The 57,671-nt window shown below is 62.9% G+C and carries 54 protein-coding genes and 1 tRNA gene (2 of these 55 cut by a window edge); 50 read left to right on the top strand and 5 right to left on the bottom strand.

All coding sequences use genetic code 11. The features are described 5' to 3' along the window. Both ahcY and V4529_09580 read right to left on the bottom strand, forming a co-directional pair. Nucleotides 1-617, bottom strand: the start of a protein-coding gene (gene ahcY, locus V4529_09585) for an adenosylhomocysteinase (protein ID MES2358580.1). It extends 883 nt beyond the left edge of the window; 617 of the gene's 1,500 nt are visible here — the first part of the coding sequence; the start codon lies at nucleotides 615-617; its stop codon lies off the left edge, out of view. A gap of 7 nt (nucleotides 618-624) precedes the next feature. Next, a complete protein-coding gene (locus V4529_09580; protein MES2358579.1) occupies nucleotides 625-1,698 on the bottom strand; it encodes a metalloregulator ArsR/SmtB family transcription factor in 1,074 nt (357 codons plus the stop codon). A 172-nt stretch (nucleotides 1,699-1,870) separates the two neighbouring features. Between V4529_09580 and V4529_09575 the strand changes: the two genes are divergently transcribed. The 34 genes from V4529_09575 (at nucleotide 1,871) to recG (ending at nucleotide 37,952) form a co-directional block, all read left to right on the top strand. Then, on the top strand, nucleotides 1,871-2,560 hold the full coding sequence (locus tag V4529_09575) for a YggS family pyridoxal phosphate-dependent enzyme (GenBank protein MES2358578.1): 690 nt from the start codon (nucleotides 1,871-1,873) through the stop codon (nucleotides 2,558-2,560). Then, on the top strand, nucleotides 2,557-3,039 hold the full coding sequence (locus tag V4529_09570; GenBank protein ID MES2358577.1) for a DivIVA domain-containing protein: 483 nt from the start codon (nucleotides 2,557-2,559) through the stop codon (nucleotides 3,037-3,039). Before V4529_09575 ends, V4529_09570 begins: the two co-directional genes overlap by 4 nt. A gap of 28 nt (nucleotides 3,040-3,067) precedes the next feature. Further along, nucleotides 3,068-6,262 carry an isoleucine--tRNA ligase gene (gene ileS / locus V4529_09565; protein ID MES2358576.1) on the top strand — a complete coding sequence of 1,065 codons (3,195 nt, stop codon included), beginning with the start codon at nucleotides 3,068-3,070 and terminating at the stop codon, nucleotides 6,260-6,262. Then, nucleotides 6,259-6,684 (top strand): TraR/DksA C4-type zinc finger protein, encoded by a 426-nt coding sequence (locus tag V4529_09560; protein MES2358575.1) that lies wholly within the window; start codon nucleotides 6,259-6,261, stop codon nucleotides 6,682-6,684. The genes ileS and V4529_09560 overlap by 4 nt, the downstream gene beginning before the upstream one ends. Beyond that, nucleotides 6,665-7,204 carry a signal peptidase II gene (lspA, locus tag V4529_09555; protein ID MES2358574.1) on the top strand — a complete coding sequence of 180 codons (540 nt, stop codon included), beginning with the start codon at nucleotides 6,665-6,667 and terminating at the stop codon, nucleotides 7,202-7,204. Before V4529_09560 ends, lspA begins: the two co-directional genes overlap by 20 nt. Then, nucleotides 7,191-8,177, top strand: coding sequence for an RluA family pseudouridine synthase (locus V4529_09550; GenBank protein ID MES2358573.1), 987 nt, complete (start codon nucleotides 7,191-7,193; stop codon nucleotides 8,175-8,177). Before lspA ends, V4529_09550 begins: the two co-directional genes overlap by 14 nt. Then, on the top strand, nucleotides 8,152-8,586 hold the full coding sequence (locus tag V4529_09545) for a chemotaxis protein CheW (protein MES2358572.1): 435 nt from the start codon (nucleotides 8,152-8,154) through the stop codon (nucleotides 8,584-8,586). The genes V4529_09550 and V4529_09545 overlap by 26 nt, the downstream gene beginning before the upstream one ends. Beyond that, nucleotides 8,583-8,945 carry a response regulator gene (locus V4529_09540; protein ID MES2358571.1) on the top strand — a complete coding sequence of 121 codons (363 nt, stop codon included), beginning with the start codon at nucleotides 8,583-8,585 and terminating at the stop codon, nucleotides 8,943-8,945. The genes V4529_09545 and V4529_09540 overlap by 4 nt, the downstream gene beginning before the upstream one ends. Nucleotides 8,946-8,968: 23 nt before the next feature. Beyond that, a complete protein-coding gene (locus V4529_09535; GenBank protein MES2358570.1) occupies nucleotides 8,969-10,495 on the top strand; it encodes a chemotaxis protein CheA in 1,527 nt (508 codons plus the stop codon). A gap of 10 nt (nucleotides 10,496-10,505) precedes the next feature. Then, nucleotides 10,506-11,132: a chemotaxis protein CheC gene (locus tag V4529_09530; GenBank protein ID MES2358569.1), complete on the top strand. Its 627-nt coding sequence runs from the start codon at nucleotides 10,506-10,508 to the stop codon at nucleotides 11,130-11,132. Between the two features lie 26 nt (nucleotides 11,133-11,158). After that, nucleotides 11,159-11,341, top strand: coding sequence for a hypothetical protein (locus V4529_09525; GenBank protein ID MES2358568.1), 183 nt, complete (start codon nucleotides 11,159-11,161; stop codon nucleotides 11,339-11,341). Next, entirely contained in the window at nucleotides 11,341-12,657 is a 1,317-nt protein-coding gene (locus V4529_09520) for a DUF4388 domain-containing protein (GenBank protein MES2358567.1), read from the top strand. The genes V4529_09525 and V4529_09520 overlap by 1 nt, the downstream gene beginning before the upstream one ends. Continuing rightward, a complete protein-coding gene (locus tag V4529_09515; protein MES2358566.1) occupies nucleotides 12,654-13,490 on the top strand; it encodes a protein-glutamate O-methyltransferase CheR in 837 nt (278 codons plus the stop codon). Before V4529_09520 ends, V4529_09515 begins: the two co-directional genes overlap by 4 nt. Further along, nucleotides 13,487-14,587: a chemotaxis-specific protein-glutamate methyltransferase CheB gene (gene cheB, locus V4529_09510; GenBank protein ID MES2358565.1), complete on the top strand. Its 1,101-nt coding sequence runs from the start codon at nucleotides 13,487-13,489 to the stop codon at nucleotides 14,585-14,587. Before V4529_09515 ends, cheB begins: the two co-directional genes overlap by 4 nt. Beyond that, nucleotides 14,572-15,444 carry a tetratricopeptide repeat protein gene (locus V4529_09505; GenBank protein ID MES2358564.1) on the top strand — a complete coding sequence of 291 codons (873 nt, stop codon included), beginning with the start codon at nucleotides 14,572-14,574 and terminating at the stop codon, nucleotides 15,442-15,444. The genes cheB and V4529_09505 overlap by 16 nt, the downstream gene beginning before the upstream one ends. A gap of 93 nt (nucleotides 15,445-15,537) precedes the next feature. After that, on the top strand, nucleotides 15,538-15,741 hold the full coding sequence (locus V4529_09500; protein MES2358563.1) for a hypothetical protein: 204 nt from the start codon (nucleotides 15,538-15,540) through the stop codon (nucleotides 15,739-15,741). A 45-nt stretch (nucleotides 15,742-15,786) separates the two neighbouring features. Beyond that, a tRNA-Val gene (locus V4529_09495) sits at nucleotides 15,787-15,860 on the top strand. A 78-nt stretch (nucleotides 15,861-15,938) separates the two neighbouring features. After that, nucleotides 15,939-17,651, top strand: coding sequence for a tetratricopeptide repeat protein (locus V4529_09490; GenBank protein ID MES2358562.1), 1,713 nt, complete (start codon nucleotides 15,939-15,941; stop codon nucleotides 17,649-17,651). Nucleotides 17,652-17,830: 179 nt separating this feature from the next. After that, complete coding sequence (rsmH, locus tag V4529_09485) at nucleotides 17,831-18,709, top strand: 16S rRNA (cytosine(1402)-N(4))-methyltransferase RsmH (GenBank protein MES2358561.1); 879 nt, start codon at nucleotides 17,831-17,833, stop codon at nucleotides 18,707-18,709. Then, nucleotides 18,691-19,041: a hypothetical protein gene (locus tag V4529_09480; protein ID MES2358560.1), complete on the top strand. Its 351-nt coding sequence runs from the start codon at nucleotides 18,691-18,693 to the stop codon at nucleotides 19,039-19,041. Before rsmH ends, V4529_09480 begins: the two co-directional genes overlap by 19 nt. Further along, on the top strand, nucleotides 19,038-21,068 hold the full coding sequence (locus tag V4529_09475; protein MES2358559.1) for a penicillin-binding transpeptidase domain-containing protein: 2,031 nt from the start codon (nucleotides 19,038-19,040) through the stop codon (nucleotides 21,066-21,068). Before V4529_09480 ends, V4529_09475 begins: the two co-directional genes overlap by 4 nt. Next, complete coding sequence (locus V4529_09470; protein ID MES2358558.1) at nucleotides 21,065-22,297, top strand: UDP-N-acetylmuramoyl-L-alanyl-D-glutamate--2,6-diaminopimelate ligase; 1,233 nt, start codon at nucleotides 21,065-21,067, stop codon at nucleotides 22,295-22,297. The genes V4529_09475 and V4529_09470 overlap by 4 nt, the downstream gene beginning before the upstream one ends. Further along, a complete protein-coding gene (gene murF / locus V4529_09465) occupies nucleotides 22,294-23,655 on the top strand; it encodes a UDP-N-acetylmuramoyl-tripeptide--D-alanyl-D-alanine ligase (protein ID MES2358557.1) in 1,362 nt (453 codons plus the stop codon). The genes V4529_09470 and murF overlap by 4 nt, the downstream gene beginning before the upstream one ends. Then, nucleotides 23,649-24,791 (top strand): phospho-N-acetylmuramoyl-pentapeptide-transferase, encoded by a 1,143-nt coding sequence (gene mraY / locus V4529_09460; GenBank protein MES2358556.1) that lies wholly within the window; start codon nucleotides 23,649-23,651, stop codon nucleotides 24,789-24,791. The genes murF and mraY overlap by 7 nt, the downstream gene beginning before the upstream one ends. Before the next feature lie 11 nt (nucleotides 24,792-24,802). Next, the gene (gene murD / locus V4529_09455) at nucleotides 24,803-26,170 is read left to right on the top strand and encodes a UDP-N-acetylmuramoyl-L-alanine--D-glutamate ligase (GenBank protein MES2358555.1); all 1,368 of its coding nucleotides are present in this window, start codon (nucleotides 24,803-24,805) and stop codon (nucleotides 26,168-26,170) included. Beyond that, nucleotides 26,163-27,335 (top strand): putative peptidoglycan glycosyltransferase FtsW, encoded by a 1,173-nt coding sequence (locus tag V4529_09450; GenBank protein ID MES2358554.1) that lies wholly within the window; start codon nucleotides 26,163-26,165, stop codon nucleotides 27,333-27,335. Before murD ends, V4529_09450 begins: the two co-directional genes overlap by 8 nt. Further along, entirely contained in the window at nucleotides 27,332-28,432 is a 1,101-nt protein-coding gene (murG, locus tag V4529_09445; GenBank protein MES2358553.1) for an undecaprenyldiphospho-muramoylpentapeptide beta-N-acetylglucosaminyltransferase, read from the top strand. Before V4529_09450 ends, murG begins: the two co-directional genes overlap by 4 nt. After that, a complete protein-coding gene (murC, locus tag V4529_09440; GenBank protein MES2358552.1) occupies nucleotides 28,429-29,826 on the top strand; it encodes a UDP-N-acetylmuramate--L-alanine ligase in 1,398 nt (465 codons plus the stop codon). Before murG ends, murC begins: the two co-directional genes overlap by 4 nt. After that, nucleotides 29,823-30,524: an FtsQ-type POTRA domain-containing protein gene (locus tag V4529_09435; GenBank protein ID MES2358551.1), complete on the top strand. Its 702-nt coding sequence runs from the start codon at nucleotides 29,823-29,825 to the stop codon at nucleotides 30,522-30,524. Before murC ends, V4529_09435 begins: the two co-directional genes overlap by 4 nt. After that, nucleotides 30,521-31,774 (top strand): cell division protein FtsA, encoded by a 1,254-nt coding sequence (ftsA, locus tag V4529_09430; protein ID MES2358550.1) that lies wholly within the window; start codon nucleotides 30,521-30,523, stop codon nucleotides 31,772-31,774. Before V4529_09435 ends, ftsA begins: the two co-directional genes overlap by 4 nt. A 256-nt stretch (nucleotides 31,775-32,030) precedes the next feature. Continuing rightward, complete coding sequence (gene ftsZ / locus V4529_09425; protein ID MES2358549.1) at nucleotides 32,031-33,263, top strand: cell division protein FtsZ; 1,233 nt, start codon at nucleotides 32,031-32,033, stop codon at nucleotides 33,261-33,263. Beyond that, nucleotides 33,260-34,357 (top strand): M23 family metallopeptidase, encoded by a 1,098-nt coding sequence (locus V4529_09420; protein ID MES2358548.1) that lies wholly within the window; start codon nucleotides 33,260-33,262, stop codon nucleotides 34,355-34,357. The genes ftsZ and V4529_09420 overlap by 4 nt, the downstream gene beginning before the upstream one ends. 563 nt (nucleotides 34,358-34,920) lie before the next feature. Then, the gene (gene ftsY, locus V4529_09415; GenBank protein ID MES2358547.1) at nucleotides 34,921-35,853 is read left to right on the top strand and encodes a signal recognition particle-docking protein FtsY; all 933 of its coding nucleotides are present in this window, start codon (nucleotides 34,921-34,923) and stop codon (nucleotides 35,851-35,853) included. Then, the gene (recG, locus tag V4529_09410; protein MES2358546.1) at nucleotides 35,853-37,952 is read left to right on the top strand and encodes an ATP-dependent DNA helicase RecG; all 2,100 of its coding nucleotides are present in this window, start codon (nucleotides 35,853-35,855) and stop codon (nucleotides 37,950-37,952) included. The genes ftsY and recG overlap by 1 nt, the downstream gene beginning before the upstream one ends. Before the next feature lie 107 nt (nucleotides 37,953-38,059). Here the strand turns inward: recG and V4529_09405 are convergent, their stop codons facing one another. Next, nucleotides 38,060-38,431: a hypothetical protein gene (locus V4529_09405; protein MES2358545.1), complete on the bottom strand. Its 372-nt coding sequence runs from the start codon at nucleotides 38,429-38,431 to the stop codon at nucleotides 38,060-38,062. After that, nucleotides 38,428-39,930, bottom strand: coding sequence for a HAMP domain-containing sensor histidine kinase (locus tag V4529_09400; GenBank protein ID MES2358544.1), 1,503 nt, complete (start codon nucleotides 39,928-39,930; stop codon nucleotides 38,428-38,430). The genes V4529_09405 and V4529_09400 overlap by 4 nt, the downstream gene beginning before the upstream one ends. 68 nt (nucleotides 39,931-39,998) lie before the next feature. Between V4529_09400 and asnS the strand changes: the two genes are divergently transcribed. Then, on the top strand, nucleotides 39,999-41,300 hold the full coding sequence (gene asnS, locus V4529_09395) for an asparagine--tRNA ligase (GenBank protein MES2358543.1): 1,302 nt from the start codon (nucleotides 39,999-40,001) through the stop codon (nucleotides 41,298-41,300). 68 nt (nucleotides 41,301-41,368) lie between these two features. Here the strand turns inward: asnS and mazG are convergent, their stop codons facing one another. After that, nucleotides 41,369-42,145 carry a nucleoside triphosphate pyrophosphohydrolase gene (gene mazG / locus V4529_09390; GenBank protein MES2358542.1) on the bottom strand — a complete coding sequence of 259 codons (777 nt, stop codon included), beginning with the start codon at nucleotides 42,143-42,145 and terminating at the stop codon, nucleotides 41,369-41,371. A gap of 14 nt (nucleotides 42,146-42,159) precedes the next feature. Here mazG and alr point away from each other — a divergent pair, with 14 nt between their 5' ends. From alr to purM, 15 genes are all read left to right on the top strand, one after another. Continuing rightward, on the top strand, nucleotides 42,160-43,248 hold the full coding sequence (gene alr, locus V4529_09385) for an alanine racemase (GenBank protein ID MES2358541.1): 1,089 nt from the start codon (nucleotides 42,160-42,162) through the stop codon (nucleotides 43,246-43,248). A gap of 7 nt (nucleotides 43,249-43,255) precedes the next feature. Beyond that, nucleotides 43,256-44,428, top strand: a complete 1,173-nt coding sequence (locus V4529_09380) for a phosphopentomutase (GenBank protein ID MES2358540.1) — start codon at nucleotides 43,256-43,258, stop codon at nucleotides 44,426-44,428. Beyond that, on the top strand, nucleotides 44,425-44,829 hold the full coding sequence (gene cdd / locus V4529_09375; protein ID MES2358539.1) for a cytidine deaminase: 405 nt from the start codon (nucleotides 44,425-44,427) through the stop codon (nucleotides 44,827-44,829). Before V4529_09380 ends, cdd begins: the two co-directional genes overlap by 4 nt. Beyond that, complete coding sequence (locus V4529_09370; GenBank protein MES2358538.1) at nucleotides 44,826-46,118, top strand: hypothetical protein; 1,293 nt, start codon at nucleotides 44,826-44,828, stop codon at nucleotides 46,116-46,118. The genes cdd and V4529_09370 overlap by 4 nt, the downstream gene beginning before the upstream one ends. Next, on the top strand, nucleotides 46,115-47,254 hold the full coding sequence (locus tag V4529_09365; protein ID MES2358537.1) for a hypothetical protein: 1,140 nt from the start codon (nucleotides 46,115-46,117) through the stop codon (nucleotides 47,252-47,254). Before V4529_09370 ends, V4529_09365 begins: the two co-directional genes overlap by 4 nt. Before the next feature lie 7 nt (nucleotides 47,255-47,261). Beyond that, nucleotides 47,262-48,422, top strand: coding sequence for an ATP-binding protein (locus V4529_09360; protein MES2358536.1), 1,161 nt, complete (start codon nucleotides 47,262-47,264; stop codon nucleotides 48,420-48,422). Between the two features lie 4 nt (nucleotides 48,423-48,426). Further along, nucleotides 48,427-49,755 (top strand): tRNA (N6-isopentenyl adenosine(37)-C2)-methylthiotransferase MiaB, encoded by a 1,329-nt coding sequence (gene miaB / locus V4529_09355; GenBank protein MES2358535.1) that lies wholly within the window; start codon nucleotides 48,427-48,429, stop codon nucleotides 49,753-49,755. An 87-nt stretch (nucleotides 49,756-49,842) separates the two neighbouring features. Further along, nucleotides 49,843-51,009 (top strand): ComEC/Rec2 family competence protein, encoded by a 1,167-nt coding sequence (locus V4529_09350; protein ID MES2358534.1) that lies wholly within the window; start codon nucleotides 49,843-49,845, stop codon nucleotides 51,007-51,009. Then, the gene (locus V4529_09345) at nucleotides 50,976-51,413 is read left to right on the top strand and encodes a DUF4157 domain-containing protein (protein MES2358533.1); all 438 of its coding nucleotides are present in this window, start codon (nucleotides 50,976-50,978) and stop codon (nucleotides 51,411-51,413) included. Before V4529_09350 ends, V4529_09345 begins: the two co-directional genes overlap by 34 nt. Further along, nucleotides 51,383-52,411 carry a class 1 fructose-bisphosphatase gene (gene fbp, locus V4529_09340; GenBank protein ID MES2358532.1) on the top strand — a complete coding sequence of 343 codons (1,029 nt, stop codon included), beginning with the start codon at nucleotides 51,383-51,385 and terminating at the stop codon, nucleotides 52,409-52,411. Before V4529_09345 ends, fbp begins: the two co-directional genes overlap by 31 nt. A 43-nt stretch (nucleotides 52,412-52,454) precedes the next feature. Next, entirely contained in the window at nucleotides 52,455-54,056 is a 1,602-nt protein-coding gene (locus tag V4529_09335; GenBank protein ID MES2358531.1) for a methylmalonyl-CoA mutase family protein, read from the top strand. 72 nt (nucleotides 54,057-54,128) lie between these two features. Beyond that, a complete protein-coding gene (locus tag V4529_09330) occupies nucleotides 54,129-54,545 on the top strand; it encodes a zinc ribbon domain-containing protein (GenBank protein ID MES2358530.1) in 417 nt (138 codons plus the stop codon). Beyond that, nucleotides 54,542-56,158 carry an arginine--tRNA ligase gene (gene argS, locus V4529_09325; protein ID MES2358529.1) on the top strand — a complete coding sequence of 539 codons (1,617 nt, stop codon included), beginning with the start codon at nucleotides 54,542-54,544 and terminating at the stop codon, nucleotides 56,156-56,158. Before V4529_09330 ends, argS begins: the two co-directional genes overlap by 4 nt. Before the next feature lie 52 nt (nucleotides 56,159-56,210). After that, nucleotides 56,211-57,128: a PfkB family carbohydrate kinase gene (locus V4529_09320; protein MES2358528.1), complete on the top strand. Its 918-nt coding sequence runs from the start codon at nucleotides 56,211-56,213 to the stop codon at nucleotides 57,126-57,128. Beyond that, nucleotides 57,125-57,671, top strand: partial view of a phosphoribosylformylglycinamidine cyclo-ligase gene (purM, locus tag V4529_09315; protein MES2358527.1) — the 5' portion only. 512 nt of this gene lie beyond the right edge of the window; only the first 547 of its 1,059 coding nucleotides appear in the window; its start codon is at nucleotides 57,125-57,127; the stop codon falls past the right edge of the window. Before V4529_09320 ends, purM begins: the two co-directional genes overlap by 4 nt.

The raw sequence follows: 57,671 nt of genomic DNA, 5'->3' as shown, positions 1-57,671 counted from the left end.
TTGCTGACGGACTGAGCCCGCAGCAGATCGAGAATGACTCCCCATTCCTCCGCGTCAGTCGCCGGATCGAAATCTGGGATCTTGCCCGCCGCTTCGTAATCGGCGCCGCGATGCACCAGCAGTGTCGCATCGCCACCGTCATCGAGCAGCAGGTTCGGTCCGCCGCCATCGGGCCACATCAGCGCCTGCTCGGTGCACCACCAGTACTCTTCGAGCGTCTCGCCCTTCCATGCGTAGACCGCGATCCCCTTGGGGTTCTCGATAGTGCCGTTCCTGCCAACTGCAACAGCCGCCGCAGCGTGATCCTGCGTCGAGAAGATGTTGCAGCTTACCCAGCGCACGTCGGCGCCGAGCTCGGTAAGCGTTTCGATCAACACCGCCGTCTGCACCGTCATGTGCAGCGAACCCATGATGCGCGCGCCGGTCAGCGGCTTTGTCCCCTTGTACTCCGCGCGAAGCGACATCAGTCCCGGCATTTCCTGCTCGGCGAGGCGAATCTCCTTGCGCCCAAACTCGGCGAGAGAGATGTCCGCGACCTTGAACGGCGGACGGTCGATGCCGTCCTTCTGATTTGTCGATGAGCGTGGTGACGCTGTTGGTGAAGCTGTAGTGGCCATTGGTGTCTCAGGTCAGTTGTGAATCGCCAGCGCGTGCACCGGCTTTCGGTTTTGTGGAACGCGAAGTTGTTGCTGAAGCGGCCGCAACCGGCTTCGTCGAAATGCGCTGCGACGACGTGTCGCTCGCTGCACTGATCGCTTTTGCGCGCAACGGACGGCGCGCTGACGCAGCGAATAGCGTCGGTCCCTTTGCTACCGGATCTGCTGGCAGCGGATGGTAGCGCAGGTCGTACAGTCCTGCCTGCTCGGCCCAGCGCGACAGTTCATCCGCGCCGAAACCCTGCCATACGTGTCCCATGATGTTGCGAAACTCCGAGCGCTCGTGCGGCATCATGTCCACCACGAGCACGCGTCCTTCCGGCTTGAGGACTCTGCATACTTCGGTGAGTACTTCCGCAGGGTCGGCAGTGTAGTGGAGCACCAGAAAGATCAGCGCGGCGTCGAGCGACTCGTCGTCTATCGGTAGTGCGCCGAGGTCGCCTTCGCGGAGTGAGACATTGTCGTACCCCTTGAGCCGTTTGCGCGCTGCACTGAGCATCGCCGGCGACTCGTCAACCGCTATTACCTGTGCGACGAACGGTGCCAGCAGCTCCGAGACCTGACCGGTGCCGCAGCCGAGGTCGGCGACAAACCAGCTTTCGTCCAGCAGCCCGAGCAGTCCCACGAGATCCGCACGCGTTCCGAACAGATCGCCGCGAAGCCTGTCCCACTGGCCGGCAGCGGTCGAGAAGAACTCCTGCGATGCACTCCGGCGTTCAGCCAGCACGGAGCGCAGCCGTTGCGTGTCGTTCTGGGCCGACGGTGCCGCGCTCACCTGCTCGCGCACGAGCGTCCACAGTCTCCGGCCTGCGGAATCCAGGCGGTCGGCCATGGCCCGGTAGCGCCGGCTGGTGCCGTCGGCCCGGGACGTGACCCATCCGCCGTCGCCGAGGACCTTGAGGTGCCGGCTTACTGTGGACTGCGGAAGCTGCGTGACCGCACAGAGCTCCGTGACTGTGAGCTCGTGCCGGTCGAGCAGCGCCAACAGCCTGCTCCGGGTGGGATCCGAGAGCGCCGTGAGCCGGTCGAAGATGGTGGGCATTGATCCGTTCATCCGGATGGAAAGATATATCCTTTCGGGCGCAAGTTGAAGGGGGGGGCGCGTGGCCGAGGCCAGCCAGCACGGCCGGTGGGTGACAGGTCATCCCTCGTGCCGCCTGACCGCAGGTTGCGCGCCGCCACAGGCATTCGGCACCACGCCGTGGTTAAATTTCATGGCTATGCATTTTCCGAATCTCCCCGAGAGGGTCGCGGAGATCCGTGGACTCCTGGCGGCAGCGGCCGCACGGGGAGGACACGGGCAGAACGTCAAGCTCGTTGCCGTGACCAAGACACACGGTCCCGAGGCCGCCGTCGAGGCGTGGGAGGCAGGCGTCCCCGACTGTGGCGAGAACAGAATTCAGGAAGCGTTGCAGAAGATGGCGCAGGTGGATGTGCCCGTTGTGTGGCATCTGATTGGCCATCTGCAGCGAAACAAGGTCCACGAGCTGGAGCACTTCGCGTTGCTGCATTCGCTCGACAGCAGGCGGCTCGCCGACGCGGTTTGCGACTTTGGATTGAAGCGGAAGCGCGCGGTCGACGCGTTGATTCAGGTCAACGCATCGGGCGAGGCCAGCAAGGGCGGATTCTCGCCCGAGGAGTTGCGTGCGGAAGCGGATCGTTTGACGGGCATGCCGGGTATTCGCGTCGTCGGTGCGATGACGATGGCTCCGTTGGATGCATCCGAGCTTGTGTTGCGACAGACGTTCGCTGGAGCACGGCACGCTCGTCAGGTTCTGGCGGACGCGGGTCATCCGGCTACCGAGCTGTCGATGGGGATGTCTAACGACTATGAGATAGCTGCCGAGGAAGGGGCCACGCTGGTCCGGCTCGGCACCGCTCTCTTTGGAGCTCGCGATCTATGATTGATGAAGCATTCCATCTGACGCCACTCGATGTCCGGCGCTTTGATTTCGGACGCGCGCTGCGCGGGTACGATCCTGCGCGCGTCGACCAGTTCCGTGATCAGGTCGCGGATGAGATGGAGCGGCTCACGCGCATCAATCAGGACCTGGACCAGAAGGCGCGCTCGTTCCACGAGCAGCTGCGCGCATTCCGTGAGCGCGATCGCGCACTCAATGACGCTCTCGTTTCGGCGCAGCAGCTTCGCCAGGAAACCAAGGAGCAGGCGGAGCGCGAGGCGATGCTCATCGTGAGAGAGGCGCAGGGCGAGGGCGAGCGCCTCCTCGACGAGGTCCGTGCGGAAGTGCGGCGAGTACAGGATGAGCTCGCGGCGCTTGAGCGCGCGCGACGCAGTTATCTGTCGCAGATGCGCACGTTGATCACGCGCCACCTGTCGGAAATAGACGCAGCGGAACGTCCGGTTCCCGGCACAGGGGAGTAGAGTTTTGGGAGCACAGGAGGCGCCTGTAGTGGCGCGTTATCGGTTATTGCCGGCTGACCGCGCAGCGGATGGGTTGGAGCAGGAAGTCCTCGCGCGCTGGTCCGAAGAAGAATTGTTCAGGCGTATTCAGCGCGACAGCGCCGGCCGCCCCGAGTTCGTCTTCTTCGAGGGACCGCCGACCGCCAACGGACGTCCCGGAATTCACCACGTCTTCGCGCGAACGGTCAAGGATCTCTTCTGCCGTCATCGCTCCATGTCGGGCTTTCATGTCACGCGAAAGGCGGGCTGGGACACGCACGGACTGCCGGTGGAGATCGAAGTCGAGAAGCAGCTCGGGATCTCCGGCAAGCAGGAGATCGAGCGCATCGGTGTCGAGAAGTTCAATGCCCTCTGCAAGGAAAGCGTTTTCAAATACGGCGAGGACTGGAAGCGTCTCAGCGAGCGCATCGGTTACTGGCTGGATTACGACGATCCCTACGTCACTTACACGAACAGCTACGTCGAGAGCGTCTGGTGGGCGTTGAAGACGCTGTTCGATCGCGAGCTGCTGTACCGCGGCCACAAGATTCTGCCGTACTGCCCGCGTTGCGGAACTGCACTGTCCTCGCACGAGGTTGCGCAGGGCTACAAGACCGTGAAGGATCCGAGTGCGTATGTCGCGCTGACATTGCAGGGATCTTCGGCGGCTCCGCGCAGAATCCTCGTCTGGACGACCACTCCCTGGACGCTCGTTTCCAACGTCGCGCTCGCCGTGAATCCGACGCTCCAGTACGTCGAGCTGGTACGCATCGGCAAGGAAGGCGAGGGGTCGCTCATACTCGCGGAAGCTCGCGTCGATGCGCTGCTGGGTGACGATCACGCCGATCGCTGGAAGGAGATCTCCAGATTCGCCGGCACCGAGCTCGTCGGTCTCCGCTATCATCGCACGCTCGATTGGGTTGCGATGAGCAGCGGCGCGCACGAGATAATCGTCGGTGAGTCGTTCGTCACGGCCGAGGATGGATCTGGCATCGTGCACATGGCGCCCGCTTTTGGCGCGGACGATTACGCCGCGGGCAAGCGACACGGACTCGCTTTCCTGCAGCCGGTCGATGCGCGCGGACGGTTTCCCGACACCTTGCCGCTGGTTGGTGGCATGTGGGTCAAGGATGCCGACAAGGTCATCATCGAGGAGCTCAAGCGGCGTGGCACTCTGTGGAAGGTGCAGCAGTACGAGCACAGTTATCCGCACTGCTGGCGCTGCGATACGCCGTTGCTGTATTACGCACGCACGTCGTGGTTCGTACGCACGACCGGTTTCAAGGACGACATGCTGCGACGCAACGCCTCGGTCGACTGGCATCCGCCCGAAGTTGGCTCGGGTCGCTTTGGCGAATGGCTGGAGAACAACATCGACTGGGCGATATCGCGCGACAGATACTGGGGCACGCCGCTTCCCGTGTGGGTGAACGACGCGGATCCGGACGAGGTCGAGGTCATCGGCAGCTACGCCGATCTCGCGGCGCGCGTCGGTCACGCGCTGCCGGGCGGCTTCGATCCGCACAAGCCGTTCATCGATCACTACACGTGGCCCGCGCCGTCGGGGCACGGCACGATGCGGCGCGTGCCGGAAGTCATCGACACGTGGTTCGATTCCGGCTCGATGCCGTTCGCGCAATGGCACTATCCATTCGAGCGACGCGACACGTTTGCACGTCACTATCCCGCCGATCTGATCGCCGAAGGTGTGGATCAGACGCGCGGTTGGTTCTATTCGCTTCTGGCGATTGCGACCGGGCTTGGCAGCTCGCTCAGCGACACTGCCGGCAATGCCGCGCCGTACCGGAGCGTCGTCGTGAACGACCTCGTCCTCGACAAGGACGGAGTCAAGATGTCCAAGAGTCGCGGCAACGCCGTCGAGCCATGGAAGGTTCTGGAGACGCACGGAGCCGACGCGGTGCGAATGTTCCTCGTCGCATCGAGCCAGGTGTGGCTGCCGCGCCGGTTTGACGAATCATTGATCCGCGAGACGATCGGCCGCTTCCTGCTCACGCTCAAGAACGTGTACAGCGGGATATTCGCGACCTACGCCAATTTCGGCTGGTCGCCATCGCTCGATGATCCCGCACCGGACGATCGGCAGCCGATCGATCGCTGGGTGCTTTCGCGGCTGTCGAACGTCGAGCAGCGCTGCGATCAGCTGCTTCGTGAGTATCAGGCGACCCATGCGGTGAACGCTGTCATGGATTTCTTCATGGACGACGTCTCCAACTGGTACGTCAGGCTGAATCGTCACCGCTTCTACGATGTCGATACGAGTGACAACCGCGCCGCATTCGCGACGCTGCATGAGATACTCACCGTCACCTGCCGATTGCTGGCGCCATTCGCGCCGTTCGTCAGCGATTGGATTCACCAGGAGTTGACGGGTGAGTCTGTGCATGTTGCTCCGTACGTACGCCCCGAGCCCACGCGCATCGATGCCGGCCTCGAGCGCGCCATGGCCGACGTGCGCGCTTTAGCGACACTCGGCCGCGCGGCGCGCGAGGAAGTCAGCATCAAGGTCCGGCAACCCCTGGCGTCCGTGCTTTGCGTGGTTTCGACTCACGCCGCCGATGACGTTCTGCGCAGTCTGGTGCCACTCATCGCGTCCGAGCTCAACGTCAAGCGCGTCGATTTCGCATCCTCTGCGGACGACTTCGTAACGCTGGAAGCGAAGCCAAACTTCCGCACGCTGGGTAAGAAATTCGCAAAGGAAACGCCCGAGGCTGCCGCGCTCGTCGCAGCGCTCGGGTCCGACACGCTCACCGCGTTCGAGCATGGCGCGGCAGTAACGATCGCCACCGCGACGCAGGCCCACGAGCTTGCCATGGAAGACGTAACGATCGTCCGGCGGGCCAGCGGCGATCTCATCGTCAAGTACGGCGACGGCTACGTCGCGGCGATCGATCCAACCGTTACGCCCGAGCTGCGTCGCGAGGGCATCTCTCGCGAACTCGTGAATCGGGTACAGCGGTTGCGTAAGGAACTGGACTTCGCCGTGAGCGACAGGATCGTTCTGACGGTCGCTGGCGACGCCGAGTTCACAGAAGCGGTGGCCGCGCACCGCGATTGGATTTCCGCGGAGGTTCTCGCCCCGGAGTTACATTCTGTTCCGCTGCTCGACGGGACGCATCCGGCGTACCATCTCGACCTCGACGGGCTTGCCGCCGACGTCACATTAACCAGGATTGGATCACTATGACACCGAGCGCCACACGGGCCAAGAAGCCCAAGACGATGACGCGTGAGCAGTTCCTGAAGCACTTCGAAAAGAGGTTGCTCGAGGAGCGCTCGAGGGTCGTCAAGGAACTGGGTAATTACAGCGACGCTTTCAACGTGTCTGCCCAGGACGGCGGCAGCGAAAGCGCGTATTCATTTCACATGGCTGATCAGGGCACCGATGCCATGGAGCGCGAGAAGGCATTCCTCTTCGCGAGCCAGGAAGGTCGTTTCCTCTGGCACATAGATCAGGCGCTTCGCAGGCTGTACCGCGACCCTGACAATTACGGCAAGTGCATGAACTGCCATGCTCCGCTCATGTTCGAGCGCCTCGACGCGTTGCCGCATGCGCGTTATTGCATCGAATGCAAACAGCGTGAGGAAGATGCCAAACGGTCAGCCTGACGACGTACGTCCAGGGGCCGCCAACCCCTGGATTTTCTGGTGCGTCATCATCGTCGTGGTGGCGCTCGACGTCACATCCAAGGCGATGGCTGTGTATTCGCTCACACCGGCGTATACACCGCATGAAATAGTGGGAAACGTGGTCCGGTTCACGCTGGCTTACAATCCCGGCGCGGCATTCGGCTTCAATCTGGGCTCGGCGTCGCGCTGGATATTCACCGCCCTCACCCTGGTCGCCCTCGGCGTGCTCGCGTCACTGTATCGCTCGACTCGCGAGGGTGATTACATGCGCGTGCTCGCAGTGGCGCTCGTGTCGGCTGGCGCGATCGGCAATCTCATCGACCGAATTCGCTGGTCGGTCGGTGTCGTCGATTTCATCGATGTCGGGCTCGGTGACCATCGGTTCTGGACGTTCAACGTTGCCGATTCTGCTGTGACCGTCGGTGCAATACTGCTTGGATGGGTCTTTCTGCAGCAGGATCGCGAGGCGGCAAGGGTAGCGGCCGCTGGCGACGTCTGAGTCGTTCGCGGCAGGCGAGCTAGCGGGCTCACGCCTCGATCTGCTGGTTGCCGCCAGACTCAGCCAGTCCAGAACCGCTGCGGCCACGCTCATCGCGAACGGCCACGTAACGGTCAATGGGGCTCGTGAGCGTGCCTCCTATCGCGCCTCCGCCGACGATCTGATCGAGATCGCGACACCGGCTCCGGCCTCGCCCAGGGGCGACATCCAGGGCGAGGATATCCCGCTCAGGATCGTGTACGAGGACTCCGACCTCCTGGTAGTCGACAAGGCTGCCGGAATGGTCGTTCACCCGGCCCCGGGCAACTGGACCGGAACCCTCGTAAACGCGCTGATGGGCCGCGGCAGCGAGCTCGCCGAGGGCGGCGGCCCGGACAGGGCGGGGCTGGTCCATCGCCTGGACAAGGAGACATCCGGTCTTCTCATCGTCGCCAAGAGCGATATCGCACACCAGCGACTCAGCGCGGCAATAGCTGCAAGGCGAGTGATTCGGCGGTATGCCGTGATGGCCTGGGGCCATCTCGCTGCCGATACTCTATCCGTGGACCAACCAATCGCGCGCGACCCGCGAGACCGGAAGCGTATGGCAATCGTCAGTACAGGGAAGAACGCACGCACGGATTTTCACCGGCTTGCGCGCTTTGCCAGTGTCGACCTGCTTCGGGCTCACCTCTACACCGGGCGGACGCATCAGATAAGGGTGCATCTCTCGTCAGTCGGCCATCCGGTTGTGGGTGACGACGTGTATGGTGGCGGTGGTGGACGGCGTCTCGCGGCACTTCCTGCGAAGCGACACTTTCTGCACGCTGCATGGCTCCAGTTCCATCATCCGGTTTCCGGTGAGCAGTTGGACTTTCGCTCGCCGCTGCCGGACGATCTCCACCGATCACTCGCTGCCCTTGGCGAGTCGCCCGAGTTGTACGCTGACCCCGATCCTTTGACGACCTTTGGCTTCTACAATTTCCCCGTCTGACGCGCAGCATTCGCTCACCGCGGAGACCGACTTCGATCCGGGCATCGATGACCGCTCGCTCGTGTTCCGGGTTGCCGGCAGGGCGTACGCGTGCCAGGTATCAGCGGTGCGCGAGGTCGTTCCTCTCGGTCGCGTCACGCGGCTGCCGGGCGCGCCCGATTCCGTTCTCGGTCTCATCAACGTCCGGGGCAGCATCGTTACCGTCGTGAACGCAGGCGCCGTGCTGCATCCCGGCGACGCCGGCGTCCCGCTGCGCATGGTGCTGATTGCCGATGTCGGAGTACGCGGGGTTGGACTTGCCGTGGAACGGGTCGCCGATGTGCGTGCGTTGCGACCCGAGGAAGGCTACACTGAACTTGACGTGCGAGACGTTGCCATGCGCGTCGTCGCTATTTCGGAGGATGAATGAGCCACACGGTTCTGGTGTGCGATGACGCGGTGTTCATGCGCACGATGCTTTCGGACATACTGCAGCAGGCCGGCTTCACGATTGTGGGCGAGGCCGATACCGGAACCAAGGCGGTCGCGAAGTACAAGGAGCTGCGTCCCGATCTCGTCACCATGGACATCGTCATGCCCGACATGGGCGGCATCGATGCGGTGCGCGAGATCACCGCGTTCGATCCGCGAGCACGTGTCGTGATGTGCAGCGCCATGGGACAGCAGGCGCTCGTGGTCGACGCGATCCAGGCTGGCGCGAAGGACTTCGTCGTCAAGCCGTTCCAGCCCAGCCGCGTGCTCGAAGCCGTGCAGCGAGTGCTGGGCTAGCTCTCCGCCAGAGCCGCGATCCCGTGGACCTGTCGAAGTACGTCGATCTCTTCCTGAGCGAAGGTCGCGAGCACGTCGCCGAGCTGAGCGGTGCGCTTGCGGAATTGGAGAGTGCGCCGGCGTCGGTTGATGCGATTGCGGCCGCGTTTCGCGCGGTCCACAGCATCAAGGGGATGGCCGCGGCAATGGGTTACGCCGCCGTCACCGAGCGCGCCGACACGCTTGAATCTGCGCTCGACGTACTGCGCCGCGGTGAGGAACAGCTGACTCCGTCGTCCCTCGGCGACCTGATCGACGAAGCGGACACACTCGCGCGCGAAATCGAGCTTGCGGTGACGCGGCCCGCGCCAGGACCTGAGGCGGACGGAAATGCGACACCAACCGATCCGTCAGCGAACCCCGCACGCAAGCGTGCAACCCACGTGCGTATCCGCGCGAGCAGGCTCGACTCGCTGATGAATCTCGTCGGCGAGATCGAGATCGCTCGTGGTCAGCTGGAACGGGAGCTGCGCAACGTCACTGGCGAGAATGTCTCTTCGGCCTTTGCGAGCACGTCGCGTCTGCTTAGCGAGCTGCGCGAGCAGGTCGTCGGTGCACGGATGGTTCCGGTGGGAGATGTATTCGAACGTTTTCCGCGACTGGTGCGCGAGACCGCGCGGTCGCTGGGGAAGGAAGTCGACTTTACGCTGGATGGCGCGGAGATCGAGATGGATCGCTCGATTCTCGATCGCATCGGCGATCCCGTGATGCACCTGCTTCGGAACGCGCTGGATCACGGGATTGAATCCGCGGAAGAGCGCGCGAGCAACGGCAAGTCTGCGCGCGGACGATTGACACTGAGCGCCCAGCGCGAGGCTGGTTACGTTCTGATCCGTGTCGCGGACGATGGGAGCGGTATCGATCGGGACAGCGTGCTCGCGCGTGCGAGAGCGGCGGGGATTGTCGGATGGGATACGGACGCACTGGACGACGTCACGTTGTTGCGCGTGCTTGCGCATCCCGGTTTCTCCACCGCGGCGTCGGTCACGAACATATCGGGACGTGGTGTCGGCCTCGACGTGGTGGATGCCGCCGTTCGCCTGCTTGGCGGCACGATCGAGATCAGGACCGTGGCGCATCGGGGCACGGCGATAACGTTGCGCTTACCGCTCTCCGTTGCGATCGTACGTGCATTGATCGCACGTGTAGGGCAGGAGTTGTTTGCCATTCCGTTCACGCACATAGTGGAGACGCTTCAGTTCGAACCGCCCGCCGCAGCCTTCCGTGGGGCCGAATGGACCGAAACGACGATCGGCGATACGATCGTGCGCGTGGTCATGCTGCGCACGTTGTTCGGGACCGAGCCGTGCGTCTCCGAACGGATGCCGGGAGTATCTGTTCTGGCGCGCGGCCGCAGGGCGGCGTTGATCGTCGATGATTTCGTTGGCCAGCAGGACGTAGTGGTAAAGCGCTTCGATCCGCCGCGGGGTGGATCTTCAATGTTCGCGGGCGCAACGGTGCTGGGTGATGGGTCTCCGGCGCTCATCGTGGACGTAAATAGTCTTATCTAGCGGAGCCGTAATGAGCATCACCGACATGCAGGCACTCAGCGAGCTTCAGCGCGACGCGCTTCGTGAAGTCGCGAATATCGGCGCGGCCCACGCGGCAACGGCGCTCTCGCTGATGACCGGAACGAAGATCATGATCAGCGTGCCGACGATTACGGTCGCTCCACTGGCCGAGCTCGCTCCGCTCATCTCACGCTCCAACGAACAGATCGCCCTGGTCCCGATGGAGATGACCGGTGGTCTGCGTGGTCATACCATCCTGGCCTTCCCGCTCGTCACCGCACACAAGCTCGCGTCGTTGATGCTCACGCGCGAGGTTTCGTCCGATGCGACGCTGAGCGAGCTCGAGGCGTCGGCGCTGACGGAGGCGGGGAATATCCTTGCCGGTGCCTACATGACGGCGCTCAGCGAGTTCATGAAAATGCGGCTGATGCCCTCTCCACCCTCGCTCGCGGTCGGCCCCGCACGCGAAGTGCTGGCGGACACCGCGTGGGCGACCGGCCATACGGGCGGCTTTGTGTTCTGCGTCGAGACCGAATTCATGATAGGGCAGACTGACGGTTCGCTGCCTGGTTACTTTCTCTTGTTGCCCGATGCAGGCTCCCTGGGGGCCATGCTCGCGGCAGTCAGGGTTGCTTGACGTGATCGAGGCGTATCCCCGTAGTCATGGCTGACGAAACCGCCGAGTACGACGATTTTCTGACGGATCTCCAGTCCGTCGTCGCGCAGCGCGTCGAAGAACTGCGCGCACGGCAGAGTGCCGAGACGCCGGCTGCGTTCAACGACGACGAGAAGGTCGTGCGCGTGTGGCCGGAGCTGTCCGGCAGAATCATGGAAGAGTTCCGCTGATGGCGATCCGCGGAAGCCTCACCGAGGCGAGTCTCCCGGACGTGCTTCAGCTCCTCGCAATGGGGAAGAAGACCGGCTGCCTCGGCCTGACGTACGCCAACAACTTCGGCTACATCTACTTCGCCGACGGCGCCATCTCTCACGCGTCGATCGTCAACCGCAATCTCAGCACCGAAGAAGCGGTCTATCTTCTCTTCACATGGACGCAGGGCACGTTCAACTTCGAGCCTGGTGCGACTCCGGACGAAGGCGTGGCCATGCATTCCATAGATCCGCAATCGCTGCTCCTCGAAGGAGCGCGTCGCGTCGATGAGTGGGCGCTGATAGCAAAGAAGATCCCGACGTTCGACATCGTGTACGCCATGGATCGCCACCGCATGATGGCGATCGAGCGCGAGCTGACGCCGGAAGAGGAGAAGCTCGTTCCACTCATCGATGGCCAGCGGGATGTCAGCGCGCTCATCGCAGAGTCCAAGCTCGGCGAGTTCGTCACCGCGAAGACCCTGTACGGTCTGCTCATGACCGGCTACATGATGCGCGTGGGTGTAAGCACACGTGCGCGTGCGCCGGCGCGTACCGACGACAAGGCGACCGAGCACCGCAACCTCGGCGTCGCCTTCTACAAGACCGGAATGTACGAGGAGTCGCAGCGCGAGTTCCGGCGCGTCGACGCGTTGCGCGAGAACGATCCGGAAGCTTCGTTCTATCTCGGTCTCGTCGCCCTGAGGCAGGAGCAGTGGCCCGCGGCCGCACACGCATTCGAGCGATACGTGACACAACAGCACACGTCGCGCCCCGCGGTGTTCGTGAATCTCGCGTACGCATACGAGCAGATGGGTGAGATGGATCGCGCCCGCGCCGCGATGGCAGACGCGCTGTCCCATGGAGGTCGTGGCGACCCGCTGGTGCAGACCAACGCTGCTGCAATGGCCGTGGCGGCAAGAGATTACGAGACCGCCGACGCGGCGCTCGCCTCAGCTCGAACGCTGTGGGGAACACGCAGACCGCCGCCGGTGTGGTTTCACTATGCAGGCCTGGCCGCGGCGATGGTAAACGATCTCGATCGCGCGATAGCGCTGCTGAGCGAGGCGGTTCAGGTTTACCCGTCGTATGCAGTTCTGTGGAACAACCTCGCCGTGGCCTACGAGGCGCGCGGTGACTTCGACGACGCGCTGCGGACACTGGAGCGCGGGCTGATCGAGGATTCCACGCTCCCTCAACTGCATCGCAACTTTGCCGATTCGTTGCAACGCGATGGCCGATTTGACGAGGCCAGGGAAGCGTACCGTCGTGCGCACACCCTGGATGCCCAGTGATCATCGAGATGCAGAACGACCCGGGCGCCGACGACGGCTTTCGCGATCTCGCGGAAAAGATCACGCGCGAGAGCGAGTTTCGCTGCACCAACTACAAGGACGGCTGCGTGCGTCGCCGCATCGCCGTGCGCATGCGCGCGCGCGGTGCGGCGACATACGCACAATACGGCGATCTGCTCGACAACGACAGCAGCGAATACGAGCGGCTCATGGACGCGCTCACGGTGAACGTCACGAGGTTCTTTCGCAACCCGAACACCTTCGCCGTCGCGGCGGAGCGCGTGATCCCGGAGCTGTGGCATCGCGTTCCGCGAATCACGGTCTGGAGCGCGGGCAGCGCGTCGGGAGAGGAGGCGTATTCGCTGGCGGCGCTCTTTCACGAACATGCCCGTTCAATCGGTGCACTCGGACGTCTTGGCCGCGTGTCCGTGCTGGGCAGCGACATAGATCGCGGTTCACTCGACGCGGCGAATCGCGCGACGTATCTGCCGGCATCGTTCACGGATACGGCACCGGAAATACTCGACGAGCTGTTTCCCCGAATGGGAGACCGACGAACGGTGATCCCCGCGATTCGAGCGATCACACGGTTCGAGCGACGTGACATACTGCGAGACCCGCCGGTGCCGGCGGCGTTCGATCTCGTCGCATGCCGCAACGTCGTCATCTATCTGGATCGCGCCACTCAGGAAGCTCTTGTCGATTCGCTGTTCGACTCGTTGCGGCCCGGCGGCTACCTGATAATGGGTCACGTCGAGACGATTTTCGGAAGAGCACGCAGGAACCTCGTTCCGGTGGACATACGCGAGCGCATCTACCACAAGCCGCTATGACTGACACAACGTCGCGCGTGCATGGTGTGCTGGTCGTGGACGATAGTGCATTCATGCGCAAGCTGATCGCGGAGATGATCGACGCACATCCGGATTTCCGCGTGGTAGGCATTGCGCGCGACGGTGTCGATGCGATGACTCAGATCGACCGGCTCGATCCGGACATCGTCACGCTCGACCTCGAGATGCCGAAGCTGGACGGGTTGATGGTGCTCCGCCGCGTCATGACCGAGTCTCCGCGTCCGGTCGTGGTCCTGAGCGCGGGGGGCGCGCAGTACGGCGACGCTACGCTGCGCGCGCTCGAGCTCGGTGCGGTCGACTTCGTACGGAAGCCGTCGGGCCCGGTAAGCCTCGATCTCCCAATCGTTCGCGAGCGCTTGATCGCGGCACTCGGCGCAGCCGCGCGGGCAAGGCTGGCGCCACCGCCGGTCGTGCTCGAACGCGAAGTTTCCACCGTGCCGCTCGCGCCGCTGCAAAATCGCGGTGCGGCCACACACGTTGTAGTCATCGCGTCGTCCACCGGGGGGCCGCGGGCGCTTGCGGAGATAGTGCCACAGCTTCCGGCCGCACTCTCCGCGGCTGTGGTGATTGCCCAGCACCTCCCGGCTGAATTCACCGGGGCTCTTGCCGAGCGGCTTGCGCGGGCGAGTACCGTCTGCGTTCGCGAAGCGGATGACGGAATGCCGCTTTTGGCCGGCGCGGTGTATATAGCGCGTGGCGGAGTCAACACGAGCATCGCCAGCAGCGGCGCTGGCGAGGGTGGCGCCGCAGTGCTGCGGCAACATCCGGCCGCGGCTCGGTCAGGTGCGACGCCGTGTGCGGACGTGCTCTTCAGCTCCGCGGCAGAGGTATTCGGCGCAGCCTGCACCGGAGTCGTGCTCACGGGGATGGGACGAGACGGAGCGGCCGGTCTACGGAATATCAGATCGGGTGGCGGCCGTGCGATCATCCAGGACGAGCCGTCGTCCGCTATATATGGAATGCCGCGAGCGGCGCTACTGGAAGCCGGTGCGGATCGAGTGGTGTCGCTAACGATGATGGCGAGTGCGATAATCGGAATGGTCCCTGAGGAGCGACTGGAATGGCTGACAGCGTAGCCGATCTTCGGATCACCTTCGAGCAGTTGAAGCAGGAGATCGAGTCGCGCCAGATGCGCGACGATCCAGCTCTCAAGGCGTCGCTGATGGACGTGTATCGCGCAGTCGACGGATCGCTCGGGCAGCTCACGCGATTGAAGGACGACATTCGCGATCTCGTCGAGAAGTGGAAGGCGCGCAGAAATGTGTCGCCGGCCATGGCGCCGCAGTTTGCAGGCACGCGCCCCGTGGTGCACGAGGATCACATCGGCGCGTCCACGTTTCTCGAACGCGGCTGGTCCAAGATCTCGCTCGGCGATTACGAAGGAGCCGAGGAGGCACTGTCGCGCGCACTGGAGCTTGCGCCGACAAATACGGAAGGGCAGTCGCTGCTGGGCTGGGCGCAGATGCTTCAGGACAAGCTCGATGCTGCGCTGATGAACTTTCAATACGTGCTCGGCCGCGAGCCGGCCAACGCGCTTGCGCGCATCAACGTCGGTTACATCTGCCTCAAAAAGGGAATCTTCGGCGAGGCGATCGAACATCTGTCGAAGGCGCTGCGTCAGGACGAGGACGCTCGTGCGAAGTTGTACGCGAACTTCTATCTGGGGCTCGTTTACACCGAGCGCGAGATGTACGAGGACGCGCAGATCTTCTTCGAGCGATCCATCACGCTCGGGCCGAATCTCGTGGAGGCGTACTTCGAGCTGGGGCACGCTCTGTGGCTCGCTGGCGAACGTTCGCGCGCGGTGGCAGTGTGGAAACGCGGTGCCGGCGTGAACAAATTCAATCCCTGGAGCGTCAAGTGCGCCGAGATGGCCGCGACTGCCGATCGCGGCGAGACACCACGGCGAGCGTGGCTTTCACGAGGAGAATGAAACGGTCATCCTGATGCCCGTTCAATTAACAACAGATTAAGGTAGGGCCGTTCGCTTGACACCCGGCGTCCGCCGTCCGTACACTTCGCGTCTATGCCGAAAGAAACCATCAATATGGCAAACGCGACCGTTCCTGCGGCTGTTCCTGCCAGTCGCAGACTCATGTGGTGGGGCCTCGCGGCCATAACTCTTGTAGTGGGCTACGCCGATCTCTGGCGTGGCGGTGAGACTCTTGCCCCCGTGCTCCTGGTGCTCGCCTACTGCGTCCTGATACCAGTTGCAATACTCAAACGCTAGAACCTGCACCGGCGCCGAATCCGTTTCGGCGCATTTTCTGCACTTGGGCGAGTAGCTCAGCTGGTTAGAGCGCCTGCCTTACACGCAGGATGTCGGGGGTTCGAATCCCTCCTCGCCCATCATGATATGGCCGGACCGCTGGCGAACCTGGCCCTTGTAGTGGTGTACAAACGTTTACAATTTTGGAGGAGTCTCAGTTGAACGCACGTTATTCTTTGGCGCTCGCGGCCCTCGCTTTAGCCGGTGTTGCGCCGGCTCATGCGCAGGATGCCAAAGCGCGCATTACCGTGATGACCTTCCAGAGTCAGGAAAAGGGCACGGGCGCGAAGGCCGCCGATGAGCTTCGTAATCAGCTCAAAAACAAGTTCGATGTGAAGGACGTCTACGTCCTTCCCACCAAGGACGTCAACAATACACTGGAGCAGTCCGGCTTCTCGGCCAGCGAGCCACTCGCGCCGAACGACGAGAAGGCTCTCGCAAATCTGTTGCGTGCCGACGAATACGTAACGGGCTCGGTCGAGAAGGCTGCGACGGGCGCCTACACCGTAAATGCGCGCATGGTTCTGGCGCGCGATAACACACTGTCTCAGGCACTTCCCTCGGCCACGAACAGCAAGGTCGGCGACGCGATGGACGCGATTTCCAAGTCCATCCGTGACGCCATGAAACAGCTCGACGGTGAGAAGGAATGCATCAACAAGGCTCGCAGCGGTGATATCGCCGGCGCGCTTGCGGCTGCCCACAAGGGCGTTGCCGCATATCCGCAGGCGACACTCGCTCGTCTCTGCGCCGCCAACGTACAGTACTCGCGATACCAGAAGGCAACGACGCATGCCGATTCGGTTGCGCTTGCCGATTCCGTGCTTGCCGTAACGCGCGTAATCGCACAACAGGATCCCAAGAGCGTCGCGGCGCTCAAGTTCAACACCGAGCTGTACAAGGTTATTGGCGACAGCGCACAGTCGCGCGCCACACTCCTGGCTCTCATCCGCGCCGATCCGACCAACGACAAGCTCATCAGCCAGGTCGTCAACGAGCTCGCTGGGTCAGGTCACGCCAAGGAAGCGGAGCCACTCGTAAAGGAGCTGCTCGACCGCTCGCCGGGTGATCCACAGCTGCTCCGCACCGCGTTCCTCGTCTACCTCGCGGCGCAGGACTGGCAGCAGGCAGTCACGACGGGCCCTGAGCTGATTCGCGCGGATACCTCCGCTGCCGATAGCTCCTACTTCACCCGCATGGCCGCCGCGTACCTCAGCATGAACCAGGCAGCCGACTCGGCGCAGGCCATCGCAGTATTGCAGGCCGGCACTCAGAAGTATCCGAACAATGGCGATCTGCTGCTCTCGCTCGCGTCCGCTTTGCGCAAGGCGAATCGCGCTCCCGAGGCAGTAGCCGTCCTCAAGCGTGCGATCGCCGCGAATCCCAACAATCCGCAGGCACTGCTGTTGCTCGCTGACAGCTACTCGCAGGCGAACCAGGAGGATAGCGTTGCGGCCATTCTGCAACGTGCGGCGACTGCGCCTGGCGCCGACAAGAGCACCATCGCGCAGTATGCGCTGGGTCAGGGTAACAACATGTACAAGGCAGCCAACGCATCCAAGGACCGCGCTCAGTTCCAGGCGGCGATCAAGATGCTGCAACTCTCCGACAGCATCCAGCCGTCAGTAGATGCCAAGTTCCTGGCTGGCGTGTCCGCCTTCTCCGTGGCGCAGAGCGCATACAACGAAGCCAATACGTCCAAGAGCTGCCCGTTGGCTCAGACTGCGCGTGAGAACCTCAGCGTCGCTCAGACCGGCCTGCAGGCCGGTGCGACGGACGACAAGTACAAGGCGGCCGCGGGACAGTTCCTCCCGGTGATCGCCCAATTCCTGCCTGCCGCAGACGCGCAGGTCAAGAAATTCTGCAAGTAGCGGCGCGGGCTCTTACTGCCCGTTAGGTTGCACCAACCGCCCCGGTTCGCGCCGGGGCGGTTTTTTGTATATTGGCTGCCTCCCTCGTCGCGTCCGCCGTATCTTGGAAAGCAATCGTGTCGCCGATAACTGAACGATCGTTCGAAAGCGGGTACCATGATCCTGTCATGGTCACTGAGGTGCTTGACGCACTTGGGAGCGCGGAGTCGGTACTCGACTGCACGCTGGGCGGTGGTGGCCATTCGCTCGCGTTGCTCGAGGCCGGCGCGTCAGTTACTGGAGTGGACCGCGACAGCGACGCCATCGCCGAGGCAACCGCGCGGCTCAAAGCGTTTATCGAGACAGGGCGCTTCCGCGCGATTTACGGCGACTTCACGCACATCGATCAGATCCCCGAATTGCGCAACGAGTCGTTCGCCGGGATTCTGGCTGACCTCGGCGTTTCATCGTCGCAGATAGATCGCGACGAACGCGGCTTCTCATTCAGGCCAGGCGTTGCGCTGGACATGAGGATGTCCGGGAAAGGCGAATCCGCGGCAGATCTGCTCAACACCGCAACCGTAGAGGAGCTCACGCGGATATTCCGCGAATACGGCGATGAGCCTCGCGCCCGCCGGCTCGCAAACGAGATCGTCCGCCGCCGCTCGACGCGTGACTTCGTCATTGCCGATGATCTGGTCGGCGCCATTCGGGGCGCTTTTGGTGCGTCGGCCGGTCCAGGCGACTTCGCTCGCCTCTTTCAGGCGCTACGCATCGCGGTTAACGACGAGTTGAGTGGACTCGAGCGCGTCCTTCCCATACTGCGTGACATGCTCGCGCCGGGCGGCACTCTCAGCATCATCGCCTATCACTCCGGCGAGGACAGGCTGGTCAAGCACGCGATGCGTGCGTGGAGCACCGCGTGCACTTGCCCTCCACGCCAGCCTGTGTGCACATGTGGGGGCGTCGCGCTCGGCAGACTGGTCACGCGGAAGTCGATCACCGCGAGCGCTGCGGAGATCGCACGCAACCCACGCGCGCGTAGTGCTCACCTCAGATCATGGCAAAAAGCGGCGTGAGCAAGGCCGGCGATTCGACTCGCGCGAAACCAGCGGCGAAGCGTCGCACGCGCAAGCGGCGCGGCCGGACGATCATGGCGGCGTTACTGATCGGCTTCGTGGTCGTCGCCAGCGCGGTGATCTGGCGACGTAGCTACGGCATAACGCAGGCTCGGCACATGGCCGATCTGGATCGTCGCATCGTGCAGCTGGAAGCAGAGCGTGGGCGGCTCGCCGCGCTCATACGCGACGAATCCAGTCGTACGCAGCTCGGTCCCATCGTGCAGCAACTGGGAATGCGCATTCCCGATGACCGTCAGGTCCGGTCGATCCCGCGAGGAGCGCAACCGTGAAGGCCCCGGGTCGCCTCACGATCGTACACGGCGTACTGGTCGTATTCGCGCTGGCGCTGATCGCGAAGGCGGGATACGAGCAGTTGTTTCGCAGCGACTACTGGAGCAAGATCGGCCAGCGGCAGCACTATGTATCGTCGGGATTGCCGGCGCCGCGCGGACAGATACTCGACGCCACGGGGCGGCCGCTCGTGGAGAGCAGGGAGATGGTGCGCATCAGCGTTGCGCCGCGTCAGGTGAGAAATCGGACCGCACTCGCGCGCGATCTGAAGCTTGCCAGCGTCGATCCACGTTTCGTGTCGATGTCACTCGATACGATGCGAAAGTGGGTGGACGTGCCCGGCGCGTTTCTTCCCAACGCAGTCGCACCAGCCATCGCATTACGCGGCGTGTATTCCAAACCCGTTATGGATCGCGTTTACGCGACGTCGGGCGGCATCCGTCGGATCGTCGGACGCGTCGGTCCTGACGGGAAGGCTCTGGACGGCATAGAGCTCGCGCTCGATTCGCTGTTGCGCGGCGACACAGCGACGGTGCGCGTCGCGCGGGACAAGAGCGGCCGTCCGCTGGCCGCACCGGACGATGCGGATGATCCGACACCCGGCAGCACCGTCGTTCTCACGATCAATCGCGAGCTGCAGGAGATTTGCGATCGCGCGCTGGCAGTCGCCGTCGACAGCCTGCACGCCGACGGTGGCGACATCGTCGTGATGAATCCCAACACCGGCGACATTCTCGCGATGGCGAGCAACCGTGCCGATCCGGCTGCGGTCGCGAATACCGCAGTCACGGAGCCGTACGAGCCAGGCTCGACAATGAAGCCGTTCGTCGCCGCGCGGTTGCTGCAACTCGGCAGGGCAACTCCTGATCAGACCGTGGATACGTACGGCGGTCATCTGACGATCAACGGACGCACCATCACCGACGCGGACGAGCACCCGTCGATCCTGTCGCTCACGGACGTGATCAAGCATTCGAGCAACGTCGGCATTGTTCGTTTTGCGGATCGGATGTCAGTCCGGGAGAAGTTCGAGATGTTGCGCGACATGGGCTTCGGAACGCAGACGACCGTTGCACTTCCGGCGGAATCGCCGGGTGTCGTGCGTGATCCCAGCGGTTGGACGCCGCAATCGGCAGCGTCGGTCGTCATGGGCTATGAGGTATCGGTTACTCCGCTGCAGATGGTCACCGCGTACAGCGCGATCGCGAATGGTGGCGAGCTGCTCGTGCCGCACATCGTCAAGGAGATCCGTGCCGCCGACGGCACCGTTCGGTACGCCGCACAACGTCAGGTCGTGCGACGCGTGATGACTCCTGAGGTCGCGACGGAAGTGCGTACGATGTTGCGCGACGTAGTTGCGGGCGGAACATCCACCAAAGCCGATCTGGCCACGCTCGACGTGGCCGGAAAGAGTGGCACCGCGCTTCGCAACGCACACGGACGCTACATCGCAGGCTCCTACACTGCGTCGTTCGTCGGGCTCTTTCCGGATGACAAGCCGCAGTTCGTCATTCTCGTCAAGCTGGACAATCCTCAGATGGGGTTCTACGGAGGAATCGTGGCCGGAGGAGTGACCAACGTCGTGTTGCGTGCAGCACTCGCGGCGCGTGACGCCGCGCTCAATCGCGGAGAGCTCGCGTCATCCGTGCATGCTCCCCGTCCGGACACGACGCCGGCCGGAAAGGCAGCGGAGCGTGCGCGGCTCGCGAGTGAAAGGAAGATCGATAGTGCAGACGTGGCGGATTCGCTGCGCGAACTGGCCCATGCTCCTCCCGTGGATTCCGATCCGCGCACCAGCGAGTCATACGTCGTGACTCTGCCGTCGAAAACACGCGCGATTCCCCCCGTGGTGTCGCCGCGCGCGGTGCCGGACGTCGGGGGACTGCCGCTCCGTTCCGCGGTGCGCGCGTTGCACGCCGCAGGTTTCAGGGTCGAGCTCGTGCAGGGCGCCGCGTTGCCTCTGGTGCCGGTGGCGGGAACGATGCTCGAGCGCGGACGGGTGGTGAAATTGGGTATCGCACATTGAGCGGCGCAACAAAGGACCCGATCGTTGCCGCGAAGCGCATAGAGATCGCCCGCGCAGCCGCCGCGCGTTACGGGTATCCGGGCTTGTCGCTGCGCACCGTTGCCGTAACCGGGACCAACGGAAAAACGACCACTGTCAACATCCTGCGCGCGTTGCTCGATCTTCCAGTTGCGCCTGCTGCATCGATCGGAACACTTGGCGTCCTCGTCGGCGCGGAGGGCAAGCTCGTTCCCGGCGGACTCGGTCTCACCACACCGGGGCCGGACGAGCTTCAGCGGGTTTTGCGTGAGCTGGTTGACATGGGCATTCGTTCGCTTGCCATGGAAGTGTCGTCGCACGCGCTGGATCAGGCGCGCGTATTCGGAATGAGCTTCGACGCCGCGGTGTTCACCAACATCACGCGGGATCATCTCGACTACCATGGTACGATGGAGGAGTACTTCGGCGCCAAGGCGAAGCTCATCTCGTATCTCAAGACGACCGGGATCGCGGTCGTGAACGCGGATCAACCGGAGTGGACGTCGCTTCCGGTCGCACCACGAATCGTGACGTACGGAATAACCGCCGGCGACATGCGTGCCGAGGACGTTGCATTCGACGCAACGGGAAGCAGCTGGATGTTGAGGATGGGTGATCAGTCGGTGCCGGTTCGGCTGCCGCTGGTCGGTGATTTCAATGTCATCAACGCGCTCGCGGCGGCTTGTGCTGCTCAATCGCTTGGCATTCCGCTGCGCGCACTCGCGTACGCGCTGCGCGAGATTCCACAGATACCCGGGCGACTGGAGCTGATTGCCCAGGAGCCGCCGGTGATCCGTGATTACGCCCATACTCCCGACGCGCTCGTTCGATCTCTCGCTGCCTTGCGGCCGTTCGTATCGGGAAAGTTGATCCTCGTGTTCGGCGCTGGCGGCGACCGTGATCCCGGCAAGCGTCCGATCATGGGAGCGGCCGCGGAGACTGGTGCGGACAGGGTCATCGTTACGAGCGACAATCCGCGCACGGAGGATCCGGACATGATCATCGATGAAATCGAGCGCGGAATGTCGTTACCGCACGATCGCATTACTGACCGTCGCAAGGCGATCGCGCGCGCAATCGCCATCGCCGGACCAGGCGACACCATTCTGCTCGCAGGCAAGGGCCACGAGACATACCAGGTGATCGGCACGGAGAAGCATCCGTTCGATGAGCGTCAGGTAGTCGCAGAACTGCTGGGTCACGCGACTTGAGCGACGGATTCTGGACGGCTGACAGGCTCGCTCACGCCCTCGCGTCGCGAGTCTCGACCAACGCGCCGCGCGGCTCGCACGCACTTGGAAACGTGTCTACTGACACTCGCTCGCTTCGCCCGGGCGACATATTCGTTGCGCTGGTCGGTGATAGATTCGACGCGCATGATTTTCTCAGGGAGGCTGTTGCCGCGGGAGCGCGCGCTCTGGTGGTAAGTCGCAACGCAGCAATCGGCGAGTTCGACGTTCCCATCTACCTCGTCGATGACACGCTCGTCGCGCTCGGCGATCTTGCCCACTTCAGGCGGTTGGCGTGGGGCGGTCCGGTAATCGCCGTCGCCGGTAGCAATGGCAAGACCAGCACCAAGGAGCTGCTGCGCTCGGCACTGGAGTCGCGCCTCGCAGTGCACGCGACCAGCGGCAACCTCAACAATCGCATCGGTGTGCCCCTGACACTGCTTGCGCTGCCCGCCGAGTCGGACGTTGCAATCATCGAGCTTGGTACCAGCGTACCGGGCGAGATTGCAATGCTGTGTGATATCTCGCGCCCCGACGTAGCCATCGTTACGTCGATTGCGGAGGAACACCTCGAAGGCTTCGGCGATCTCGCCGGAGTTATGCGTGAGGAGACGTCGGTGTTTCACGGTGTCGCGGTCGGAATAGTCCCGTCGTCGGATGTCGATCTGGTAGCCGCTGCGTCGCCGCTGCGACTGGTGACGGCCGGACTCGACGACGGTGACGTTCACGCCACCTCCTGGAGACTGGAGACCGATGGCACCGGGACCGTTACCGTCGATGGCGTATCCATTCATTCCCCTCTGCGCGGTGCTCACAATCTCAGGAACCTGATGCTTGCGCTTGCCGCGGCGCGCGAAGTCGGTGTCGGGCCGCAGGACGCGGCACGCGGCATCGCGTCGCTCACGCCACCACCGATGCGTGCAAACTGGCAGACGATTGGGCGCGCGCTCGTGATCAACGACGCGTACAATTCGAATCCCGGATCTGCAATCGCTGCGATCGACATGCTCACCGCGGCACCCGGTATGCAGAAAGTCGTGGTGCTTGGCTCGATGCTTGAACTGGGTGCCAACTCGGACCGCTGTCATGACGATGTCGCGCGCGCGGCTATCGCTGCGCCAGTGGCCGTCATCGGCGGATTCGGCGAGTTCGCGGCAGCGCTTCGACGAGTCGCTCCGGATGATGAACGGGTCGTGATTGCCAGCGACGTCGACCAGCTGTGGTCCGCGCTCGCTCCGCATCTGCAGTACGGTGCCACCATATTGTTGAAGGCGTCTCGTGGCGCGAAGCTCGAGCGCATCCTCCCACATATCACCAGCTGGGCGAACCACGATTGCTGAACTACCTCCTCGTTCCGCTCAGTCCGTACCTGGGATTCCTGCGGCTATTCAACTACATCAGCTTCCGCGCGGCGGGAGCAGCCGTCACCGCACTCCTCCTGTCGTTCCTCGTGGGGCCAGTCATCATAGGCGCCCTGAAGCGCAATCGTATCGCCCAGGTGGTGCGGGCGGGAACCCCGGACAGTCATGCTGGCAAGGCCAACACGCCGACGATGGGCGGTCTCATAATCCTGATTGCGACCATCCTGCCGACGGTGCTGTGGGCCCGTCTGACGAATCGGTACATCTGGGTCTGTGTCTTTGTGATGTTGTGGATGGGCGCGATTGGATTCCTTGACGATTATCTCAAGCTGCGCCAGAAGGCCCGCGGTGAAGCGAACCGGGGTTTGATAGAGCGGTACAAGCTTACCGGCCAGATTGCACTCGGCCTCGCCCTTGGCCTCTACGTCTGGCATTTCCCGATTTCGAACCTCCCGGGTGCGTCGACGACGTTACCGTTCTATAAGTACGTTCTGATAATCCCGCTATCACCCGCGCTCGCGTGGCTCTACGTGCTGTTCGTCACATTCGTGATGACCGGCACCAGCAACGCGGTGAACATGACCGACGGGCTCGACGGTCTCGCGGCAGGTCTGGTCGCAATTGCCGCGCTGACGTTTGCCGGTTTCGCATACGTCATCGGTCGCGTCGATCTGAGTCACTCGCTCGGACTGTTCTTCATGAGCGGCGCCGGCGAGCTGACGGTGTTCTGCGCGTCCATACTCGGCGCGTGTATCGGATTCCTCTGGTTCAACACGCATCCGGCGGAAATCTTCATGGGTGATACGGGCTCGCTCGCACTGGGCGGCGCGCTCGGCGCCATTGCGGTGCTGCTCAAGTCCGAGTTCCTGCTTGTCTTTGTGGGTGGCTTGTTCGTCGCGGAGATGGTGTCTGTGATTCTGCAGCGGTATGTGTTCAAGTACCGGAAGAAACGCTACGGCGTGGAGTACGCGCGAGAGCATCGTGTGTTCCGAAGGGCTCCGCTGCACCATCACTTCGAGATGAAGGGGTGGACGGAATCACAGGTCGTGGTAAGGTTCTGGATCATCGGAATTCTCTGTGCATTCCTCGCCTTCAGCACGCTCAAGCTGAGATGACCGTGCAGCCGATGATTCCGCCAACAGCAGGCGAGATCGTTGTCATCGGTCTCGGACGCAGCGGTGTCGCCGCCTCCAGCCTGCTTCGCGCACACGGCTACGACGTGTACGCGTGCGACGATGCCACCTCGCCCAGACTCGCCGATATCGCGCACGAACTCACGACGCGTGCTGTGAGCGTCCAGATCGGAGGCCACGATGCGGCTCGAATAGCGCGCGCGGCGCTGGTCGTCGTCAGTCCCGGAGTTCCACCCGACGCGCCCGCCATCATCGCAGCCAGCAATGCGTCACGCGCTGTCGTGAGTGAGATCGAGATCGCGCTTCGCTACATGCCGAACGTTCGCTACATCGCGGTCACCGGCACGAACGGAAAGACGACGACCACAGCGCTGATCGGAGCGCTCCTGCGCGGCCTGGGCGTGACTGCCCCCGACGCGGGCAATATCGGTACGCCACTGTCGGAGGTCGCACTCGCCGAACCGCAGCCTGCGTGGGTGTCACTGGAGCTGTCTTCGTTCCAACTTCACGACACGCCGAGCATCGCTCCGGACGTTGGCGTGCTCACAAACCTGAGTGCGGACCACCTGGATCGCTATGCGACCGTCGGCGATTACTTCGCTGACAAGGCTCTGCTCTTTCGCAACGCCACGTCACAATCGCGCTGGGTGTTGAACGCTGATGATCCCGCTTCGCTCGACATGGCGCGTGGCGTGACGGGTGACCACTTACACTTCAGCATCGCCAAACAGTCGGACGCATGGTACGACCGCACGGCAGATTCCCTCGTCGTGTTCGATGCTCCGCTGCTCTCGCGCGGTGACCTGCGTCTCCTCGGCGATCACAATGTCGCCAATGCCCTGGCGGCGTCGCTCGCCGTCATGGCTGCATCCAGTGACTTCCGTACGCCCGCCGCTCGCGAAGCGATAGCCGATGCGTTGCGGTCATTTCGCGCCATGCCCAACCGGCTGGAAGTGGTTGGCGAGTGGGACGGCATCGAGTGGATCAACGATTCCAAGGCCACGAATGTCGCTTCGACGCTCGTGGCGGTGCAGGGAATGACGCGACCGGCCATTCTGCTGCTAGGCGGTCGGCACAAGGGTGAGCCGTACACGGCGCTCGCCCAACCGATTGCGGAACACGTCAAGCACGTAATTGCGTTTGGCGAGGCCGCTCCGATCGTGCAGCACGATCTGGCCAACGCTGTCGCGCTGACGCGCGTCGATGGCACCTTCGAAGAAGTGATCGCCGCAGCCCGCGGTGTGGCCACGAGCGGCGACGCGATTCTGCTCTCGCCCGCATGCTCCAGCTACGACATGTTCAACAACTATGTGGAGCGCGGTCAGCGCTTCCGCGAGCTGGCGTCGCAAGGCCATGACTGAAGCCGTTCAGCATGTGCGGTATCGCTGGCACATGACATGGGAAGCGCGCGTGCTCACCATGCTGACGCTCGCCTTCCTCGCGTTCGGCCTGGTTACCGTGTACAGCGCGAGCAGCATCGTGGCGCTGCAGGCGGGGCACAATGGCGCGTACTACATGCTGCGGCAGCTGAGCGGCATGTTGTTCGGGCTGGTGCTCTTCGCGTTTGCGGCCAAGTTCGACGCTGAGCGATGGTATGACCTGGCATGGCCCGTAATGATCGTGTGCCTCGTCCTGCTCGTCATCGTCGTACTGCCGTTCACGATTCGCTGGGCGCCGCGAATCCACGGCGCGCGCCGGTATCTGTTCGGATCCAGCATGCAGCCATCCGAAATCGCAAAGCTTGCCGTCGTGGTCTGGACCTCGATGCTCGTGGTCAAGAAAGGCGACGCGATGCGCCGGCTGAGCAAGGGATTGTTTCCCTTTCTCGTGATTGTCGGCCTGTTGGACGTGCTGGTGTACGTCGAGCCTGACCTGTCGTCCGCGATGTTCTACACGCTGATCATGGGGATCATTCTGTTCGCTGCCGGCGTCCGGATCGGCCATTTCGTCGCTCTCGTGGCGATCGCGATTCCAGCGCTTTACTCCAGGGCGGAGAAGCTGCAGTACGTGATGCTGCGAATGACGGCGTTCTTCAATCCTGGTGTCGCGCCGCACGTGGACTATCAGGCGCGGCAGTCGCTCATCGCAATCGGCTCCGGCGGCCTGCTCGGCGTTGGATTCGGGCAGGGAAGGCAGCAGTACGGATTCCTTCCGTTTGCGTACGACGACTTCATTGCCGCCAACATCGGTGAGGAACGCGGCTTCATTGGGCTCACGTTACTGGTGCTCGGGTTCGTGGCGTATGCCTATCTGGGCTTCCGGATCGCTCGGGCCGCCAGGTCCAAGTTCCAGCAGCTGGTCGCCGTGGGGATAGTCGCTACGATCGTGATCAGCGCATTTCTCCACATTGGCGTCACTATCGGTCTGCTACCGAACACGGGGCTCGCTCTTCCATTCATATCCTACGGACGCACGAGCATGGTTCTCACCCTCGTGATGACCGGGATCCTGATAAACATCGGGAGTGAGCGCGAACGGGTGATCGGTGAAGGGGCGACCAACCCTCTGCGGTCTGCGGAGCAGTGAACGTTCTCTTCGCCGGCGGCGGCAGCGGAGGGCACCTCTATCCTGCGCTGGCTATCGCCCGTGCGATGGTCGCGGCCGACTCGCGGGTCGTTCCGTTCTTTATTGGCGCCGAGCGCGGGATCGAGCGAACCATTCTGCCCGAAACCGAGTTCGAGTACGAGCTATTGAACCTGCATCCGCTCTACCGGTCACAGCCCTGGCGAAACTGGCGAACGATCATGGCGTCGAGCGGCAGTTGGCGTCGGATTACCCGGATCGCCGCCGAGCGGTCGCCCCGCGCGCTGGTCGCCACCGGCGGGTATGCAGCCGGTATTGCACTCGGAGTCGCGGCGAAACGGCGGATTCCAATCGTGATCCAGGACCAGAATAGCGTTCCGGGCCTCACGGTTCGCTGGTTCGCGCCGCGCGCAGCTCAACTGCACCTTGGCTTTCCGGAAGCGGCCCGGGCTCTTCGTCTGGGCGGTCGAACGCAAGTATTCTATTCCGGCAACCCTATCGCCCCTCCGCCACCACTGAACGAACGACCGTCCAAATTGGAGGCCGTGTCAAGGTGGGGGTTTGCGGACACCGCAGCTCCGGTGCTGCTCGTCTTCGGAGGGAGCCAGGGGGCGGAGGCGATCAACCGGGTCGTGGCGAAATGGCTGGCTCGAACGGGCAAGGAGATCCGCGTCATATGGGCGACCGGGCCGGCGAACTTCAGAAAGTATGCTCGCTACGAGCGTGGTTCGGTTCGCGTGGTTCCGTACATCTCGGACATGGCCTCGGCCTACTGTGCGGCGGATCTGGCGCTCACTCGCGCCGGCGCGATGACCACGGCGGAGCTCTCGGCGTGGGGTATTCCCACGATCCTGGTCCCGCTGCCAACAGCCGCGGCGGACCACCAGACGCACAATGCCCGCGCCATCGCCGACGCTGGCGCCGCCGTCATGATTCAGCAGGAGGCGCTGACGCCGGAGTCCCTGGGAGCCATGGTGACGCGACTCGCAACCGATGCCGACATGCGGCGTGAGATGCGTGAAAAAACGTTGATGCGCGCTCGACCTGATGCTGCGCAAGATATTGCTGCTAAAATACTTGAGATGGATTGCTTCAAGTGATTTATGATGTCTTTTCCGGTGATGACGACCGTCCCGTTCACTTCGTGGGGATCGCCGGTGCCGGCATGAGCGCGCTCGCGGAGCTCTTCGCCCGTCGCGGCGTGAAGGTCACTGGGTGCGACACCAATCCGGCGGCGGCGCGAGCCGACTTGGGCCGGTTGGGCATCGACGTGATGGAGGGCCATTCGCCTGCTCATGTTGCTGGTGCGCGGGCTGTCGTGTTCACATCCGCGATGGGCCGCGACCATCCGGAACTGGTGGCGGCGCGCGAGGCCGGCACACCGGTGATCCGCCGCGCGGAGGCGCTGGGCGCGGCCGTCTCGTCAGGCGACGTGGTGGGAATCGCCGGCACCCACGGCAAGACCACGACGACCGTAATGACCACCACGGCTCTCCGTTCGGCGGGGCTCGACCCCACGGGAATTGCCGGCGGCCGCGTCGCGGAATGGGACGGCAACATGTCGTTCGGATCCGATCGGCTCTTCGTGGTCGAGGCTGACGAATACGACCGATCGTTCCTGGCGCTCGACCCGGCCATCGCCGTGGTCACGAACGTCGAGGCAGACCACCTCGACATCTACACCGATCTTGCCGACATCCGCGCGACGTTCAGCCGGTACGTGAGCGGTGCGCGCGCGATAGTCCTCTGTGCCGACGACAGCGGCGCCAACTCGCTGGAGCTGCCCGCGACCGCCGAGGTGATCCGGTACGGATTGAACTCGCCTGACGCGCGGCTCGTGGCGCGCGACGTTCGTCCGGTGGATGGCGGCTCGACCTTCGCCGTCTTCTACGACGGCGAGAGCAAGTGTGACGTGACTCTACGCGTGCCCGGCATCCACAACGTGCGGAATGCTCTCGCCGCGATCGGATCGGGACTCGCGCTCGGGGTCGAGCCGGTGCAAATGGTGGATGGACTTGCGGCGTTCACCGGCGTCGAGCGGCGCTTCCAGCGCATTGCCGAGGTCGGCGGTGTCGCAATCGTGGACGACTATGCCCATCATCCCACCGAGATCGCGGCGACGATACAAGCTGCCCGGGCCACCTTTCCGGGGCGCCGGCTAGTGCTTGCCTTCCAGCCGCATCTCTACAGTCGGACGCGCGATTTCGCACCGCAGTTTGGCACCGCTCTGTCCGGTGCCGACGCGATCTTTCTGACGGAGCTGTATCCGGCGCGAGAGAAGCCGATCCCGGGCGTCAGCTCGGACCTCGTGCAACAGGCGATCGCCGCGGCCGGTGGCACGTTGACGTGGAGGGGGGAGAGGCCTGCGCTCGCCGAGGCACTATCCACCGAAGTGCGCGCAGGCGACGTTGTGATCACCGTCGGCGCGGGCGACATCACGCGAACGGCTCGCGAGCTGCGCGACATTCTGCTCTCGTCCACCAGGAACTCTTGAAGTTTCCCGAGCGACTCAAGAAACCCGGCTATCGGTATCTGGCCGGGATCATCCTTGCAGCGGCGCTGCTCACGTCTCCCAGGTGGGGACGGGCGGCGATGCACCGGATGACGTACTTCCACGTCAGGAAGCTTGAGATTCGCGGCGTGCGATACCTTCAGCCGGACGATGTGGTTGCGCGGCTCCGTGTGGATACGCTCCGGTCGATCGTCGATGACGTAGCTCCGCTCGAGGCGCGGCTCAGGTCCCATCCACAGGTTGCCGATGTCCGCATCACTCGGCGCTTTCCCGGAACGCTGATAGTCACGATCCGAGAGAACATGCCGGTCGCGCTCGTGCCACGCGGAGATGGGCTCCAGCCTTACGACTCTGCGGGGCGCGCGCTGCCTATCGACCCCAGCAGAGCGAATCTGGACCTTCCCATCGTGACCGCTCCGGATCGCGATGCGCTTCGGCTGGTCGGGGAGCTGCGTGCGGTCGATCCCAGGATGTTTGGACTGATCAGCGAGGTCGCACCCGATGGGCACGACCTGGTATTCACGCTAAACTCATCATTGCGTGTGCGAGCGTCGGCGGGGGTGGCCCCGCAACGCTTCCGGGATATCTTTCCCGTTGAATCCGACCTGGCCCGCCGCAATGAGCGGGCAGCAGAGTTGGACATCCGTTATCGCGATCAGGTTGTCGCAAGGCTTGAATGAACGTTGAACGCGTAGTTGCCGGCCTGGACATAGGCTCCGCGAAGACCACTGCCATCATCGCGGAAGCGATTGGCGACCGTCACCCGACGATCCGGATTCTCGGAGTCGGTCAGGCTCGCACAACCGGACTTCGCCGCGGAATCGTGTCTGACATCGAGGAGACGACCCGCTCGATTCAGAAAGCGATGCAGGACGCCGAGCGCATGGCCGGTACGAGAATAGAGAACATATTCGCCGGCATCGCGGGCGAGCACGTTCATGCGATGAGCAGTACTGGGATCGTCGCGGTGAACGGCGAGGAGATATCCCGAGCAGACGTGGATCGCGCGAACGACGTCGCGCGTGCGCAGGCGATCCCGCAGGATCGCGAGTTGTTGCATGCGATTCCGCAGGAGTACACCGTCGACAAGAACGCTGGTGTGCGCGATCCGATCGGAATGATCGGCACCCGTCTCGAGACGGAGATGTACCTGGTGACGATCGGAAGCTCGCCTGCGATGAATCTGCGCAAGAGCGTGGAGCGGGCTGGATACCGTGTGCGTGATCTCGTTCTGGAGCCGCTCGCAAGCGCGCTGGCCGTTCTCACGGAAGACGAGAAGGAGCTGGGAGTCGCGCTCGTCGAGCTCGGTGCTGGAACGACCGACATCGCGATATTTCACGAGGGGAAGATCAGGCATCTCGCGACGCTCGGCTTCGGTGGCAACATCGTGACGAACGACATCGTGCACGGGCTGGGGGTGACGCAGTCGGACGCCGAGCGACTGAAGGAGCGTTACGGCAGCGCGTACGAGCCGATGGTCGATCCCGCCGATGTCATCCAGCTGCCCAGCACGGTGGCGCAGGGCGACAGGCAGATCCCGCGCGAGCTGCTGGCGCACATCATCCATCAACGCATGGATGAGATTTTCGACATGGTCCACGGCGAGATACATGGGGCGGGGTACGGTTCGCGGCTCGCTGGCGGGATCGTACTGACCGGTGGCGGAGCGGCCATGGAAGGAATAACCGAGCTTGCCGCAAGCGTGTTCGGCACCGGTGTGCGGGTTGGCGTCCCGGGCGAGCATGTCGGCGGGCTCAGCGATTCAGTGGAAGCCCCACGATTCGCCACTGCGGTCGGCCTCGCGTTGTACGGTGCCAACCGACTTGTCGCGGACGGCGGCGGTCCGAGTGCCAAGCGGAACTCGTTCAATACGCCCGGCGTCGACAAGCTCGCCAAGCGGATGAAGAACTGGCTGGAGGATTTCTTCTAAAGAACTTCCTGAGAGCTTCCTGCTTCGTGGTCGACAGCGATTGGCGGCGGATCGGATGTCAACCGTCGCGCGAGAAGGCCCGTGAGCGCTTGATGTCGCAAAGCTGTCGGAAAGTAAAATCGTGTGGAAAAATTGCTAAACGTTTTATGTGTGAAGTGTCCGGCGTTCGATCGTCAATTGGGCATGGTCGGGAGCGTGTCTTTCACGTATATTAGCCCGTCCATACGATCCCACCCGCCTAGGAGTGCATACCGCGATGATATTTGAGTTTGAGGAGAACACATCGCAGAACGCGCGGATGAAGGTTGTCGGCGTCGGCGGTGGCGGTGGCAACGCTGTCAACAGAATGATCGAGGAGCGCCTTGAAGGCGTCGAGTTCGTCTCGGTCAATACGGATGCCCAGGCTCTTCTCAACTCGAAATCGGACGTGAAGCTTCAGATTGGCAAGAAGCTTACGCGTGGACTTGGAGCAGGCGCGCGCCCGGAGGTTGGTCGCCAGGCAATCGAAGAAAATCGCGACGAGGTGCTGCGTGCCATGACGCATGCGGATCTCGTCTTTGTGACTTGTGGAATGGGCGGCGGCACGGGTACGGGCGCCGCCCCTGTCGTCTGCGAGCTGGCGCGGCAGGCTGGCGCTCTCACTGTCGGCATCGTCACCAAGCCGTTCCTCTTCGAGGGACGCAAGCGTATGCGACAGGCCGAGCTCGGCATCGCGGAGATGCGAAAGAACGTCGATACGATGATCGTCGTACCGAACGAGCGTCTGCTCGCAGTGGTAGGCAAGGGGATTCCGTTTCAGGAAGCGCTCAAGAAAGCCGACGAGGTTCTGCTCCACGCGACGCAGGGCATATCGTCGCTTATCTCCGTCACGGGACTCGTCAACGTCGATTTTGCAGACGTCCGCACGGTCATGCAGAACGGTGGTTCGGCCCTGATGGGTACCGGAATCGGCCGCGGTGAAAATCGCGCGGTCGAGGCTGCGCAGCAGGCGATTGCCAGCCCGTTGCTCGACAACGTCTCGATCTCCGGCGCGACCGGCGTACTCGTGAACATCACCGGCGGCGAGGATCTCACGCTCGGTGAAGTTCATCAGATCAACGAGATAGTTCACGAAGCCGTGGGTGAGGAAGCCGAGATCATTTTCGGTGCAGTTCACGAGCCCGCGATGCATGGTGAAATTCGCGTTACGGTCATTGCGACCGGTTTTGATCGCGGCATCGCCAGCAGTGCCCCTCAGCCAGTATTCGGTAGCACCGTTCAGCACCCAGTTCGCGGTGCGCCGGTGATTCCGCTTCATTCCACGAGAACGGTGCGCCCCAACCAGGCGCCAGCGGCCAACGGCGGTCAAACTCGTCCGACCCCCGCTGCAATACCAGAAATTCCGAGACGAGTGACGCCGTTCAGCCCGGGGTCGTCTTCGAATGACGGTCGGGACCAGGAACTAAGCGATATGGAGATCCCGACCTTTATTCGGAGGCAGATGGATTGAAGGAAGTAGCAGCGCGCGCCGGCACATATGGAATAATCGGGTTGATGGCATGGGTGGCAATTCTCTTCACGCCACCTGTAGCCTCGTCCGCGCCGGTCACAGATCCCGCCGCGCTTGCCGCGACAAACAGGGCGATTGCCGCAACCGCGGTGGCAACGCTCGATCCGGTTATTGTTACAACCCCGGCTTCATCTGTCCCTGAGATCAGCTTCAAACCCGTCGTTGTCGAAGCCGCACTCCTCCCGGGCGTGGACACCGTCGCACTGAACGGCACCATTCATTCATCACTCTCCGCGTCGCTCGCGCACGTCGGGCAGGGTGAGCTGCCAGCTGCGCAACGCCGCTCGATCGCATGGAATCTCGCCGACATCTTCGAGCACCGCGTTGACATGTCCCGCGATCTTGACGACGGCGACACGTTCCACGTGCTCGTGGAGCGCTTGCAGAAGCCAAACGGGAAGGTGATCGTCAACAAGATTCTCGGTGCCAAGCTCTCACTCGGCGACGAGATCATCGAAGCGATTCACTTCAAGAGCAACAGCTCCGGCAGCGAATGGTTCGACGGACACGGCAAGTCATTGACGTCGACTTTCCTGCGCACACCGGTAAACTTCCGCCGTATATCATCGGTGTTCGGATTGCGCGAGCATCCGATCTTCGGAACGTGGCGCAATCACACCGGCACCGACTACGCAGCCGCGATGGGAACGCCTGTGCACGCGATCGGTGACGGCGTCGTGGTCACGGCAGCACGGGTCGGTGGCTATGGGAACATGATCGACATCCGTCACGGCAACGGCATGGTCAGCCGCTACGGACACATGAGCAGATTCGCGCGTGGAATTCATTCCGGCACGCACGTGAAAATGGGCGAGACTATCGGTTACGTCGGCATGACGGGTTGGGCAACCGGTCCGCATCTTCACTTCGAGATTCGTGTCAATGGAGTCGCGCGCGACCCCAAGCTCGCCCTCAAAGGGCAGAACGGTGCTACGCTCAGCGGCTCGGAGACTGCGCTGTTCAACGAGATCCGCGCGCATACACTCGCAGTCATGGCGCACTCGAGCGAGCCCAAGCAAGTCGCGATGCGCTGATCCGCGCTCGGCGACACAGAATGCACGAGATCCCGCTGGAGACGTACTCCAGCGGGATCTTTTTTGCGAGCAGCGCAGGTTCCGATCAATCACTCCATTCGTCATTCCCGCTTTCGCGGGAATGACGACTCTCTGGCACGCGTTCGCTGGCATCACCGCCGCCGATGAGACGTCACACGACGATCACTACAGAATCCGCGCCGCAGTGACTGCAATCGGTCGCGCCCGCACGCAGCACCTTCCCGCACGATACGCAGGTCCGCACGCCGTTCGGCTGGGCCGGATATCTGCGCCTCCGGTGGCGGCGTTTCAGCAAGTCAATCATGATAAGGAGCGCGATCGCTGCGAATACTATGGCTGCAATGACGATGTACATTCGGCCCTTCCTGTAGGTGCGACCATCGCTGGAAGGACTATGCCAGAGACAGTTCGCTTGATCTCTCGACCGCGCGTTCAGGGTAAATTACTGTCAGAATCGCTCATGTCACGCCACCACCCGGTGGCGACTGTACGTTTTTGACTTATCCAGCCGGGCTCGGCTGCGCCCGAATTTTCCCCCAAAAATGGCATTTCTGTCTCGTAAGGAAGGCGACGTCCCCAGGCGGTCGCTGTGGCAACGGATCAAGGACGTTGCCCTCACCGACGTCGCGGTCATCGCGAGAGGCGGGGTGGACAAGGGGTCGCTCGAGCAGGTCGAGGAGATCCTGCTTCAGTCGGACTTCGGTGTGCCCGTAACGCTGCGGCTCGTCGATGAGATATCCCGCCAGGCACAGCGCGGTCAGGTCAGGACGAGCGACGAGTTCAAGACGGCGCTCAGCAAGGGCATCGAGAACGCGCTCCGCGCCGGCAACGCAGACCCGGCACTTCGCGCCGCGGAAAGCAAGCCGCTGGTGATGCTGATCGTCGGTGTGAATGGTGCGGGGAAGACGACATTCATCGGAAAGATCTCCAGCGCGTTGCGTGCAGAGGGCAAGACAGTGCTCGTGGGAGCGGCTGACACCTTCCGGGCGGGCGCGATCGATCAGCTGCGTGTGTGGGCGGAGAGAACCGGAGCAGAGTTTGTCGGCGGCCCGGAGCGATCGGATCCGGCGTCGGTTGCATACAACGCGGTGGAAGCCGGCATCACGCGTGGCGTAGACGTCGTCATCGTGGATACCGCCGGACGGCTGCACACGAGCGACAGTCTGATGGAGGAACTGCGCAAGGTGAATCGCGTCATTGCAAAGCGGCTTCCCGGTGCGCCGCACGAAACACTGCTTGTTCTGGATGGCACTATCGGACAGAACGCGGTGAGCCAGGCGAAGACATTCGCGGCGTCGGTTCCGCTTACCGGTCTTGTGGTCACGAAGCTCGATGGCACCGCGCGCGGTGGAGTGGTCGTCGCGGTCCATGAAGCGATCGACGTGCCGGTGAAATTCGTCGGTGTCGGTGAGAAGGCGAGCGATCTGGTTGCATTCGACGCGGCGCGTTTTTCTCGCGAGGTTGTAGGCGACTGATGGCGCGAAGCGGCGCGCCATCGCCGATGTCCGGGCGAATGCGGCTCGATACGCCGATCAATTTCCTCAAGGGTGTCGGGCCAGCGCGTGCGGAGTCGCTGCGCAAGCTCGGCATCATCACGGCCGGCGACCTGTTGTGGCACGTGCCCCGCCGGTACGAAGATGCAAGCACGGTAAGGCACATCTCGTCACTCGAGCCCGGAATGGACGCGACGGTAATCGGCCGCGTGATCTCCAAGGGCGTGATACCGACGCGCAAGGGATTGCGCATATTCCAGGCTGTCGTGCGCGACGACAGCGGCATCATCGAAGTGGCGTGGCCGGGCCAGCCATTTCTCGATCGTGTCATACACAAGGACGACACGTTGTTGTTGAGCGGGCCGGTGCGCTTCTTTCACGGGCGTCAGCTCGCACCGCGCGAATACGTCAATCTCGGTCCCGACGAGAACCCGACCAGTGGTGGACGCGTGTTGTCGGTCTATCCGGCAACCGAGGGAATCTCGTTCAAGGTTCTGCGCTCACTCATCGACGCCCACCTGGACGCACTGCTGCCCCTCGTGGAAGACGAGCTGTCGCCGCAACTACTCGGCCGCGCACATGTCGTCGGACTGGCGGATGCATTTCGCATGGTGCATCGGCCCGCATCGATCGCCGAGGCTGAGCGCGGGCGCGAGCGTCTTGCATTCGATGAGCTGTTCTTCGTGCAGTTGCTGCAGCGCCGCGCGAACCGGTTGGCGCGGGACGAGCGAGGCGGCATCCGATTCGAAAACCATCGCAAGCTCACATCGGCGTTGCGCGAACAGCTGCCCTACACGCTCACGAATGCACAGGTGCACGCGTTGCGCGAGATAGTTGCGGACATGTGCAGTCCGCGGCGCATGCACCGTCTGCTGCAGGGCGACGTGGGAAGCGGCAAGACCATAGTCGCGCTGTTCGCGGCACTCCTGGCCGTTGAAAACGGCTACCAGGCCGCTCTCATGGCGCCAACCGAGTTGCTTGCCGAACAACATCTGCGCACTTTCACGACGCTGCTCGCACCGCTCGGTATCGAACCGCTGTTGCTGACGGGAAGCCTGGGTGCGCGCGAAAGGAAGGCAGTTCTCGCACGCATGGCGAGTGCGGAGCCGGTCATCGTTGTCGGCACACACGCGCTGGTGCAGCAGAGCGCGCAGTTCGCACGACTGGGCTTCGTTGCGATAGACGAACAGCACCGATTCGGTGTCGAGCAGCGTGAAGCAATCGCGGGGAAGGGCGAAGCGCCGGATACGCTCTTAATGAGCGCGACTCCGATTCCGCGCTCCTTGGCGCTCACGACTTACGGCGACCTGGATGTGAGTACACTCGACGAGCGACCGGCGGGCAGGTTGCCGATCACAACGGTGTCGCGTGCGGAATCGGCGCGCGGCCGCGTGTTCGCGTTCCTGAGGCACCAGATCGAGGCCGGCCGCCAGGCCTACATCGTCTATCCCGTGATCGAGGAGTCGGAGAAGACCGATCTGAAGGCGGCGACCGTAATGTTCGATCAGCTGTCTGCGTCGGTGTTCGCGGATCGCCGAATGGCACTCCTTCACGGGCGTGTTCCATCCGAGGAGCGCGATCGCGTGATGCGTGCGTTTCGTGATGGCGAGATCGATATTCTCGTTGCGACCACGGTCATCGAAGTCGGCATCGACGTGCCGAACGCCACAGTGATGCTGATCGAGCATCCCGAGCGATTCGGTCTGTCGCAACTGCATCAGCTGCGCGGACGCGTCGGTCGCGGAGCGGAGGCTGCGTACTGCATCCTGCTCGGCGACGTGGGAGAGGAGTCCGCCGAGCGCCTGGCGATCTTCACGGGGACCGATGACGGTTTCGAGATCGCGCGACAGGATCTCAGATTGCGCGGCATGGGCGATCTATTCGGACAGCGTCAGAGCGGCGAAGCGATGTTTCAGATCGCCGATCCGCTCCGTGACGAAGCTCTGAACCTCATCGCGCGCGAAGAAGCGGAGCGTGTGCTCGGCGCAGACCCGGAACTCGTCGCGCCGGAGCACGCCGGAATCAAGCGCGTATTGACGGCACGGTATTCACGGGCGCTGGAGTTGTTCAGGGTGGGGTGAGTGCGAGTGCGCGGCTGCAGTAGCGGGGTCTGGATATCCCGACACGCCAGGGCCAGGCACGGGGGCCTGTCTTACAGGGTTCTGACGAGTGCTGAGCTTCTTAGCTGCTACGGACGCGGGTTCGCCAGCCTTCTCTTGATGCGATCGAGCTCGGCGCTGACCTTCGCAAGTTGATCCTTGAGACTTGTGATCTCGGCGGCGCGCGCCTTCAACACTGAATCGGACACTGGCGGTGGCGGAGGCACGACCGCTGCCGCCGCAGCCGCACGTGCGGCACTCAGCTCACCCTCCAACCGAACCGAGTCGGCGAGGCACTGGACCTTGAGCGCTGACAGTTGCTGCTGAAGCGCGACGTTCGTCGCCGAATCAGTCGCGGCACGTTTCGCAACGATGTCGGGATTGTGCACGATGCGATAGCCGCACCCGGACGACGCGGCTGCGGCTGCAATTACAAGTGCGTAAACGCGGGCTTTCGTCATGAAGCGATCGTCTGGATCGGGAACTGCCCGCTCCTGCGAACGTCGGACGCTACCGGCATCGTGATCCGGAATGTCGCGCCCTGGCCCGCGATGCTGGTTGCTGAAATGCTTCCTCCGTGTGCTTCTACAATTTCCTTCGCGATAGCGAGCCCCAATCCGGTGCCCTTTGCAGAAGCCTTTGCCTGATTGTCCGCCTGATAGAACTTCTGAAAGATACGCGGTAGCTGCTCGGGAGGGATTCCCGCCCCGGTATCTCGGACCTCGATCACCACATCGTCGTTGTGCGCCTCGGCTGACAGCTCCACTCGACCGCCCCTCGGCGTGAACTTGAACGCGTTGGAAAGAAGGTTGCCCACGACCTCGCTCATTCGGTCCTCGTCCCAGCGGACTTCCGTGGGCAGGCTATCCGACCTGTCCACCTGGAAGTGAACGCTCCTCTGCATTGCCAGCACACTGAACGATGATTGCAACGTGTCCAGGAACCGCCCGAGATTGAGCTGGCGGCATTCCAGCGCGCCGCCGCCGGCCTCGAAGCGACTCACGTCGAGCAGTCTTCGGACCAGGCGAGTGAGGTTGCGCGCCTGGGCGGCGATCGTCTCGCAGACCTCGCGCTGCTGATCCTGCAGCTTTCCGTAGATGCCATCTTCCAGCAGCTCGACGTAGCCAAGGATGACGTTGATGGGGGTTTTGAGCTCGTGCGACGCAACCGAGACGAACTCGGCCTTCAGCCGGTCGAGCTGCGCGAGGCGGTTGGCCATCGCTTCGTAACTTTCCGACAATCGTCCGAACTCATCCTGTCTGTTGGGCCGGACGCTGAGCTTGCGCGTGAAGTCTCCGCTCGCAACTGCGTGCATTCCCGATTCGAGATCGAACACCGGTCGCGTGATCGATCTGATCAGCCACAGACTGATGAGACCCGCCAGCAGAATTGCGATTATCATCGCGGTGATCGCCGCGCGCTCCGCGGCGGCGGTATCGTCGGTCGCGGCGTTGACGCTATCGCGCGATCGTTCTCGCAACACCTGCTCGGAAGACCCTATCGTCTGCTCGATGATCGCGAATCGCGGACGCACCCACTGAGTCGAGATGACTTCCGCCGCGTCGTGCTTCGCCGCGCTGGAGCGCTCGTACTCCTCGTTCGCCAGCACACTCAGGGAATCGAGCGCGAGCCTGACGTTGACCGATGCAGACTTGAGCGAGAAATTGTCCAGCGAGTCGGCGAGCGTTCGCATGGTCGAGATCTGGTGCATCATGCGATCGTGCGTTTCCGGCGTCCCGACGTAGACCAACGCGTCTTCCGCGCGGCGAAGATCGTCGGTTCCCTGACGCAGACTTCCAATCAACAACGACGCCGCGAAAGCGCCGTTCCGTAGTTCAAGAGTTGTCTTGTGTACGCGCTCCAGCGAGCGCACTGCGACGACCAGCGGAAGCGCCAGTACAATCGCGATGCCAACCGTACCGATGGCAAGTCGGCGTCGAAGCGTAAGCGCAGGCATCATGCGTGGTTGCCTCGCTCCAGAAGGTTCGGTATTCTATTCGGCTGCCCACGACTCTCTCGAACGCCCAAATGTCATCCCAGTATCAAACGATTTCCAGCCTGCCTCACCACATTGGCGAAACGGTGCGTGTACGCGGCTGGGTAGCTCACCTTCGATCCTCCGGGAAAGTTGCCTTCATCGTCCTGCGTGACGGAAGTGGCACCCTGCAATGCGTCGTTGTTCAGAAAGTAGTAGGCGACGCAGCCTGGGGAACCTTCCAGTCACTTACCATCGAGACTTCGGTCGAGATCGACGGCGAAGTTCGTGCCGACGCGCGGGCACCGGGTGGCGTCGAGGTGGGGGTCACAAATATGACGGTCCTTGGGACGAGCCCGAGCGATTACCCGATTCAGCCCAAGGAGCACGGCATCGATTTCCTGTTGGATCACAGGCACCTTTGGCTGCGCAGTCCGCGACAGGTTGCGATCGGGCGGGTTCGCGCCGAGTTGGAGCAGGCGCTGAACGACTTCTTTTACGAGCGCGAGTTCGTACGTGTGGATACGCCCATTCTGACGAGCGCAATCGGCGAACGAAGCGGGTTGTTCTCGACGGAGTATTTCGACGAGGGCAATGCCTATCTCGCGCAGACCGGCCAGCTCTACGGCGAGGCCGCGGCTGCCGCGTTCGGGAAGATCTACACCTTCGGCCCGACGTTCCGCGCGGAGAAGTCCAAGACCCGGCGTCATCTTACCGAGTTCTGGATGCTCGAGCCGGAGATGGCGTTCTTCGACTCCGCGGACAGCATGCGCTTGCAGGAAGAGATGATCGAGTACGTGGTGCGCCGCGCCGTCGAGCGTTGCGTGAGCGAGCTGGCGCTGCTCGAGCGGGACGTCTCCAGGCTCGAATCGATCCGGGCGCCGTTTCCGCGCATCGACTATACCGACGCGGTTGCCACTCTGCAGACCAAGGGCAGTGAGGTGAAGTGGGGCGATGATCTCGGCGCGGAAGACGAGTCGCTGCTCGTTGCCGACTACGACCGGCCGATCTTCATCGTCAACTACCCCAAGGAAGCCAAGGCCTTCTACATGAAGGAGAACCCGGCAGACCCGCGCACTGTCCTGTGCAGCGACATGCTGGCGCCCGAAGGTTACGGCGAGATCATCGGCGGGTCGCAGCGCGAGGACGACTATGACCGCATGGTGCAGCGGATAAAGGACGAAGGGCTACCGATCGAGGCGTACGACTGGTATCTCGACCTGCGCCGCTACGGGACGTTCGTGCACTCGGGATTCGGACTGGGTCTTGAGCGATTGGTCGCCTGGGTGTGCGGTATTCCGCACATACGCGAGGCAATCGCGTTCCCGCGTACGATGTATCGGTTGCGGCCGTAAAAACGGGTTCGCGTTACGTGGCGTTTATAGGGGCAGGCATGGGGGCCTGCCCCTACGACGTCCGCGTATCAACTGCTCTTTACCTCATCCCATAACGCATCCAGCTCGGCCAGCGACGCTTGCCCGACCACGATACCACGCTCGCGCGCGAGCTGCTCGACCTGCTCGAACCGGTGCTGGAATTTGAGGTTCGCGCGGTCCAGGGCGAGCGATGCGTGGACGTGAGCCTTTCGGCACAGGTTGACGCACGCAAACAGCAGGTCGCCGAGCTCTTCGGCGATGCGCTCGTGCGCTTCATCATGGACGGGTGCTGCGCCGATTGGACGCTCGGGTAGCTCTTCCAGAAGCTCGCGGGCTTCTTCCAGCTCCTCGCTGACCTTTTCCGCTGCGCCGTGCCAATCGGGCCAGTCGAAGCCAACGCCAGCGGCCCGATCCTGCAATCGCTGCGCGCGATGAAGCGACGGCAACGCAACCGGCAGCCCATCCGCCAGCGACTCACGACGTTTCGATTTCATCCGCTCCCATGGCTCCTTCGCGCCCTCGCCGTAGAGATGTGGATGCCGTCCCTTCATCTTGGTTATCAGTGCGCTCGCGACGTCGCTGAACGTGAATGCGCCCCGCTCCTCCGCAAGCACGGAATGGAAGAGCACCTGCAGCAGGACGTCGCCGAGTTCCTCGCGCATGAGCGGGTCGTTCTCCGTCTGGATAGCCTCATCCAGCTCGTGCGCTTCCTCGATCAGATATGGCCGAAGCGTCTCATGCGTCTGTGCCGCATCCCAGTCGCAGCGCTTGCGCAGATCGCGCATCAGCTCCAGCGTGTCATCCAGTCCAACGTCACGTGACATTATCTTATAAGGCTGTGGAAGAAACCCTAATATACCCGCTGCCTGCGCGCGCCTGGCTCGACGTGAGCATTGCGGCACTGCGCCAGAATGCCGCCGAGCTGCAGCGTCGGACGGGGCTTCAGCTGATTCCGATGGTGAAGGCGAACGCCTATGGCGTTGGAGTCGCCGGCGTGGTTGGCGCGCTCGAATCACTGGCGCCGCTTGCGTACGGAGTGGCGACGGTCCGTGAAGGCGAACAGCTCCGCAAGCTCGGGATTGTTCGTCCTGTCGTCGTGTTCACTCCGCTGCTCGCCGCGGAGTACGAGCGCGCAGCGACTGCGGATCTCACACTCGCGCTGGGCGACGCTGATTCGATCTCGGCATGGGCACGCGCGGGGAAACCGTACTATCTCGCAATCGATACCGGAATGAACCGCGCCGGCGCGCCCTGGCGTGACGTCACGGCCCTGCGCGATGTCGTGCGCAAGTCCCCGCCGGTTGCCGCATTCACGCACTTTCATTCTGCCGAATCGGACAGCCAGTCCGCACAGGAACAGGTCGCTCGCTTCCTGGATGCGATCGCGAAGCTTGGGGTCGACATCCCGCTACTCCATGCGGATAACAGTGCCGCCGCGGCGCGCGGGGTGGATGGCCGCGGGCGCTGGGGCGCCATACGGCCGGGCGTCTTTCTGTACGGCGTGGGCAGGGGACTGGGACTGGATGCCCGGCACGTCGTGAGTCTGCGCGCCCGCATTGTGGATATCCGGTGGATCGAGCCGGGCGACACGGTCAGCTACGGCGCGACGTACAGCGCAAAGCGCCGAGAGCGGATCGCAACGGCTTCTGTCGGGTATGGCGACGGCTACCCGCGCGCTGTGTCTGATCGTGCGACGGCGATGTTGCACGGAAGGCGGATCCCCCAACGCGGACTGGTAACCATGGACATGACGATGTTCGATGTGACGGACGTGCCATGCGAGGTGGGCGACGTCATCACTCTGATCGGTGGTGACGGCGGGGCGGAGCTCACTGTCGAAGGGATGGCGGGACTGGCCGGAATGTCGCCGTACGAGCTTCTTACCGGGTTTGCCGAGCGGTTGGACCGCCGGTATCTGGAGGGCTGACGAGCCGATGGCGCGACGCGCGGCGATAATCGTCCTCGACGGGGTCGGCATCGGTGAGGCTCCGGACTCGGCGGCTTACGGTGATGCCGGCAGCGATACGCTTGGGCACGTGATCGAAGAGATGGCCCCGGAACGACTTGAGAACCTACATGAGGCCGGCTTGGGTAACATCCGCCCCATAAACGGGTTAGGACCAGTCCCTCAACCTGCTGCCGCCGTGGGCGTCATGTCGCCGAGAGCTGCGGGAAAGGACAGCACCACTGGCCACTGGGAAATCGCCGGAGTCACGGTCCGGGTGCCGTTCCCGACCTATCCTGCCGGATTCCCGGCGCCGCTGCTCGCGGAGTTCTCAAGCCGCACCGGACGTCGTGTGATCGGGAACGTCGTAGGCAGTGGCACTGATGTGATCGCCAGATTCGGGGAGGAGCAGCTGCGCAGCGGCGCGTGGATCGTGTACACCTCCGCCGATTCGGTCTTCCAGATCGCAGCGCACGAGGCGGTTGTTCCACTGGCCGAGTTGTACGCCGGATGCGAAGCAGCGCGAGCGTTGCTCGTGGAGCCCAACAATGTGTCGCGGGTCATCGCGCGGCCGTTCGTGGGCGAGCCGGGCGCCTTCAGCCGGACAGCCAACAGGCGGGATTTCTCGGTCCAGCCACCGTCGGAGACGCTGCTCGATGCGCTTGCTGCCGCGGGGATCGAGCGGAGCGGGGTCGGCAAGGTCGACGACCTTTTCGCCGGCCGGTCGATCAAGTCCAGGCACACGTCTGGAAACGCCGAAGGAATTCGTTTGATCCAGCAGTGGCTCGGAAGTACGGCCGATACCGGGTTTCTCTTCGCCAACCTTGTAGATTTCGACCAACTTTACGGCCACAGGAACAACGTACCGGGCTTTTTTGGAGCGCTGCGGGAATTCGACGCGGCGCTTCCGGCGCTCAGGCGTGCCCTTCGCGAGGAAGATCTGCTGTTTATCACCGCCGACCACGGCAACGACCCCACAACTGCTTCGACCGACCACGCGCGTGAGAACGTTCCTGTTCTCGTGTTCGGTTCCGCGGTTCGCACGGGCAATACGATCGGGCACCGCGCCACCTTTGCGGATCTCGGCGCAACGGTCGCGGAGTGGTTCGGGCTGGAATTCCGCGGCGCGGGAACTTCGTTTCTGATGCAGGTGCTGCGTTGAGCACAAAGTCTCTCAGGAATGTCGCGGAGGACGCGCGCCGGAACGCATACGCGCCCTACTCGCATTTTCACGTCGGTGCAGCTCTCCGGAGCAGCGCTGGAAACGTGTATGGCGGGGCGAACGTCGAGAACGCCTCCTTTGGTGTAGGGATCTGCGCCGAGCGATCGGCACTCGTCGCGGCAGTCACAGCAGGCGAGCGCAATTTTGCTGAACTGGTGCTGGTGAGCGACGCCACGGAGCCGGCTGCGCCGTGTGGCGTGTGCCGGCAGGCGCTGTCGGAGTTTGCTCCGGCGCTACGTATAGTGAGCCACGGGATGAACGGGCAGACCGCCGAATGGTCGCTCGCGGATCTTCTTCCGCACCAGTTCAAGCTGGATGAACCGAACCGATTTACGGAGTGATATTGAAGAGATGGAGTATTAGCCGCGTCGGTGCGGCAGTCGCCGTCGCGACCATGATCGCTCTCGTGGCGACCGCGTGTACGGAGAAACTGGACAGCTCGGCGGGTTGCCCGCTCACGTGTGTCGATCAGTCAGTGCAGATCACGACCGTGACGCTCGACGCGGTCAAGGTCGACTCGACAGTGCTCGGCGGGCTGGGCAAGGGAACCGAGCCCGAGATGCTGCTTGCCAGTCGCGGCGATACGCTGGACACGCGCGTCATCATCAGGTTCGATACGCTGCCGTCGAGAACCGTCACGAGCGCGACCGATACCGGTGTTCCGATCAATTACGCGGACAGCGCGATTCTGCGGATGTACGTGGACAGTGCTGCATTCAAGGTGGGTGTTCCGGTAACGGTTTCCGTGTACGATGTCGATGACACATCGGCTGTGGATGATACCTCGGCCGCGGCAGTGGCTCCGCTCTTCACGCCGGCACGCCTCATCACATCGACGCAGTTCGCGCCCGGCACGCTCGTGGATTCGATTCGAATACAGCTGCCGACGGCGTTCGTTCTTGCCAAGGCGCAGGCACGGGCACGATTGCGATTGGGACTGCAGGTTTCTGCGTCAAAGTCGGTGGAGTTCCGTGTTTTATCAGGCGAATCGGGATTCTCGTCGCGGCTCTCGATGCGCGTTTCGAAGGACACCAGCGTCCATCCGGTGGTGATGCCGCCGTATTCACTCACTCCGGTGGACAATCTCTCCATCGCACAGAGCGTCGCCGACTTCACGATCGTGGTGAAGGGGACGCCACCGCCGCCCCCGGGAACTCTCACGGTTGGCGGATTGCCCGGTACGCGAGCGTATCTGTCGTTCAACATTCCTCCATCGATCTCGGACTCGTCGCTCGTGCTTGCCGCGACGCTCGTTCTCACGCAGCAGGCGAGTGCGTCTCCCGATCCTACCGACTCCATGGCGATACAGCCGTACCTCGTACTGGCCGGTCCGGGCGTCGTCGATCCGTCAAAGGCGGCGCAGATAGTGGCGCCTGTCACGGTGCTGGGATTGTCGCCACTCCGAACGCCTCCGGGAACGTCTGGCGTTCGTGAGGTTCAGATCGGACCCGCGTTCAAGTACTGGGCAGTGCAGACCGCGGCTGAGCTACCGCGCGCGATAGTGCTGCAGAGCCTTCAGGAAGATTTTTCCGCACAGCAGGCATTCTTCTATTCATCGTCGTCGGATCCGACGTTGAGGCCGAAGCTTCGCATCAGCTACACACCTCGTGCCCGGATTGGCGTTCCATGAGTAAGAGATTCTTGATTGCCGTGGTTGCCGCCACTGCTCTGACGGCCTCCACGCTCCACGGTCAGGGATCGCTCAGCTCTCAGGGCCTGGGCTACCCTCCGGGTGAGCTCAGCACGCGCGCGCTTGGCACCGCCGGCGCGCTCGGCGAGATAGACCCGCGGTCCCCGATCAATCCTGCCGCGCTCGCCATTCGGACCGCGGCGCAGGTGTACGCGCAGTACGATCCCGAGTTCAGGACAATTACGACGAGCGGGCAGTCATCGTCGACGACTCTGGCGCGGATGCCAAACATCGGCGGTGTGCTTCCGTTGAATGGGCATTTCGTGCTCGGCATCTCCGCATCCACGTTCCTGGACCGCACGTGGGAAACGTCACGTGCCCGGTCGCAGGTTTTTGGCAGCGACACCGTCGCATTCAACGAGACGCTGAAGAGCGAGGGTGCGATCACCGACGTACGGCTCGCGTTGGCGTACGCCGTCAACGCTCGCCTGCGATTCGGAGTCGGCGTGCACACGTTCCCGGGGTCAATGCGTCTCACGTCCAACGAAATATTCCCGGACACGACCAAGTTTCAGAACATCACACAGCTGAACCAGGTGAGTTTCTCGGGGAAGGCAGTATCAGTCGGAATGGAAGCCGCGCTCCTGCCGACGCTTAGCATCGCGCTCAGCGGACGGAAGGGCGGGACGGCAAAGATGTTCGCTAACGATTCGCTGCTTACCACGGGCACCATACCAACGCGGTATTCGGGCTCGCTCGCGTTCACCGGGATTCCGGGAACGATGGTCGCGGCCCGCGCATCGCACGAGACGTGGAGTCAGCTCGGTGATCTGAGTTACGCCCACACGCGCGCTGTCGACGCGAATGACCTGAGCCTGGGCGTCGAGTCCAGCGGTCCGCGTCTCGGGGGCGGGTTCCCGCTCCTCATGCGGCTCGGCGTGCGACGGAGAACGCTTCCGTTCGCGGTTGGAACGTCGGCAATCCAGGAGACATCGTTCGGCGGCGGCATCGGAATCCCCATTGCATACGACCGCGTGACGCTGGACATGGCGCTGCTGCACGAGTCACGCACTGGAGTCACGGGCGTGAGCGAGCGTGGCTACAACCTCAGCTTCGGGCTGCAGGTGCATCCGTAAACGACGAATGGACACCGAGCAGGAGCCGCCTCTCATTCTCGTCGCCGATGACGTACCGGCGAACGTGGAGCTTCTGTTCGACCAGTTGCAGACGCTTGGTTTCCGCACTGTGGCTGCGGTCGATGGGCCGAGCGCGATCGCTGCGTGCATCGAGTATCACCCGGATCTGTGCATACTGGACGTGGCGATGCCGGCGGGCGAGCTCGGTGTCGATCATCGGTCCACCGGATTCGAAGTGTGTCGCCGCCTCAAGCGTGACCCGCGGACTGCTCGCATTCCCGTGATCTTCGTCACTGCGCTCAATGACACGACGGATCGTGTGAAGGGCATCGAGGCTGGCGGCGACGATTTTCTGACCAAGCCGCACAACCGTCTCGTGCTCGGCGCGCGCGTACGCAGTCTGCTCAAGCTCAAGGCCGCGACCGATGCGCTGGAAGACAGCTATCGCAAGTTGCGCGAGCTCGAGAAGGTGCGCGACGATCTCATGAAGATGATCGTTCACGACCTCAAGACTCCGCTCACGTCGGTGCTGGCGACGCTCGAGATGGTTGGTGACGGCGACTTCGGTGCCGTCTCACTCGAGCAGCGCAAGGCGCTGAGCGACGCCGAGACAAAGGCGGAAGAACTGCTCGGCCTGATCGGCGATCTACTCGAAGTCGCGAAGGTCGAGGAGACCGGAATCGTGCTCGAGCGCCAGGAAATCGCGCCCGGTGCATTCATCGCGGAGGTTCTCCACGAGTGGAACGTACGCTTCACTCAGGAAGGTGCTTCCGTGGTAACTTCGATCTCCGAGGACGCAGCTACGTTCGAGGCGGACAAGCCGCTGCTCAAGCGGGTGTTCTCCAACATCCTTCAGAATGCGCTGACGCATTCGGGGCGTGCGATCGAGTTGCGAGTCACCGCGCGCGGCGAGGACGACGGCGTGCTGTTTGGAATCCAGGACAACGGGCCAGGAATTCCGGAAGAGTTTCACGATCTGATATTCCAGAAATTCGGGCGCGTCAAGGCGGGCCATGTGCCACGAGTGCGTAGCTCGGGACTCGGGCTCGCATTCTGCAAGCTCGTCGTGGAAGCGCACGGCGGACGCATCTGGGTGCGGAGCGTCATGGGCGAGGGAAGCACGTTCTACGTTCAGCTGCCGACACACCCGCCAAAGGAATCTCGTTAAGCGCATGACCAGACCCACTGTTTACATAGAGACGTACGGCTGCCAGATGAACGTGAGCGATACCGAGCTCATGCTCGGCAAGCTCACGGCTTCCGGTTACGACGCGGTCGATGGCCCCGACGGCGCCGACGTGATTCTCATCAACACCTGCGCGATTCGCGACCACGCGGAGCAGCGGGTGATTGGGCGTCTTGGTGAGCTCAAGCGACACATGTCACCTACCGCAGTGATGGGAGTGACTGGGTGCATGGCTCAACGGCTTGGCCCGAAGCTGCTCGAGCGCACGCCGCATGTGAGCATCGTGATCGGCCCTGACGGATATCGTGCATTGCCGACTCTGATCGATAACGCGCGCCGTGGACTCAGGACGACGGCGACGGACTTCGACATGGAAGAGCATTACGAGGATTTCAAGCCGCGCCGGTTCGACAAGGTGAAGGCCTGGATCCCGGTGCAGCGCGGATGCGACTACCGGTGTACGTATTGCATCGTTCCGTACACGCGCGGTCCGGAGCGCAGTCGCGCGCTTGCGGACGTCGTGCGTGAGACCGAAAGCGTAGTCGCGGACGGGATGTCGGAGGTCGTGCTGCTTGGTCAGACAGTGAATTCTTACACCGACGGCACGTACGACTTCGCCGATCTGCTTCGCGCCGTAGGGCGTGTCGATGGGATTCGTCGCCTTCGCTTCACGAGTCCGCACCCCAACGACTTCAGCGATCGCGTGATCGAGGCGATAGCGACCACGCCAGCAGTGTGTGAACACGTGCATCTTCCAATGCAATCCGGATCATCGCGCACACTCAAACGGATGCTGCGACGCTACACGCGAGAGTCCTATTTCGAATGTGCAGCAAGGTTGCGCGCCGCGGTTCCGGGGCTCGCGCTGACTACCGATATAATCGTCGGATTCCCGGGCGAGAGCGACGATGAATTTGCGGAGACATTGAGCGCGGTTCGCGAGGTTGGTTTTGACGACGCCTACACGTTCAAGTTCTCGATGCGCGACGGCACTCCCGCCACGAGGCTGCCCGCCGAGATGGCAATCACGGACGAGGTGGCGAGCGACAGGCTTGGCCAGTTGATCGCGGTAGTCCGCGAAGGATCTCGCGCGCGCAACATGGCGCGACTGGGCGAGCGGCGTGAGGTACTGGTCGAGAAGGAAGCGCGTCGCGGAGGTTTGTTGCAGGCGCGGACGCGCGACTTCAAGACAGTCATCATTCCCGGCAGCGCCGAGATGATCGGCGAGTACGTGGACGTCGAGCTGACCGGGACTACGGGATCGACATTCACCGGAGTGGTAGTCCGTTCGCGCGAGCCGCTTCCGATGCGCTAATTCGCGTCAACGTGCGCGGGCGTGGTAACGCGCGCACGTGACTTTGGACGTACCATGTGCGATCTCAACGCCGAGTCGCATGTGCCGATGATAATGTGGGTGCTCGTGTTCGTGCTTGGCGGGCTGGCGGCTGGTTATTCGCTTCCATGGCAAATCTCGCTCGGCGCTTGCGGTGCGCTCGCATGGCTGGCGGCGATTGATTTTGTGCCCTCAGCGTGCGTCCTGTACTTCGCAGCATCGTGCGCGATTGCCGCATCCGGGCCCCGGCCGCACACAGGTCCCGGATTCGCCGTCAAGCCGGACTCGACGGAGCTCGGAGAGAGGCTACGGCTGCGTGCGAGCCGTGCGATCGACTCTGCGTTTGCGCTCGATGCGCCCATCGCCAAGGCGTTGCTCGTCGCGGATCAGAGCGAGATTCCGCGCGACGTCAAACGGGCATACGCTGATGCCGGAATCGTTCACATGCTCGCGATCTCTGGGCTGCACGTGTCGATCGTAGCGGCGTCACTCGTACTGCTGCTCGGGATCGCGCGAGTACCGGGTCGGATCGGGTCGTTCATTACGGCTGCAACGATAATGGGCTACGTCTTCGTGCTGGGATTTCCCGCGCCCGCGTTGCGCTCGGCGGTGATGGTGTGCGTCGCGACGGCGTCGCACGCATGTCAGCGGCACTCGTCGCGGTGGAGTATTCTCGCGCTGGGCGGTATCGTTCCCCTTGTGAAGCCGGAGAACGCGCTGGACGTCGGGTATCAGCTCAGCATGGCCGGAATGGCGGCGGTGATAGCGGCCGGTGCCGTGGTGAAGCGTGGGCGGATTGCGCGACTGCGCGGATGGCGTCGAGGAGTAGTGCAGTCGCTGGTCGTCTCCGGTGTGGCGACGCTCGTCACGGCGCCCCTCGTCGCATGCTGGTTTGGCCGTCTCAGCCTGATTGGTCCCCTCACCAATCTCGCAGCTGATCCCGTTATTGCAGTCGTGCAGCCAGTTCTCTTTCTCGCGCTGGTGTTGGCGCCATGGCCAGCAGCAGCGCGCTTCGTCGCGCTGGCAGCTCATCCGTTGCTCGTCGCATTCGAGGCGATTGCGAGGTTCGCGGCCTTGCTGCCTTACGCTGCCGTGGCGGTCACCATGTCGCCGCTCGGCGTTCTGTTGTCGATGATCGCCGCCGCGGGCGTGGTCGTCGCATGCACAAGTCGTTTTCCCGGGCGATCCATGGCCGTTGCGACTTGCGCGACCTGTTTGACGGTGTGGCTGGCGTGAACACCGGCGTCCACTCAGCGTTGCGCGCGATGCTTCGGGAAACTATCGGTATGCCCTTTGCGCTTCCGCAGGACGTGATCTCTGCGTTTCCCGAATTGGCATCGGTGTCGTGGCGGCGGGGGGGCTTTCCGCTGCGTGTTGGCGGATGGTTTCTCGGCCGCAGCTCGGTTGCCGGGATCACCTTTGGCAGCACGGTCTTTCTGTCGCCGGCCGAGCCGCCTTCAGTCCGGCTTCTTCTTCATGAATTGGGTCACGTTCGCCAGTACCGGCGGGACAAAACATTTGCCATACGTTACCTTTGGGAATCCGTGTGCCGTGGCTATTCGCGGAACCGTTTCGAAGTAGAGGCCGATCAGTTCGCCGAGGAGGTGTTATGGTCAAGCACACAGCGACGTCCGTCGTAACAATCGAGCGCTACATAATCGAGCAGGAACACCTGTATCCCGAAGCTACGGGTGAGTTGTCCGGGTTGCTTTACGACATCGCGCTTGCGGCCAAGATGATCGCCAACAAGGTCCGCATGGCCGGTCTGGCTGACATAATCGGCGCCACCGAAAACCACAATGTTCAGGGCGAGATTCAGCAGAAGCTGGACGTACTCGCCAACGACATGATCATCAAGGCCCTGGATCACAGCGGCCGCCTCTGCGCCATGGCCTCGGAGGAAGAGCCCGACATCATCCAGATTCCGGACAACTTCCGGTGCGGCAAGTACTGTCTGCTGTTCGATCCGCTGGACGGCTCGTCCAATATCGACGTCAACGTTCCGGTTGGGACCATCTTCTCCGTTCTGCGCAAGATCACGCGCGGTGCTCGCGGGGAGATGGAGGACATGCTGCAGCCGGGTCGCCGGCAGGTTGCAGCGGGCTACGTGATTTACGGCTCCAGCACGATGATGGTCTACACCACGGGTCAGGGAGTGCACGGCTTCACGCTGGATCCGCAGATCGGGGAATTTCTGCTGTCGCACCCCAACATCAGAATTCCGGAGCACGGCAGGTATCTCTCCGTCAACGATTCGTACGAACAGGTGTGGGACGAAGATGTCCGCGCGCTGATGCGGCGCTACCGCGGCCTCGACGGCATGCGTGACCCGATGAGCGTGCGATACGTGGGATCGCTCGTCGCCGATTTCCATCGCAACCTGCTGGGCGGCGGCCTGTTCGCGTATCCTGCCAATGAGAACAACCCGCGCGGGAAGCTACGCCTGCTCTACGAAGCAAACCCGCTCGCCTTCATCGTCGAGCAGGCAGGTGGACTCGGCAGCAACGGATCGATTCGCATTCTCGACGTCGAGCCGACAGAGCTGCATCAGCGGACTCCGTTGTTCATCGGCAGCAAGCAGGACGTGATGACGGCAGATCTGATGTTGTCGCGCCGCGTGCTCGCAGAGCAAGCGTAATTATCGAACCTCGCTGTTGCGTGACGTTTCCGGACGGCCGCCGATGAGCGGCAAGGAAGTCGATTCCGGCCGCGAGACTCCGTCCGGAATTCCGGTTGAGGCAGTGTATCGCCCAGCGGATGCCGCCACCGATTACGATCGCGACCTGGGCGATCCCGGCAAGTATCCGTTCACTCGCGGCGTTCAGGCGAGCATGTATCGCGGGCGCTTGTGGACGATGCGGCAGTACGCCGGATTCGGTACTGCGGAAGAGACGAACACGCGCTTTCGCTTGTTGCTGGAGCGCGGACAGACCGGCCTGTCCGTCGCGTTCGACCTTCCGACGCAGATGGGTATCGACTCCGATTCCCCGCGAGCGCTGGGTGAAGTGGGGCGTGCGGGAGTCGCCATCGACACGGTCGAGGACATGCACGCGCTGCTGGCGGATCTCCCGCTGGAGACGGTTTCGACGTCGATGACGATCAACGCGACAGCAGCGACGCTGCTTGCCATGTACATCGTCGTTGCGGAAGAGCGGGGAATAGCGCGCGCGGTGTTGAGCGGTACGATCCAGAACGATCTGCTCAAGGAATACATCGCGCGTGGGACGTACATTTATCCTCCGGGTCCAAGCCTCGACCTGATCGCGGACATCTTCCGCTTCTGCGCCGACGAAGTGCCCCGCTGGAATCCCATCTCGATCTCCGGCTACCACATCCGCGAAGCTGGCGCGACTGCGGTGCAGGAGCTCGCGTTCACCTTCGCAAACGCGATCGAGTACGTGAAACGCGCGATCTCCGCCGGACTCGAGATCGACGCCTTTGCGCCGCGTCTGTCGTTCTTCTTCGCGTCGCATAACGATCTGTTCGAGGAAGTCGCGAAGTTCCGCGCTGCCAGGCGCATGTACGCGCGAATAATGCGGGACAGATTCGGTGCACGCGATGCAAGCTGCAGAATGCGCTTCCACACGCAGACTGGCGGCGTAACACTGATGGCGCAACAGCCGCTGAACAACGTGGTGCGCGTCACCGTGCAGGCGTTGGCGGCGACACTGGGTGGCACGCAGTCGCTTCACACCAACGGATATGACGAGGCGTTGGCACTTCCCACCGCCGATGCTGCAACGCTCGCGTTGCGAACGCAGCAGATAATCGGATACGAATCCGGCATCGCCAACACGGTGGATCCGCTCGCGGGAAGCTACTACGTCGAGGCGCTCACCGACCAGTTGGAGGGCCGCGCGATGGATCTGATCGCGAAAGTCGATGAGCTTGGCGGTGCCGAGCGCGCAGTCGCGGCTGGATTCTTTCAGGAAGAGATCGCCCGCAGCGCATACGAGTTTCAGCTCAGGGTCGAAGCGGGCGCGACGACGATCGTCGGTGTCAACAAGTTCGCTGACGATGGCGAGCCGCTGGCCATACCGTCGCCCGATTACTCCGCACTGGAGCGCGAGCAGGTTCGGAAGGTCGCTGCTGTGCGAACGGCGCGCGACAGCACGCGCGTCTCCGAATCACTGGCAGCCCTGCGTGAAGCTGCAGGTCGAAAAGCAGGTGCCGATCGCCCGCTAATGCCTCTCATCATCGACGCTGTGCGAGCACGAGCGACCGTCGGAGAGATATCGGATACGCTGGCCGCGTGCTGGGGTGTCTACAACCCGGCGCTCTAAACTCTCCGCGTAACCGTTGAGGTAGCCCTCGCGGTCTCGTAAATTGAACGACTGCACCAACCCCCTCCTCAAGTGCCTACGTACGAGTTCACGTGCCCTCAGGGGCATGATTTCGACAAATTCTTCCGGTCCATGGCATCCGCTCCCACGGTTGTACCGTGCCCGGTATGCGGCGAGCCAGCAGAGCGCCAGATGTCGGCAGGCGCTGGACTCGTCTTCCACGGAACCGGGTTCTACATCACGGATTACGGCAAGGACGGTAAGAAAGATCAGAAGAGTGCCGGCCGCAGAACGTCCGAGTCCAGCAAGGAAGCCACCCCTGCGGCTTCCGCCGGCGAAGGAAGCGCCTCCGGTGGGTCTTCGGCGTCAGGGAGCGACTCGGCCTCGTCCGGCTCCAGCCCCACGGAGGCAAAGTCGGGCGGCGACGCGCCGCCCAAGGCGCCCGAGACGCCAGCAAAGCCGGTGACTCCGACAAAGGCCTCGGAGTGAATTTTTCTGATCGCATTCGCGCCGAGCTCAAGCGAGCGGCGCTGAGCATCGGCGCGCCCGAAGACGTCGAGCCGCTGCTGGAGCGTCCGCGCGACCCTGCGCTCGCCGATTGGGCAAGCAACATCGCGATGGTGCTTGCGCGTCCGCTCCGCCGCAAGCCAGCCGAGATCGCCGTTGCGATTCGCGACAATATCAACCTCGCGGACGCCGGCGTCGACCGCATCGAGATTGCCGGCCCCGGATTCCTGAATTTCCGGTTGGATCCCGGTGCTGTCGCGGCAAGAGTTCGCGACATCGTCGTCGGCAACGAGAATTACGGTCGTGTATCCGACGGTGGCAATGCTCCGGTCGTCGTGGAGTTCGTCTCTGCAAATCCAACTGGCCCGCTGCACGTCGGCCACGGCCGTCAGGCTGCGCTTGGCGATGCCATCTCGTCATTGCTGGAGTGGACCGGGTGGAACGTTTCGCGCGAGTTCTATTACAATGATGCCGGCGTTCAGATCGACAATCTCGAGCTGAGTGTGCGCGCACACATCGACGCGAAGGGCGGCGAAGCGGCGATTCCGGCCGGCGGATACCACGGCGACTACGTGCGCGAAATTGCGTTGCGCTTCGATGGCGCCATGGACGAAGGCGTCCGGCAATTCGCTGTTCGCATGCTGCGTGCAGAGCAGGACCTCGACATGCAGGCGTTCGGTGTGAAGTTCGACACGTATTATCTGGAGTCCAGTCTCTACACCGATGGCAAGGTACAGCAGGCCGTGGACCGTCTCATCGAGAATGGGCGGACGTACGAGAGCGACGGTGCGCTCTGGCTCCGCACGGTCGAGTACGGTGATGACAAGGATCGCGTGATGCGTAAGCGCGACGGAACATTCACGTACTTCGTGCCGGACGTCGCGTACCACCTCACAAAGTGGGAGCGAGGCTTTACGCGCGCGATCAACGTGCAGGGCGCCGACCATCACGGTACTACGACGCGCGTGCGCGCCGGGTTGCGCGCCCTGGATCTGGGGATTCCGGAAGGTTATCCCGAGTACGTGCTGCACCAGCTCGTAACCGTGGTGAAGGATGGCGAGGAGGTCAAGATCTCCAAGCGCGCCGGAAGCTACGTGACAGTTCGCGACCTTATCGACTGGGTCGGGCGCGACGCGGTGCGCTTCTTCTTCCTGATGCGGAAGGGCGACAGTCCACTGATCTTCGACGTCGATCTCGCTCGCAGGCAGTCGGATGAAAACCCGGTCTACTATCTGCAGATGGCGCACGCTCGAATGAGCGGAATCTTTCGTGTTGGCGAGATCGACGCGTCGCAGATGGATATGTCGTCGGTCGATCTCAGCGCGCTGACGGAGCCGGAAGAGCAGGCACTCATCAAGCAGCTGATCGATTTTCCGGCCGAGGTCCGCGGCGCTGCCGCAGCCCTGGAACCGCACCGCATCACGTCGTACGCGCTGGAAACCGCACGACTCGCTCATCAGTGGTATCACAAGCATCACGTTCTTGGTGAGCCTGAGCCGATCATGTCTGCCCGTCTTGCGCTGGCTCGCGCCGCGCAGATCGTGATCCGCAACACTCTGCACCTCCTGGGCATCGCTGCCCCGGAGCGCATGTGACCACTGACCAGATCGCAAGCGGTACGCTGTCAATAACTCTCACACAACTCTGATGTCCGTCCTCGTCGTTGGATCGGTCGCGCTGGATTCCGTCGAAACGCCGTTCGGCAAGGCCGATGACGTGCTCGGCGGCTCCGCAACTTTTTTCTCCGCCGCCGCGAGTCATCTGACCAGCGTGCAGGTCGTCGGTGTCGTTGGCAACGACTATCCGATGGCGCGTCTGCGCGAGCTCGAGGAGCGCAATGTCGACCTGGGAGGAATAGAGCAGGTCGACGGCCGCTCGTTCCGGTGGCGCGGACGTTACCGTCACGACCTCAATTCCGCCGAGACACTCGAGACGCATCTGGGGGTGTTCTCGAATTTCGAGCCGAAAATTCCCGCGCGCTTTGCCAAACCCGACTTCCTGTTTCTCGCGAACATCGATCCGCGACTGCAGCTCGCTGTACTCAAGCAGGTCGAGCGTCCGCGCCTCGTCGCATCCGACACGATGAACTTCTGGATCGAGAGCCGGCGGCCCGAGTTGATCGAGCTGCTCGGACACGTGGATCTCCTGACGCTGAATGACGCAGAAGCACGTCAGCTCACGGAGCAGAGCAACCTCGTGCAGGCCGCGCGGTGGATAATGGCGCACGGCCCCAAGCACGTGATCATCAAGAAAGGCGAGCACGGCGCTTTTCTGTTCCGCGAGAACAACATCTTCTTCGCACCGGCGTATCCGCTGGAGTCGGTGTTCGATCCCACAGGGGCGGGCGATTCCTTCGCCGGTGGCTTCATCGGTTATCTCGCACGCACGGGCGATCTGAGCGACGCCAACATGCGGCGCGCGGTGATCTACGGATCGGCGATGGGGTCGTTTGCCGTGGAGAAGTTCTCGATCGAACGGCTGATGACAGTTACGCGCGCGGAGCTGGACCAGCGCCTGCACGCGTTCAAGCAGTTGGTTGCATTCGAGGAGGATGTGAGCGCGTGACGAGTGATCCGCGCGTCAACGCGAACGATGCAGGTGCGCCGCTCGACTACCGCGCGGCCGGCGTCGACATCGATGCCAGCGATGACGCCAAGCGCCGGATAAGGAAGCTCGTCGAATCGACGTACACCGCTGGTGTCCGCGGCGCGTTCGGAGCGTTCGGCGGGATGTTCCGCGTTCCTACGGACGTCGCGAAGCCACTCCTCGTCGCGTCCGCGGATGGTGTTGGCACCAAGACCAAAGTCGCGATCGAAGCTGGACGGCACGACACTGTCGGACACGATCTCGTCAATCACTGCGTGAACGACATCCTCGTGCAGGGAGCAAGACCTCTCTTCTTTCTCGATTACGTCGCGTTCGGCAAGCTCGAGCCCGCGATCGTGGAAGCCGTGGTATCGGGTGTTGCAGCCGGCTGCAATGAAAACGCTTGCGCGCTGCTCGGCGGCGAGACGGCGGAGATGCCGGGTATCTACACGCCACCGGACTACGATCTCGCGGGTTTCATAGTCGGCTGTGTGAGCGAAGATTCAGTGCTCGGCCCCGACC

This window comes from Gemmatimonadota bacterium, assembly GCA_040388625.1.
Lineage (GTDB): Bacteria > Gemmatimonadota > Gemmatimonadetes > Gemmatimonadales > Gemmatimonadaceae > Fen-1247.
Note: the sequence above shows the minus strand (reverse complement) of the source record. Positions and strands in the feature narration are given on the sequence as shown.

Bases quoted from the DNA above. Each gene is read 5' to 3' on its own strand.
- murD (MES2358555.1), top strand. From the start codon at position 24,803: ATGATTCCGCCAACAGCAGGCGAGATCGTTGTCATCGGTCTCGGACGC.
- V4529_09405 (MES2358545.1), bottom strand. From the start codon at position 38,431: ATGACGAAAGCCCGCGTTTACGCACTTGTAATTGCAGCCGCAGCCGCG.
- V4529_09360 (MES2358536.1), top strand. From the start codon at position 47,262: ATGGACACCGAGCAGGAGCCGCCTCTCATTCTCGTCGCCGATGACGTA.
- V4529_09560 (MES2358575.1), top strand. From the start codon at position 6,259: ATGACACCGAGCGCCACACGGGCCAAGAAGCCCAAGACGATGACGCGT.
- V4529_09380 (MES2358540.1), top strand. From the start codon at position 43,256: ATGGCGCGACGCGCGGCGATAATCGTCCTCGACGGGGTCGGCATCGGT.
- recG (MES2358546.1), top strand. From the start codon at position 35,853: ATGGCGCGAAGCGGCGCGCCATCGCCGATGTCCGGGCGAATGCGGCTC.
- ftsY (MES2358547.1), top strand. From the start codon at position 34,921: ATGGCATTTCTGTCTCGTAAGGAAGGCGACGTCCCCAGGCGGTCGCTG.
- V4529_09505 (MES2358564.1), top strand. From the start codon at position 14,572: ATGGCTGACAGCGTAGCCGATCTTCGGATCACCTTCGAGCAGTTGAAG.
- V4529_09540 (MES2358571.1), top strand. From the start codon at position 8,583: ATGAGCCACACGGTTCTGGTGTGCGATGACGCGGTGTTCATGCGCACG.
- mazG (MES2358542.1), bottom strand. From the start codon at position 42,145: ATGTCACGTGACGTTGGACTGGATGACACGCTGGAGCTGATGCGCGAT.
- V4529_09365 (MES2358537.1), top strand. From the start codon at position 46,115: ATGAGTAAGAGATTCTTGATTGCCGTGGTTGCCGCCACTGCTCTGACG.
- V4529_09350 (MES2358534.1), top strand. From the start codon at position 49,843: ATGATAATGTGGGTGCTCGTGTTCGTGCTTGGCGGGCTGGCGGCTGGT.
- V4529_09480 (MES2358560.1), top strand. From the start codon at position 18,691: ATGGCAAAAAGCGGCGTGAGCAAGGCCGGCGATTCGACTCGCGCGAAA.
- V4529_09530 (MES2358569.1), top strand. From the start codon at position 10,506: ATGAGCATCACCGACATGCAGGCACTCAGCGAGCTTCAGCGCGACGCG.
- V4529_09575 (MES2358578.1), top strand. From the start codon at position 1,871: ATGGCTATGCATTTTCCGAATCTCCCCGAGAGGGTCGCGGAGATCCGT.
- ftsZ (MES2358549.1), top strand. From the start codon at position 32,031: ATGATATTTGAGTTTGAGGAGAACACATCGCAGAACGCGCGGATGAAG.
- lspA (MES2358574.1), top strand. From the start codon at position 6,665: ATGCCAAACGGTCAGCCTGACGACGTACGTCCAGGGGCCGCCAACCCC.
- V4529_09520 (MES2358567.1), top strand. From the start codon at position 11,341: ATGGCGATCCGCGGAAGCCTCACCGAGGCGAGTCTCCCGGACGTGCTT.
- V4529_09450 (MES2358554.1), top strand. From the start codon at position 26,163: ATGACTGAAGCCGTTCAGCATGTGCGGTATCGCTGGCACATGACATGG.
- V4529_09335 (MES2358531.1), top strand. From the start codon at position 52,455: ATGAGCGGCAAGGAAGTCGATTCCGGCCGCGAGACTCCGTCCGGAATT.
- cheB (MES2358565.1), top strand. From the start codon at position 13,487: ATGACTGACACAACGTCGCGCGTGCATGGTGTGCTGGTCGTGGACGAT.
- V4529_09580 (MES2358579.1), bottom strand. From the start codon at position 1,698: ATGCCCACCATCTTCGACCGGCTCACGGCGCTCTCGGATCCCACCCGG.
- asnS (MES2358543.1), top strand. From the start codon at position 39,999: ATGTCATCCCAGTATCAAACGATTTCCAGCCTGCCTCACCACATTGGC.
- V4529_09400 (MES2358544.1), bottom strand. From the start codon at position 39,930: ATGATGCCTGCGCTTACGCTTCGACGCCGACTTGCCATCGGTACGGTT.
- miaB (MES2358535.1), top strand. From the start codon at position 48,427: ATGACCAGACCCACTGTTTACATAGAGACGTACGGCTGCCAGATGAAC.
- V4529_09570 (MES2358577.1), top strand. From the start codon at position 2,557: ATGATTGATGAAGCATTCCATCTGACGCCACTCGATGTCCGGCGCTTT.
- V4529_09500 (MES2358563.1), top strand. From the start codon at position 15,538: ATGCCGAAAGAAACCATCAATATGGCAAACGCGACCGTTCCTGCGGCT.
- ftsA (MES2358550.1), top strand. From the start codon at position 30,521: ATGAACGTTGAACGCGTAGTTGCCGGCCTGGACATAGGCTCCGCGAAG.
- V4529_09525 (MES2358568.1), top strand. From the start codon at position 11,159: ATGGCTGACGAAACCGCCGAGTACGACGATTTTCTGACGGATCTCCAG.
- V4529_09320 (MES2358528.1), top strand. From the start codon at position 56,211: ATGTCCGTCCTCGTCGTTGGATCGGTCGCGCTGGATTCCGTCGAAACG.
- fbp (MES2358532.1), top strand. From the start codon at position 51,383: ATGGTCAAGCACACAGCGACGTCCGTCGTAACAATCGAGCGCTACATA.